This window comes from Nitrococcus sp. (genome assembly GCF_059432795.1).
In genome coordinates, this window is sequence record NZ_JBXWZQ010000003.1 from 1 (window position 1) to 57413 (window position 57413).

At 62.7% G+C, this 57413-nt stretch carries 52 protein-coding genes and 1 pseudogene (1 of these 53 running past the window's edge); 32 read left to right on the forward strand and 21 right to left on the reverse strand.

Features of this window, described 5'->3' with window-relative positions:
* From AC52Q4_RS00365 to AC52Q4_RS00385, 5 genes are all read left to right on the forward strand, one after another.
* The coding region (locus tag AC52Q4_RS00365) for an STAS-like domain-containing protein (protein ID WP_495534808.1) at nt 1–1049 on the forward strand (1049 nt) is incomplete at its 5' end.
* Between the two features lie 542 nt (nt 1050–1591).
* Nucleotides 1592–1864 (forward strand): hypothetical protein, encoded by a 273-nt coding sequence (locus AC52Q4_RS00370; protein ID WP_495534809.1) that lies wholly within the window; start codon nt 1592–1594, stop codon nt 1862–1864.
* Nucleotides 1842–2144, forward strand: a complete 303-nt coding sequence (locus AC52Q4_RS00375) for a hypothetical protein (RefSeq protein WP_495534810.1) — start codon at nt 1842–1844, stop codon at nt 2142–2144. Before AC52Q4_RS00370 ends, AC52Q4_RS00375 begins: the two co-directional genes overlap by 23 nt.
* Nucleotides 2145–2308: 164 nt before the next feature.
* Complete coding sequence (locus AC52Q4_RS00380) at nt 2309–2557, forward strand: ribbon-helix-helix domain-containing protein (protein ID WP_495534811.1); 249 nt, start codon at nt 2309–2311, stop codon at nt 2555–2557.
* Nucleotides 2557–2940 carry a type II toxin-antitoxin system VapC family toxin gene (locus tag AC52Q4_RS00385; RefSeq protein WP_495534812.1) on the forward strand — a complete coding sequence of 128 codons (384 nt, stop codon included), beginning with the start codon at nt 2557–2559 and terminating at the stop codon, nt 2938–2940. Before AC52Q4_RS00380 ends, AC52Q4_RS00385 begins: the two co-directional genes overlap by 1 nt.
* Before the next feature lie 131 nt (nt 2941–3071).
* On the opposite strand, the pseudogene brnA reads toward AC52Q4_RS00385, so the two are convergent.
* Both brnA and AC52Q4_RS00395 read right to left on the reverse strand, forming a co-directional pair.
* Nucleotides 3072–3346, reverse strand: a pseudogene (gene brnA / locus AC52Q4_RS00390) (type II toxin-antitoxin system BrnA family antitoxin).
* Nucleotides 3318–3629, reverse strand: coding sequence for a BrnT family toxin (locus AC52Q4_RS00395; RefSeq protein WP_495534813.1), 312 nt, complete (start codon nt 3627–3629; stop codon nt 3318–3320). The pseudogene brnA and the gene AC52Q4_RS00395 overlap by 29 nt, the downstream one beginning before the upstream one ends.
* Nucleotides 3630–3885: 256 nt before the next feature.
* Here AC52Q4_RS00395 and AC52Q4_RS00400 point away from each other — a divergent pair, with 256 nt between their 5' ends.
* From AC52Q4_RS00400 to AC52Q4_RS00410, 3 genes are all read left to right on the forward strand, one after another.
* Nucleotides 3886–5394 carry a type I restriction-modification system subunit M gene (locus AC52Q4_RS00400; RefSeq protein WP_495534814.1) on the forward strand — a complete coding sequence of 503 codons (1509 nt, stop codon included), beginning with the start codon at nt 3886–3888 and terminating at the stop codon, nt 5392–5394.
* Nucleotides 5391–6509 (forward strand): restriction endonuclease subunit S, encoded by a 1119-nt coding sequence (locus AC52Q4_RS00405; protein ID WP_495534815.1) that lies wholly within the window; start codon nt 5391–5393, stop codon nt 6507–6509. Before AC52Q4_RS00400 ends, AC52Q4_RS00405 begins: the two co-directional genes overlap by 4 nt.
* Nucleotides 6510–6662: 153 nt before the next feature.
* On the forward strand, nt 6663–6959 hold the full coding sequence (locus tag AC52Q4_RS00410) for a GIY-YIG nuclease family protein (RefSeq protein ID WP_495534816.1): 297 nt from the start codon (nt 6663–6665) through the stop codon (nt 6957–6959).
* A gap of 333 nt (nt 6960–7292) precedes the next feature.
* Here AC52Q4_RS00410 and AC52Q4_RS00415 read toward each other — a convergent pair whose 3' ends face one another.
* Nucleotides 7293–7517 carry an addiction module protein gene (locus tag AC52Q4_RS00415; RefSeq protein ID WP_495534817.1) on the reverse strand — a complete coding sequence of 75 codons (225 nt, stop codon included), beginning with the start codon at nt 7515–7517 and terminating at the stop codon, nt 7293–7295.
* A gap of 280 nt (nt 7518–7797) precedes the next feature.
* Here AC52Q4_RS00415 and AC52Q4_RS00420 point away from each other — a divergent pair, with 280 nt between their 5' ends.
* The 5 genes from AC52Q4_RS00420 (at nt 7798) to hemH (ending at nt 20649) form a co-directional block, all read left to right on the forward strand.
* Nucleotides 7798–11190 carry a DEAD/DEAH box helicase family protein gene (locus tag AC52Q4_RS00420; protein ID WP_495534818.1) on the forward strand — a complete coding sequence of 1131 codons (3393 nt, stop codon included), beginning with the start codon at nt 7798–7800 and terminating at the stop codon, nt 11188–11190.
* A 279-nt stretch (nt 11191–11469) separates the two neighbouring features.
* Nucleotides 11470–16347 (forward strand): NAD-glutamate dehydrogenase, encoded by a 4878-nt coding sequence (locus AC52Q4_RS00425; protein ID WP_495534819.1) that lies wholly within the window; start codon nt 11470–11472, stop codon nt 16345–16347.
* Between the two features lie 6 nt (nt 16348–16353).
* Nucleotides 16354–17145, forward strand: coding sequence for an alpha/beta fold hydrolase (locus tag AC52Q4_RS00430; protein WP_495534820.1), 792 nt, complete (start codon nt 16354–16356; stop codon nt 17143–17145).
* 105 nt (nt 17146–17250) lie between these two features.
* Nucleotides 17251–19542 (forward strand): NADP-dependent malic enzyme, encoded by a 2292-nt coding sequence (locus AC52Q4_RS00435; protein ID WP_495534821.1) that lies wholly within the window; start codon nt 17251–17253, stop codon nt 19540–19542.
* Between the two features lie 111 nt (nt 19543–19653).
* The gene (gene hemH, locus AC52Q4_RS00440; RefSeq protein ID WP_495534822.1) at nt 19654–20649 is read left to right on the forward strand and encodes a ferrochelatase; all 996 of its coding nucleotides are present in this window, start codon (nt 19654–19656) and stop codon (nt 20647–20649) included.
* A gap of 150 nt (nt 20650–20799) precedes the next feature.
* On the opposite strand, the gene AC52Q4_RS00445 is transcribed toward hemH, so the two are convergent.
* From AC52Q4_RS00445 to AC52Q4_RS00465, 5 genes are all read right to left on the reverse strand, one after another.
* Nucleotides 20800–22077: a heme biosynthesis HemY N-terminal domain-containing protein gene (locus AC52Q4_RS00445; RefSeq protein ID WP_495534823.1), complete on the reverse strand. Its 1278-nt coding sequence runs from the start codon at nt 22075–22077 to the stop codon at nt 20800–20802.
* Nucleotides 22074–23324: a uroporphyrinogen-III C-methyltransferase gene (locus AC52Q4_RS00450; protein WP_495534824.1), complete on the reverse strand. Its 1251-nt coding sequence runs from the start codon at nt 23322–23324 to the stop codon at nt 22074–22076. The genes AC52Q4_RS00445 and AC52Q4_RS00450 overlap by 4 nt, the downstream gene beginning before the upstream one ends.
* Nucleotides 23325–23826: 502 nt before the next feature.
* Complete coding sequence (hemC, locus tag AC52Q4_RS00455; RefSeq protein ID WP_495534825.1) at nt 23827–24756, reverse strand: hydroxymethylbilane synthase; 930 nt, start codon at nt 24754–24756, stop codon at nt 23827–23829.
* 129 nt (nt 24757–24885) lie between these two features.
* On the reverse strand, nt 24886–25623 hold the full coding sequence (locus AC52Q4_RS00460) for a LytR/AlgR family response regulator transcription factor (protein ID WP_495534826.1): 738 nt from the start codon (nt 25621–25623) through the stop codon (nt 24886–24888).
* A gap of 23 nt (nt 25624–25646) precedes the next feature.
* Complete coding sequence (locus tag AC52Q4_RS00465; protein WP_495534827.1) at nt 25647–26672, reverse strand: sensor histidine kinase; 1026 nt, start codon at nt 26670–26672, stop codon at nt 25647–25649.
* A 145-nt stretch (nt 26673–26817) separates the two neighbouring features.
* Here AC52Q4_RS00465 and argH point away from each other — a divergent pair, with 145 nt between their 5' ends.
* Nucleotides 26818–28236 (forward strand): argininosuccinate lyase, encoded by a 1419-nt coding sequence (gene argH / locus AC52Q4_RS00470; protein ID WP_495534828.1) that lies wholly within the window; start codon nt 26818–26820, stop codon nt 28234–28236.
* Between the two features lie 13 nt (nt 28237–28249).
* Here argH and AC52Q4_RS00475 read toward each other — a convergent pair whose 3' ends face one another.
* Entirely contained in the window at nt 28250–28933 is a 684-nt protein-coding gene (locus AC52Q4_RS00475) for an alpha/beta hydrolase (protein ID WP_495534829.1), read from the reverse strand.
* A gap of 123 nt (nt 28934–29056) precedes the next feature.
* Between AC52Q4_RS00475 and lptM the strand changes: the two genes are divergently transcribed.
* The 11 genes from lptM (at nt 29057) to ubiB (ending at nt 38702) form a co-directional block, all read left to right on the forward strand.
* Complete coding sequence (gene lptM, locus AC52Q4_RS00480) at nt 29057–29203, forward strand: LPS translocon maturation chaperone LptM (protein ID WP_495534830.1); 147 nt, start codon at nt 29057–29059, stop codon at nt 29201–29203.
* On the forward strand, nt 29200–30456 hold the full coding sequence (lysA, locus tag AC52Q4_RS00485) for a diaminopimelate decarboxylase (protein WP_495534831.1): 1257 nt from the start codon (nt 29200–29202) through the stop codon (nt 30454–30456). Before lptM ends, lysA begins: the two co-directional genes overlap by 4 nt.
* A 56-nt stretch (nt 30457–30512) precedes the next feature.
* On the forward strand, nt 30513–31346 hold the full coding sequence (dapF, locus tag AC52Q4_RS00490; RefSeq protein WP_495534832.1) for a diaminopimelate epimerase: 834 nt from the start codon (nt 30513–30515) through the stop codon (nt 31344–31346).
* Between the two features lie 133 nt (nt 31347–31479).
* Nucleotides 31480–32169 carry a DUF484 family protein gene (locus AC52Q4_RS00495; protein ID WP_495534833.1) on the forward strand — a complete coding sequence of 230 codons (690 nt, stop codon included), beginning with the start codon at nt 31480–31482 and terminating at the stop codon, nt 32167–32169.
* Between the two features lie 8 nt (nt 32170–32177).
* Nucleotides 32178–33083, forward strand: coding sequence for a tyrosine recombinase XerC (gene xerC / locus AC52Q4_RS00500; protein WP_495534834.1), 906 nt, complete (start codon nt 32178–32180; stop codon nt 33081–33083).
* A 174-nt stretch (nt 33084–33257) separates the two neighbouring features.
* Nucleotides 33258–33800 carry an ATP-dependent protease subunit HslV gene (gene hslV, locus AC52Q4_RS00505; RefSeq protein WP_495534879.1) on the forward strand — a complete coding sequence of 181 codons (543 nt, stop codon included), beginning with the start codon at nt 33258–33260 and terminating at the stop codon, nt 33798–33800.
* A gap of 31 nt (nt 33801–33831) precedes the next feature.
* Nucleotides 33832–35157, forward strand: a complete 1326-nt coding sequence (gene hslU, locus AC52Q4_RS00510; protein WP_495534835.1) for an ATP-dependent protease ATPase subunit HslU — start codon at nt 33832–33834, stop codon at nt 35155–35157.
* 65 nt (nt 35158–35222) lie between these two features.
* Nucleotides 35223–35618 carry a gamma-butyrobetaine hydroxylase family protein gene (locus tag AC52Q4_RS00515; RefSeq protein WP_495534836.1) on the forward strand — a complete coding sequence of 132 codons (396 nt, stop codon included), beginning with the start codon at nt 35223–35225 and terminating at the stop codon, nt 35616–35618.
* Between the two features lie 4 nt (nt 35619–35622).
* Complete coding sequence (ubiE, locus tag AC52Q4_RS00520) at nt 35623–36387, forward strand: bifunctional demethylmenaquinone methyltransferase/2-methoxy-6-polyprenyl-1,4-benzoquinol methylase UbiE (RefSeq protein ID WP_495534837.1); 765 nt, start codon at nt 35623–35625, stop codon at nt 36385–36387.
* 6 nt (nt 36388–36393) lie between these two features.
* Nucleotides 36394–37038, forward strand: coding sequence for a ubiquinone biosynthesis accessory factor UbiJ (locus tag AC52Q4_RS00525; RefSeq protein ID WP_495534838.1), 645 nt, complete (start codon nt 36394–36396; stop codon nt 37036–37038).
* Nucleotides 37035–38702 carry a ubiquinone biosynthesis regulatory protein kinase UbiB gene (gene ubiB / locus AC52Q4_RS00530; protein WP_495534839.1) on the forward strand — a complete coding sequence of 556 codons (1668 nt, stop codon included), beginning with the start codon at nt 37035–37037 and terminating at the stop codon, nt 38700–38702. Before AC52Q4_RS00525 ends, ubiB begins: the two co-directional genes overlap by 4 nt.
* A gap of 22 nt (nt 38703–38724) precedes the next feature.
* On the opposite strand, the gene AC52Q4_RS00535 is transcribed toward ubiB, so the two are convergent.
* Genes AC52Q4_RS00535 through AC52Q4_RS00545 form a run of 3 tightly spaced genes read right to left on the reverse strand, consistent with a single transcriptional unit; the run spans nt 38725 to nt 41836 of the window.
* Nucleotides 38725–39294, reverse strand: coding sequence for a DJ-1 family glyoxalase III (locus tag AC52Q4_RS00535; protein ID WP_495534840.1), 570 nt, complete (start codon nt 39292–39294; stop codon nt 38725–38727).
* 49 nt (nt 39295–39343) lie between these two features.
* Nucleotides 39344–40651 carry a S41 family peptidase gene (locus AC52Q4_RS00540; protein WP_495534841.1) on the reverse strand — a complete coding sequence of 436 codons (1308 nt, stop codon included), beginning with the start codon at nt 40649–40651 and terminating at the stop codon, nt 39344–39346.
* A 51-nt stretch (nt 40652–40702) separates the two neighbouring features.
* Nucleotides 40703–41836, reverse strand: coding sequence for a murein hydrolase activator EnvC family protein (locus AC52Q4_RS00545; RefSeq protein WP_495534842.1), 1134 nt, complete (start codon nt 41834–41836; stop codon nt 40703–40705).
* Nucleotides 41837–42047: 211 nt separating this feature from the next.
* Between AC52Q4_RS00545 and AC52Q4_RS00550 the strand changes: the two genes are divergently transcribed.
* The 3 genes from AC52Q4_RS00550 to AC52Q4_RS00560 are packed head-to-tail and all read left to right on the forward strand — an operon-like array spanning nt 42048 to nt 44006.
* Nucleotides 42048–42473 (forward strand): rhodanese-like domain-containing protein, encoded by a 426-nt coding sequence (locus tag AC52Q4_RS00550; RefSeq protein WP_495534843.1) that lies wholly within the window; start codon nt 42048–42050, stop codon nt 42471–42473.
* A gap of 39 nt (nt 42474–42512) precedes the next feature.
* A complete protein-coding gene (gene secB, locus AC52Q4_RS00555) occupies nt 42513–42992 on the forward strand; it encodes a protein-export chaperone SecB (protein WP_495534844.1) in 480 nt (159 codons plus the stop codon).
* Between the two features lie 9 nt (nt 42993–43001).
* On the forward strand, nt 43002–44006 hold the full coding sequence (locus tag AC52Q4_RS00560; RefSeq protein ID WP_495534845.1) for an NAD(P)H-dependent glycerol-3-phosphate dehydrogenase: 1005 nt from the start codon (nt 43002–43004) through the stop codon (nt 44004–44006).
* Between the two features lie 47 nt (nt 44007–44053).
* Here AC52Q4_RS00560 and AC52Q4_RS00565 read toward each other — a convergent pair whose 3' ends face one another.
* From AC52Q4_RS00565 to AC52Q4_RS00600, 8 genes are all read right to left on the reverse strand, one after another.
* The gene (locus AC52Q4_RS00565; RefSeq protein WP_495534846.1) at nt 44054–44560 is read right to left on the reverse strand and encodes a tRNA (cytidine(34)-2'-O)-methyltransferase; all 507 of its coding nucleotides are present in this window, start codon (nt 44558–44560) and stop codon (nt 44054–44056) included.
* Nucleotides 44557–45123, reverse strand: a complete 567-nt coding sequence (locus AC52Q4_RS00570) for an endonuclease dU (protein ID WP_495534880.1) — start codon at nt 45121–45123, stop codon at nt 44557–44559. The genes AC52Q4_RS00565 and AC52Q4_RS00570 overlap by 4 nt, the downstream gene beginning before the upstream one ends.
* Before the next feature lie 14 nt (nt 45124–45137).
* On the reverse strand, nt 45138–45998 hold the full coding sequence (locus tag AC52Q4_RS00575; RefSeq protein ID WP_495534847.1) for a sulfurtransferase: 861 nt from the start codon (nt 45996–45998) through the stop codon (nt 45138–45140).
* Nucleotides 45999–46124: 126 nt separating this feature from the next.
* Complete coding sequence (gene ntrC, locus AC52Q4_RS00580; protein ID WP_495534848.1) at nt 46125–47522, reverse strand: nitrogen regulation protein NR(I); 1398 nt, start codon at nt 47520–47522, stop codon at nt 46125–46127.
* A complete protein-coding gene (gene glnL / locus AC52Q4_RS00585; RefSeq protein WP_495534849.1) occupies nt 47515–48573 on the reverse strand; it encodes a nitrogen regulation protein NR(II) in 1059 nt (352 codons plus the stop codon). Before glnL ends, ntrC begins: the two co-directional genes overlap by 8 nt.
* Before the next feature lie 119 nt (nt 48574–48692).
* A complete protein-coding gene (locus AC52Q4_RS00590) occupies nt 48693–49235 on the reverse strand; it encodes a DUF4124 domain-containing protein (protein ID WP_495534850.1) in 543 nt (180 codons plus the stop codon).
* Nucleotides 49236–49416: 181 nt separating this feature from the next.
* Complete coding sequence (gene glnA / locus AC52Q4_RS00595) at nt 49417–50832, reverse strand: glutamate--ammonia ligase (protein ID WP_495534851.1); 1416 nt, start codon at nt 50830–50832, stop codon at nt 49417–49419.
* Between the two features lie 272 nt (nt 50833–51104).
* Entirely contained in the window at nt 51105–51674 is a 570-nt protein-coding gene (locus AC52Q4_RS00600; protein ID WP_495534852.1) for a hypothetical protein, read from the reverse strand.
* Nucleotides 51675–51862: 188 nt separating this feature from the next.
* On the opposite strand from AC52Q4_RS00600, the gene glyQ reads away from it, so the two are divergent.
* Genes glyQ through AC52Q4_RS00620 form a run of 4 tightly spaced genes read left to right on the forward strand, consistent with a single transcriptional unit; the run spans nt 51863 to nt 56184 of the window.
* Nucleotides 51863–52765 (forward strand): glycine--tRNA ligase subunit alpha, encoded by a 903-nt coding sequence (gene glyQ / locus AC52Q4_RS00605; protein WP_495534853.1) that lies wholly within the window; start codon nt 51863–51865, stop codon nt 52763–52765.
* On the forward strand, nt 52762–54876 hold the full coding sequence (glyS, locus tag AC52Q4_RS00610) for a glycine--tRNA ligase subunit beta (protein WP_495534854.1): 2115 nt from the start codon (nt 52762–52764) through the stop codon (nt 54874–54876). The genes glyQ and glyS overlap by 4 nt, the downstream gene beginning before the upstream one ends.
* Nucleotides 54873–55430, forward strand: coding sequence for a D-glycero-beta-D-manno-heptose 1,7-bisphosphate 7-phosphatase (gene gmhB, locus AC52Q4_RS00615; protein ID WP_495534855.1), 558 nt, complete (start codon nt 54873–54875; stop codon nt 55428–55430). The genes glyS and gmhB overlap by 4 nt, the downstream gene beginning before the upstream one ends.
* On the forward strand, nt 55423–56184 hold the full coding sequence (locus AC52Q4_RS00620) for a lysophospholipid acyltransferase family protein (protein WP_495534856.1): 762 nt from the start codon (nt 55423–55425) through the stop codon (nt 56182–56184). The genes gmhB and AC52Q4_RS00620 overlap by 8 nt, the downstream gene beginning before the upstream one ends.
* A gap of 30 nt (nt 56185–56214) precedes the next feature.
* Here AC52Q4_RS00620 and gyrB read toward each other — a convergent pair whose 3' ends face one another.
* On the reverse strand, nt 56215–57413 hold the final stretch of the coding sequence (gene gyrB / locus AC52Q4_RS00625) for a DNA topoisomerase (ATP-hydrolyzing) subunit B (RefSeq protein ID WP_495534857.1). Its footprint extends 1216 nt past the window's final position; 1199 of the gene's 2415 nt are visible here — the last part of the coding sequence; its start codon lies beyond the right edge, outside the window; it ends in the stop codon at nt 56215–56217.

A 57413-nucleotide genomic window follows, 5' to 3' on the forward strand; every position in this document is an offset into this window, starting at 1 on the left:
AAATAGAATTGGTCCCTCCGAATCAACGAAGGTTGTACAACCTGTTCATGAATACACACTGGGGCTTCTACTTGGACCCTCGCTATTTTGGGATGTCTCAGTTCCGCGGCCATACACGGATTCCAGCAACCCGCTACACCACACCAGAGGAGCAACAGAATGCCGTGAACAAGATTGTCAATGTAATTCTAGGTGCACTTCCAGACCTTCAACGTTCTAATTTGGCATCTTTTGAATGGTCTGTCAATGAAATTACAGACAACGTCCTGCTGCATTCGAATTCCACCATTGGTGGATTAGTTCAAGTTTCTACTTTTGAGAGAAACACCAAAAGCGTACAATTTGTTGTTTCTGATGCTGGAATTGGGATCCCTACAACACTTAAGCAAGGTCGGCCGAATATTAAATCGGATACAGAAGCATTGGATCAAGCGATTAGGGAAGGGGTCACGCGCGATACGAATATTGGCCAAGGGAATGGGCTCTTTGGAACATATCGTGTGTGCAGCCAGTCAAGCGGTTACTTTCAAGTTGACTCAGGACATGCAAGACTTGAATACAGTCCCAAAAAGGGGCTTTCAATATCCAACAAGAATATACCGTATTCTGGAACCTTAGTAGTGGCGACGATTGACTTTTCTGACCCCAGCCTGCTTGAGGATGCATTGACATTTGGAGGAGTGCGTTACCATCCTACTGATTACGTGGAAACGCAATACGAAGGATATGATGGTGAGCCAATACGGTTTTGCCTTTCTCAAGAATGTCTCGCTTTCGGGAGTCGTGTATCCGGGCGACCGGTTCGCCAAAAAATTCACAACATCATCAACATATCCGGAGCTGCGAAAGTCATTGTTGACTTCGAAGGCGTTCCCGTAGTCTCGAGCAGTTTCGCGGATGAGGCTTTTGGAAAACTATTCCTTCAACTCGGACCTGTGCAGTTTATGCAGCGCGTGACGCTAGAGAATATGATCGATACTGTCGAATTGCTAGTTAACAAGGCAATCGCTCAACGGATGCAACGCGGTTCAGCGGATTTTGACACATAGCAACGCAATCTACATTAGGTCTGGCGCGCGTGCTTGCGAATCACACCTGAATTCAGGAGCGGAAATCACGGGGAGAAATCCACGCCTATGTGCTGATGACCAACCACGTCCATCTCTTGCTAACCCCGCATACGGAGGACGGGATGCAGCAGCAGTGGGGTCAGGTCTTGTAATCAAGCAAAACTAGCGGATACGCGGTTGCAAGGCTTGACCCCATTGACTCGTGCATAGCTCCGGCCTATGAGATCGTTCTGTAAGGAGATCCGCCTGCGTGTATTGGTGGTGCCGTGGGAAGTGGCCCAAGAGCAGTGCCATAGAAAGGTCCAGCCTTCCAAGGAATGTTTCATGCGCAGCCAATACCCCGTGCGGAATGATCGCATTACTGCACGACAGCATGATATGCTTATACTCCGCTCATCGACTGAGTTCTGCTGAGCGGAAGAACCGCACGGGATGCGGTCGGAGGAACAGACTGCACACCCGGTACAGGGGCGCTGCCAGAAGAATGCCGCATAGAGCGCGCGGGTGAAGGAGGAAGGCGTATGACTTCGGCAGTAAAGACGGTCGGCCGGAGCGGGCAAATCTCGCTAGGCAAGGAGTACGCAGGCCGCCAGGTGATCGTTGAGGAGACGGCGCCGGGTGTATGGGTGATCAAGGCAGGAACGTTCGTGCCTGACAGTGAGCGCTGGCTGCATGAGTCGCCCGTACGCGAGAGCCTGGATCGTGCGATTGCCGCAACGAGCACCACCGCCCCCGCCGATCGGCTCGATGAGCTCAAGGAACGAGTCGACGATGGCAACGGGGATACCGCTTGACCTGAACAACCCCGAGTTTCAGGACCTCTTCTTCTCTCTCGAGAAGCCGCAACAGCTCGCGGTGCTCAAGACCTTCCAGAAGCTGCGGCAAATGACTTGGGAAAAGGTCTATACCGACTCGGGCTTGAACTGGGAGGCGATCCTCTCCAAGACGGACCCGAGGGGTGGCCGTCTCTACTCCTTTCGCATCGGCAAGGGCTTTCGAGGCGTAGCCTATCGTGATGACGCATGGCTACGTGTGCTTGGCGTCTATCCCGACCACGACAGCGCCTACCGGTAGCTCGGGCAACGGGAACGCCAGCCCCGGCATCGGCGCCCACCGAGCCCAGGTTCCGAGAAATTCCCCGGTCAGGAGCGATACCGCGTCCGTCAGGGCGCTTGCCCTGGCTGCCCAACCGTGTATACATTGCCTTTATACATCGTGAAGCCGCGTAGGATGTACAGATGGTCCGTACCCAGATTTACCTCACCGAAGCCGAGCAGCAGGCGCTGCGGGCGCTCTCGCGCCGCACCGGCCGCACGCAAAGCGAGCTGATTCGTGAGGCCGTGGACCGGCTCATTGCGCAGTCAGAAAAAACGGATCGTCTCGCTGCGCTCAGGCAGGCGCGCGGCATGTGGCAGGGCCGGGAAGACCTGCCGGATTTTGCGACACTCCGCCGCGAGCTCGACCGCTCGGCATCGGGACCAGAATAATGCCGAAGCGGCTGTTGTTCGATACGGATGTACTCATTGATTATCTGCGCGGAGTTCCGGAAACCGTCGCCTATCTTGAGAGCCGGCAGGAGATGTTGCTCGTGTCGGCCATTACAGTGGCGGAGCTATACGCCGGCGTGCGCGAGGGCCAGGAACGGACGGCTCTTGGCGCGTTCGTAGGAGCGTTCGAGGTGCTGTCGCTGGATCAGGCGATCGCGGAGAAGGGCGGCCTCCTGCGCCGGGACTATGGCAAAAGCCATGGTACAGGATTGGCCGATGCGCTGATCGCGGCCACTGCCGAGCTCCAGCGGGCAACACTGGTGACGCGGAACCACAAACACTTCCCGATGTTGAAGCACGTGCAGGTGCCGTACGACGGTTAACCGCTGGCGCGGCTAAACTATTCTTCCGCAGGCGTCGCCTGAGCTTGCAGCATCAGCAGCACAACAGGCTTCATGAGCGCCACGGCAAAGTCATGATACGAGGTCTTGCAAAACAACACCGCCACCGTCTGCTATGCCCGATCGCGCTTGAGGTGCTCCGCCAGCCAAGTCTTGATCAAGGACTGGTAGGGTACATCCCGCGCCTGTGCGCCTCGATCTTGATGCTCTCCAGCAGGCTCACCGGCAATCGAAGCGAGATTGTCTTGGTCGTGGGTTTGAGGTTGGGAAAGCGTGCCGGTTCCGCGCGGCTCCAGTCCACATAGTCGGTAGAGTCGTGGCTCTCCCAGAAAGCTCGCTCGTCCGCCTCACTCTTGAACTCAGGGGGCGTTCTGCCCTGCTTGCTCATAAACTGCCTTCTCTCTGCGATGCATGTCCCGGGCGGAGATCACGCGGATCAGGGTCCCAGCAGAGCGCAGCGTAAAGGTAATGTGCAGCAACCGGCCTGTATCGGTCGCACCCAGTGCATGATAGCGCGGCTCCTGCTGACTGTGCTTCCGATCGGGCACAAGGAGCAGGGGGTGATTGAAGAAAACCTGTTCCGCCTCTGAATGCACGACGCCATGCTTGCCAGCGCTCTTGCGGGCGTTGCCCTGCTCCCATTGGGAGCCCGTAACCCGGGGCCCAGTCAATCATGAATTGTATATTGCTCACATATACAACTAATGGAAGCCATGAGATATGCGAAGTGAGGATGGCAGCTCTTGCAACGACGGACGCGAGCGGGCGGCGGGCGGCAACGGTTGCAGCCGTCGACCGCTTTAGCCGCTAGCGCGGTTAAACTATCCTCCGCGGACGCCGTCCGCTGCGGCGTCGGCAGGGCTTCGACGTTGGGCGACACAAACGGCTCTGTGATGATAGAGCCCCGAGAACGAACAGAAACTATTCATGATCACCGGCGAGCTCAAATCCAAGGTCGACCGTATCTGGGACACGATGTGGTCGGGCGGCATTTCCAACCCGCTTTCCGTCATCGAGCAGCTCACCTACCTGCTCTTCATCAAGCGGCTCGACGAGCTGCACACGCTGCGCGAGCGCAAGGCGGCCCGGACCGGGAAGCCCATCGAGGAGCCGATCTTCGCGGCCGACGAGGAGCACCTGCGCTGGTCGCGCTTCAAGGAGCGCGCGCCGGAGCAGATGTTCGCGACGGTGCGCGACGAGGTGTTCCCGTTCATCAAGGGTCTCGGTCGCAACGGCGGCGACGAGGCGGAGGGCGACTCGACCTACAGCCACCACATGAAGGACGCGCTGTTCATGATGCCCACGCCGCGCGTGCTGGCCAACGTGGTGGACCAGCTCGACGCCATCGACATGGCCGACAGCGACACCAAGGGCGACCTCTACGAATACATGCTCGGCAAGATCGCCAGCGCCGGGCAGAACGGCCAGTTCCGCACCCCGCGCCACATCATCAAGCTGATGGTGGAGATGACCGCGCCGACGCCCAAGGACGTGATCTGCGACCCGGCCTGCGGCACGGCGGGCTTTCTGATTGCCGCCTCCGAATACCTGCGCGCGCACCACTCCGATGCCATCTACAAGAACGAGGCCTCGCGCCGCCGCTTCAACGAGAGCACCTTCCACGGCTTCGACTTCGATTCCACCATGCTGCGCATCGGCAGCATGAACATGCTGCTGCACGGCGTGGAGAACCCCGATATCCGCTATCGGGATTCGCTGGCCGAGGGCGCCTCGGACAATGGCGGCGACGACGCAGAGAAATACTCCCTCATCCTCGCCAACCCGCCCTTTGCGGGCAGCCTGGACTACGAGACCACCGCCAGGGACCTGCAGCAGATCGTCAAAACCAAGAAGACCGAGCTGCTGTTCCCCGCGCTGTTCCTGCGCCTGCTCCAGACCGGCGGGCGGGCGGCGGTGATCGTGCCGGACGGCGTGCTGTTCGGATCGAGCAAGGCACACAAGGCACTGCGCAGAATCCTGGTCGAGGACCAGAAGCTCGACGTCATCGTCTCCATGCCCTCGGGTGTGTTCAAACCCTACGCCGGCGTCTCCACCGCCATCCTGCTGTTCACCAAGACCCGCTCCGGCGGCACCGATCATGTCTGGTTCTATGACATGCGCGCCGACGGCTTCTCGCTGGACGACAAGCGCACCCCCCAGCCCGACAGGAGCGACCTGCCCGACATCCTCGCCCGCTGGCGCGATTATCGCTCAGGCGGCAAAGCCGAGGCGGAGCGCCGGCGCACCGAGCCGAGCTTCCTGGTGCCGAGAGACGAGATCGCGGGCAACGACTACGACCTTTCCATCAATCGCTACAAGGAGGTCGAATACGAAGCGGTGGAGCACGATCCGCCACAGGAGATTCTGGCGCGGCTGGCGAAATTGGAGGCGGAGATTGCGGAGGGGCGGAAGGAGCTAGAAGGGTTGTTGGGATGAGTGGATGGAAAAGAACACCCCTCGAAGGAATCTTTGAGATTGCTCGCGGCGGATCCCCGAGACCGATCCAAAATTTCCTCACGGATGATCCCGATGGACTTAACTGGATAATGATTGGAGATGCCGTAGGTGGCTCGAAATATATTTCAACGACTAAGAATCGAATCCGTCGCGACGGTCTTAAAAAGTCCCGAATGGTGCATGAAGGCGACTTTCTGCTGACAAACTCGATGAGCTTCGGGCGACCTTATATTCTCAAGACATCGGGCTGCATTCACGACGGTTGGCTCGTCCTCAGCCCTAAAGATCACAATGTGTATCCTGATTTCTTTTACTATCTTCTCGGTTCCGACCTTCTCTATCGAGAGTTCACAAAGCGGGCGGCCGGTGCGGTCGTAAAGAATCTCAACACGAATCTCGTCAAGAGCCTTGAAGTGCCCCTCCCGCCACTGCCCGAGCAGAAGCGGATCGCGGGGATTCTGGATGCGGCGGACGCGTTGCGGGCCAAGCGCCGCGACTCCCTCGCCCAGCTCGACGCCCTGCTGCAATCCATCTTCCTTGATATGTTCGGCGATCCTGTTACCAATTCTATTGGCTTCCCTAAACAAAAACTAATGAAAGCCTTTCGGTTCACCACTGGAAAACTGGACTCCAATGCAGGAGTTAAAGGTGGAAAGTATCCATTCTTCACTTGTGCTCGGGAAACATTTGCTATCGACAGCTATGCCTTCGATTGTGAAGCACTTTTTCTTGCGGGAAATAATGCTAACGCTGACTACTCTGTTAAACATTACAGAGGAAAGTTTAACGCTTATCAACGGACCTATGTGATTACGGTCGATGAGGAAACCTTCACGTACCCATATGCACAAGTGGCACTTGAATACATGCTAGGCGATCTGAAACGTTTCTCGAAGGGGACAAATACGAAATACCTAACGATGAGTATTCTGAATCGGATGCCAATCCTCGTTCCACCTATTAGCATGCAACGCCGCTTCGCCACCATCGTCGAATCCGTCGAGCAACAAAAAGCTCGCCTGCACGCCCACCTGGCCGAGCTGGACGCCCTCTTCGCCTCCCTCCAGTCCCGCGCCTTCAACGGGGAGCTGTAACGCCTGTTTTCGACGTCATCCTGCACAGGCGCCAAGCGCAGTTGCAGGGTCCATCACCGCTGCATGCTGCGACTGCGCGCAGCATGACCGAACAGCCGTGTCATCCTGCGCAAGCCGAAGGCGCCGTCGCAGGATCCACGACAAGCAGCCAGCATGATGAGCAAGACAGCCTACGTCTATATCCTGGCAAGCAAGAAAAACGGCACCCTTTACACAGGCGTCACGACTGACCTTCAGCGTCGTGTATACGAACACAAGAAACACTTGGTTGAAGGCTTTACCCGCAAGTACAACGTCACCCGGCTGGTCTGGTTTCAACAGGGCGATGACATTACGGAAGCCATCAGCGTCGAAAAGAAGATCAAGAATCGTCCCAGGAAATGGAAAGTTGCGTTGATCGAAAAGACCAACCCTGGCTGGGCGGATCTCGCGGCTGACTGGGTGGAATAGATTCTGCAGCTGCGTGCAGAATAAAAGTTGGTTTGCATCACCCTGCACAAGCGCCACCAGGCGCAGTTGCAGGATCCATTACCCCTGGATGCTGCGACTGCGCGCAGCATGACGGCCTTCGGTGGCTCCTACTTGCGTGTGTGCCAGAGTTTTGGATTCCAGGCCTGGTGTAATACGGCAATAATACTGACAAATTCCGGCCGTGGAATGTAGAGAACGCCTTAGGGAAACTTGTCCAATATGGCGCGGCGAACTTCCCCGCGTATTCTTCCAAACATCATGGGGTTGTCGCCGAGCAAGACCTCCACCTTGCCAAGCTCAGCCATGAACGAATCACCAAGGCCTGGCTGCTGTTGCTCGTTTCACCTCAGACCACGATACGCCTTCCGTGGGATTGGTCTCGAACTCGGCTACTCGACGATCCAGCTCCTCAGCTTGCCAGGGCTGTAATTTCACCTCCGGTGCATCGCGAGCAACGCTGTCCCAGATTGCCTCGACAATCCGTATGCGTTCTTCCACCGGCAGCGCGAAGATGGATTCGAGATTGATTGCACTCATGACTCGATAATATCTTCTCCCGGCTTTGAAAACGAATAGGCAATGCCCTGCGCGCCCACCTGGCCGAAGCTGGACGCTTTCTTCGCCTCCCTCCAGTCCCGGGCCTTCAACGGGGGAACTGTAACGGGGCCGCTTGTTGTTCATGAACGCGTTTTTTTGTGAACAACAGGCGGGTTTGTGCATCATGGGTGAGCAACAATGCGGCTTGTTGCTCATATTTCTCGTTTCATGAGCATCAACGGCCGGGGCAGCCACCTATGGGGCGAAGGGGGTAGCGATCATGGGCAATTTCGGCTTTCTGCCGCAACCCTTTGCCGCCATTGCGGCGGGGGCGAGAAAGGCGGAAAGCCACATCATGGGCGATCCGCGTGCCGCCTGTTTCCACGCCCGCTTCACGCTGGAAGCCATCGTCCACTGGCTCTACCGGCATGACGCCTTCCTGCGGCTGCCTTACGACCAGGGCCTCGGGGCGCTGCTGCACGAGCCCACGTTCCAGAACCTGTTGCCGCAGGCGGTATTTCAGAAGGCGCGGGTCGTCCAGAAAGTGGGCAACCAGGCGGTGCACAGCCGGCGCGCCGTGCGCCGGGACGACGCGCTGCAGGTGGTGAAGGAGCTGCACCATATCTGCTACTGGCTGGTGCGCACGTACACGCCCGATGCCTCGCGGCAAGGTGCGGCCTGGCAGGATGCGCGCGTGCCGCCCGCCCCGGCGAGCGCCGCGGTGGTGCCGCGCCGTGAGCTGGAGGCGCTGGAGCAGCAACTGGCCGAGCACAATGCCGAGGCGCTCAAGCGCCAGCAGGAGCGCGATGCGCTCGACGCCGAGTTGCAGTCTTTGCGGGAACAGCTTGCCGAGATCCGCGCCGCCGCCGAACAAGAGCCGGACCCCCACGACTACTCCGAGGCCGAGACCCGCCATTATCTGATCGATATCGATCTGCATCGCGCCGGCTGGCCGCTTGACCAGCCCCGCGACCGCGAATACGAGGTCACCGGCATGCCCAACAACCGGGGCGTCGGCTACGTCGACTACGTACTGTGGGGCGACGACGGCAAGCCGCTGGCCGTGGTGGAGGCGAAGAGGACCACCGCCGATCCGACGCTGGGCCGGCAGCAGGCCAAGCTCTACGCCGACTGTCTTGAGGCGATGCACGGCCAGCGGCCGGTGATCCTGTACAGCAACGGCTACGCCTCCTGGCTGTGGGACGATGTGAGCTATCCGCCGCGCCGGCTAGCGGGCTTCTATAAAAAGGACGAGCTGGCGCGCCTGATTCGGCGCCGCGGCCAGCGTCGGAACCTGGATGTCGCCCAGGTGAAAGACGCCATCGTGGAGCGCTATTACCAGAAGCGCGCCGTCGGCAGCATCTTCGCGCAGTTCACGTCCGCCCGCCGCAAGGCCCTGCTGGTGATGGCCACCGGCACCGGTAAGACCCGCACCGCCATCGCCCTGGTGGATGTGCTGCAGCGGGCGGGCTGGGTGAAGCGCGCCCTGTTCCTCGCCGACCGCGTCTCGCTGGTGAACCAGGCGTGCAATGCCTTCAAGATGCATCTGCCGGAAGCCAGCCCGGTGAATCTGGTCACCGAGAAGGACACCGAAGGCCGCGTCTACGTCTGCACCTACCCGACCATGATGGGGCTCATCGACGAGACCGACGGCGGCGCGGCCCGCTTCGGCGTCGGCCTCTTCGATCTCGTCATCATCGTCGAGGCGCACCGCTCGGTGTATCAGAAATACGGCGCGATCTTCCGCTACTTCGATGCCCTGCTCGTGGGCCTGACGGCGACGCCGCGCGAGGAGGTGGACCGGAACACCTACGAGCTCTTCGAGCTGGAGCTGGGGGTGCCCACCGACGCCTACGAGCTGTCGGAAGCGGTGGCCGACGGCTTTCTCGTGCCACCGCGCGTGCAGCAGGTGGATCTGCGCTTCCCCCGCGAGGGCATCGACTACGACTCGCTGAGCGATGAGGAAAAGGCGCAGTGGGAGAGCCTCGACTGGGGCGACGACGTGGAGCCGGGCAGGCTGCCCGATCGGGTCAACGCCGCCGCCGTCAACAACTGGCTGTTCAACCGGGACACGGTGGACAAGGTGCTCCAGCATCTCATGGAGTACGGCCACAAGGTGGCCGGCGGCGACCGGCTGGCCAAGACGATCATCTTTGCCCGCAACCACGACCACGCGACATTCATCGAGCAGCGGTTCAATCACCACTACCCACGCCACGCCGGGCACTTCGCCCGCGTCATCGACAACCACGCGAAGTACCCGCAGAGCCTGATCGACGACTTCTCGCAAAAGGACAAAGCCCCGCACATCGCGATCTCGGTGGACATGCTCGACACCGGCATCGATGTGCCGGAGGTGGCGAACCTGGTGTTCTTCAAGCCCGTCTACTCGAAGATCAAGTTCTGGCAGATGCTCGGACGCGGCACGCGCCTGTGCCCGGATCTGTTCGGGCCGGATGAGGACAAACGCGATTTTCGGGTGTTCGATTTCTGCTTCAATTTCGACTTCTTCCGCGAGAACCCCGAGGGGATCGACGCCGGCGACAGCGCCCCGCTCGGCACCCGGCTGTTCCGCGCCCGCGTGCAGTTGCTCGGCCACCTCCAGACGAGCCCCGAGCTGGACCCGGACGCCGCGTTCCGGTGCACGCTCGCCGATGGACTGCACGGCGAGGTGGCAGCGATGAACCGGAACAACTTCATCGTGCGCATGCACCTGGAGGCGGTGGAGCGCTTCCAGCAACGCGACGCCTGGGACGGACTCGCCGAGGCCGACCGCGCGACCCTGCAGCGCGAGGTCGCCGGCCTGCCCTCGGAGATCGAGACCGACGACATCGAATCCCGCCTGTTCGACCTGACCTTGCTGCGCATGCAGCTGGCCCGGGCCGAGGGCGATGACGGCGCCTTCGAGCGTCACCGCCAGCGGGTGGTGGAGATCGCGATGCTGCTGGAGGAGAAGACGGCGATTCCCGCCGTGGCCGCCCAGCTCGAATACCTCGCCGGCGTGCAGGAGACCGCCTTCTGGGAAGACATCGGCCTCGCCGGCCTGGAGGAGCTGCGCCTGCGCCTGCGCGGCCTGGTGCCGTTCCTCGACCGGAAGACGCGCAAAGTCGTCTACACCGACTTCAAGGACGAGGTTCTGGGCGTGCGCGACGATCCGGCGGTTCCGATCCCGAGAATGACCGGCGCGCAGTACGAGAAGAAGGTCAAGGACTACCTCGGCAGCCATCTGGACCACATCGTCATACATCGCCTGCGCACCAACCAGCCACTCACCGAGACCGACCTGCAGGGGCTCGAGAAGATGCTGACCGAAATCGGCGAGGACGATGGCAAGACACTCCTCTCCGGTCTGCTGGCCCGAAGCGGGGCACCCTCGCTTGCACACTTCGTGCGGAGTCTGGTCGGCATGGATCGCGCCGCCGCGCAGGCTGCATTCTCAGCGTTTCTCAACGACCGCAGCCTCACTGCCCAGCAAATCCGCTTCATCGAGATGGTGATAGACCAGCTCACGGCACGGGGTGTGATGGAGGCGTCCACCCTTTACGAACCCCCGTTCAGCAACCTGCACGCCGGCGGGCCGGATGCGCTGTTCGCCGGGAAGGAAAATGTGATTGAAGGGATCTTCGAGCAACTTGATGCGATTCATTCACGGTTGGTTGCTCAGGCACGATGAGAGCCGGCGGAGTTGCACTGCCGCTCCGCGTCGAGCTGGTTGGCCATCATGGGCACTGCCCACGCGGCGCTGCCCGCGCAAGGGCAGCCCAAAGACGCAGACCGCCTGAATTCGCCGCAGCGGGCCTACGCCGTCCTCGCGCCGCCGGCCACATACCCAGGCACCCCGGTGACAATCACCACCCCTGCAACCGCGGAGTCGTCGTGTAATGCCCTTGATATGCCGGCAGATATCCTCGATCGTAGATATTGGCTGGTCGGCGCACGGAGGATCAGTGGAATGAACCAGGGCAGTGATAAAGAACGGAAGGCCCGCGTGATGGAGGCGCTTATCAGGCGCGTGCGAAAGGACGGTGCCAGCGATACGGTGCAGCAGCTGGAGGAGTTCACGCGGCGCTATTTTTCAGGGGTGGCGCCGGAAGACATCGCCGTGCGCCAAGCCGCCGACCTTCACGGCATCGTGCGCTCTCACCGCGGTCTCGGGAGCACGCGCCAGCCGGGCAAGCCCGTCATCGAAGTGTTTAACCCCGGCCCGGAGCCGCACGAATGGGAATCGAGTCACACGATTCTCCAAATCGTCATGGACGATATGCCCTTTTTGGTCGACTCCGTGTCCATGGCGCTCAACGGCCTCGGACTCACTATCCACCTCATCATCCATCCCGCGCTGACGGTGCAGCGCGATTCCCGGGGGCGAACGCAGCGCCTGTGCGCGCCTGACGAGCACAAAGGCACGTGCAACGAGGCGTGGATGCACTTCGAGATCGACCGGCAGACCGAGCCGGAGTGTCTGCAGGAGATCCATCATGCCGCGACCGCCGTGCTGGAGGACGTACGGGTAGCGGTCGAAGACTGGCAGCCCATGCGGGAACAGGTCGGTCAGGTGATGCGCGCGCTGCGTCGCAGCCGCCCGCCGGTGGAGCAAGAGGACCTGGCTGAGGTCTTGGAGTTTCTGCGCTGGATACGCGACGACCATTTCACCTTTCTCGGCTATCGCCGGTACGATCTGCGCCGCCGCCCCACGGGGGACGAATTGCGAGCCGTTGCGGACTCCGGCTTGGGGCTGCTGCGACAGACAAACGGCCGTCACGTCTCCACCAGTTTCTCGCTTCTTCCCGAAGACGTGCGCAGTCGCGCTCGCGACCCCGAACCGCTGATACTGACCAAATCGAATACCCGTTCCACCGTCCATCGGCCGGGCTATCTGGACTACCTGGGCATCAAGCGCTATAACCGCGAAGGCGAGGTGATCGGCGAGCACCGCTTCCTCGGCCTGTTCACTTCATCCGCTTACAACCGCAGTCCCCGCGCGATTCCGCTGCTGCGGCGCAAGGTCGCCCAGCTCTTGGAGCTTGCCGATCTGCGCCCTAACAGTCACGCGGGCAAGGCGCTCGCCAATATTCTCGAGACGCACCCGCGCGATGAGCTCTTTCAGGCCTCCCTCGATGAGCTCTACGACATTTCGCTCGGCATTCTGCATCTGCAAGAACGCCAGCGGGTTCGGCTGTTCGTGCGCTACGATACCTATCGTCGATTCATCTCCTGCCTGGTGTTCGCGCCACGGGAGCGCTACAACACCGAGATTCGTGAGCGCATGCAGGCGATTCTTCAGGACGCCTTCGGTGGCTCACAAACCGAGTTCTCGGTGCAGCTCTCGGAGTCCATGCTGGCGCGCATCCACTTCATCGTACGCCTTACGCAACCCGGTCATCCCGCTTACGACCATGGCGCGCTGGAACAGCAGCTGACCGACACCATGCGCTCTTGGTGCGACGATCTGGCCGAGGCGCTGCGTGAGCATTACGGCGAGGAGACCGGCAACCGGCTGCTCGGACGCTACGGCAAGGGCTTCAACGCGGCCTATCGGGAGGACACTGAACCCCCCGCCGCCGTCCAGGACATCGAGCGGTTGGAGAGACTGCACCAAGCCGGCGACCTCGCGATCAATCTCTACCGCCCGGCGGAGGCCAAGGAGGGCTTGCTGCGCTTCAAGCTCTACAATACCGAGCGCCCGATCATCCTCTCCGATGCGCTGCCGCTGCTCGAGAACATGGACGTACGGGTGATCGATGAGCGTCCATATGCCGTGCAGCGCGCCGGCGGCCTTACCTGCTGGATCAATGACTTCGGGCTGTGCTACGCGGGGGTGGGGCAGCTGGAGGCGGAGCGTATTCGCGATATCTTCCAGGACGCCTTTGCCGCGGTCTGGCGCGACCAGGCCGAAAATGACGGCTTCAATCGCCTGGTGCTCACCGCGGGGCTTGCGTGGCGCGACATCGTCATTCTGCGCGCCTATGCGAAGTACCTGCGCCAGGCCGGGACGCCTTTCAGCCAAAGTTATATCGAGGACACGCTCGCCGCCAACCCGGGGATCACGCCGGAGCTTATCGCTTTGTTCAAGGCGAGCTTCGATCCCCGCTACCAGGGACGGGAGCCCACCGAGGCACTAATCGAACGCATCGAGGGTCTGCTCGAAGAAGTGGAGAGCCTCGATCAGGATCGCATCCTGCGGGGCCTGCTGGCAGCCATTCGAGCCACTGTGCGCACCAACTATTTCCGCACCGACAGCGAGGGTCACCCGCCGGAGTATCTCTCCTTCAAGCTCCAGCCACGAGATATTCCCGGCATGCCCAAGCCGGTGCCCGCTTACGAAATCTATGTCTACTCGCCGCGCACAGAGGGCGTTCATCTACGCGGTGGCAAAGTGGCGCGTGGAGGCATCCGCTGGTCCGAGCGTCGAGAGGATTTTCGCACCGAGATCCTGGGCTTGATGAAGGCGCAAATGGTGAAGAATGCGGTGATCGTGCCCGTTGGCGCGAAAGGTGGCTTCGTTTGCAAGAATCTCCCCGACGACCGGCACGCTATGGCCGCGGAGGTCCAGACTTGCTACCGGATTCTCATGCGGGGGATGCTCGACGTCACCGACAACATCACCGACGGGCGCGTCGTACCGCCACCGAATGTGGTGCGTTACGACGATGATGACCCGTATTTGGTCGTGGCGGCGGACAAGGGAACCGCCCGGTTCTCCGATTTTGCCAACGAAATCGCCGCGGAATACGGTTTCTGGCTGAAAGATGCGTTCGCCTCGGGCGGCTCCTCAGGCTATGACCACAAGAAGATGGGAATCACCGCCCGTGGCGCCTGGGAAGCCGTCAAGCGCCATTTTCGGGAAATGGGCCGCGATGTTCACCGGGAGCCGTTCACCACCGTTGGCATCGGCGACATGTCCGGTGACGTCTTCGGCAACGGCTTGCTTAGCTCCCAACAGGCACAGCTCATTGCCGCCTTCGACCATCGCCACATTTTCATCGATCCGAATCCCGACGCGGCGGCGAGCTATCGGGAGAGACAGCGGCTATATGACTTGGAGCGATCGAGCTGGGCGGACTACGATCGCTCCTTGATCTCGGAGGGCGGCGGCGTCTGGGCGCGCAGCGCGAAGTCCATCGCATTGTCGCGGCAAACCCGCGCCGTATTGGCAACCAAGGCCGAGCGGCTGACCCCGCAAGAGCTGATCAGCACGATCCTGCGTGCGCCCGTCGACCTGCTCTGGAACGGCGGTATCGGCACCTATGTGAAAGCTTCGACGGAATCGCATTCCGACGTAGGAGACAAAGCCAACGACGCCGTGCGCATCGATGCGTGCGAGTTGCGCTGTCAAGTGGTCGGGGAAGGCGGCAACCTCGGCTTCACCCAGCCGGGGCGAGTGGAGTTCGCCCTCGCCGGTGGCCGCATCAACACCGATGCCATCGACAACTCGGGCGGGGTCGACTGCTCCGACCATGAAGTCAACATCAAGATCCTGCTCAACCGCGTGGTGGATGAAGGCGAGTTGAGCCTCAGGCAGCGCAATGCCTTGCTCTTGGACATGACGGAGGATGTGGCCGAGCTCGTGCTGCATGATAACTACCGCCAAACCCAGGGCATCACCCTGTCGGAGTCGCGGGCCCCGGAGTTGCTCGACGAGCAGCTGCGGTTCATGCGCGAGCTCGAGCGAAGCGGGCACCTCGACCGTCGGGTAGAGCATCTGCCGGATGACGAGGGCATGGCGGAGCGGCAAAAAGCCGGTCTCGGCCTGACGCGCCCGGAGCTCGCCGTGCTTCAAGCGTATGCCAAGATAGAGGCCTATGAAGCGACGCTGCATTCCGATGAGCTCCATATGGAGTATTTGGCGGGGGAGCTTGACTACTATTTCCCCCCGGCTCTGCGCGAGCGCTTCCCCACACCCGTGCGCAACCACCCGCTGCGCGCCGAAATCATCGCTACGATGCTCGCGAATCATATCGTCAATCGCATGGGCAGCACGTTTTTGTTCCGCGTCTGCGGGCAGACGGGCTGTAGCCCCATGGACGCCGCGCAGGCTTATTTCGCCGCCCGCGACATCTACGATCTCTGGGAACTGTGGCGCGCCATCGACCGCCTCGACAATCAGGCGCCTTCGCAGATTCAAACCCGCATGCTGCTGCGATTGAGTGACCTTCAGGAACGCGCGACGTTGTGGCTGCTGCGCAATGTCCAGACACCGTTCGACACGCAAGAGACGGTGGCACGTATACGCCCGGCGATCGCGCAGCTCAGGGCGTGGCTGGACGATCTGCTGCCACAGAGCGATCAGGAGCGCTTGGACGCCGAGACGGCCGCGCTCACGGATGCCGGGGTCCCCCAGGCGCTCGGGCAGCGGATCATTCACCTCGAGCCGCTGTATCCGGCGCTCGACCTAGTGAAAGTCTGCTCGGAGACAAACGCGACGCTGGATCGCGCCGCCCGCGTCTATTTCAATACGACAACGCATCTGGAACTGAATTGGCTGCGCGATCGGCTGGCGCAGTGCGAGGTCGTCGACTCCTGGCAAGAGCGCTATCGGTCCGGCTTGGAGAATGAGTTCTACGTCCAGCTTCGGCTGTTGACCTTGCGCGTGCTTGGCCTAGCGTCCAACGAGCAAAGCCCGGAGGCGCAGGTAGCTCATTGGGCCGAGGAGAATGAGCCGATCGTGGCGCGCCTGCGCCGGACGCTGCATGAGCTTCAGGGCGCGCCGCAACTGGATTTCGCTATGCTGGGCGTCGCCATTCAGGAGCTGCGCATGACGGCCCAAGCCGGCGCGGCGCAGCAACTCTGGCTCAAGCGCAAGCCGCAGCCCGAGGCCCGGCGAGCCTGAACCACGATGGATAACCAGCCGGTCCGACTTCATTTTCAGGCAAGCGGCGAGGGGCTCCCCCTGTTGATACTCCACGGCTTGTTCGGCTCCGGCAGCAACTGGAAGCGCCATGCCCGTCATTTTGACCGACGCTACCGCGTGCTGCTGCCGGACCTGCGCAACCATGGTCGCTCCCCGCATGCCCCAAGCATGGATTATCACGCCGTGGCCGAGGATCTGCTCTGCCTGCTCGATGAGCAAGCGCTCGATAAGGTGGCCCTCGTTGGTCATTCCATGGGCGGGAAAGCGGCCATGACCCTCGCCTTGACCCGACCCGAGCGCGTCGCCGCATTGGTGGTCGTCGATGTCGCGCCCGTTGCCTACCGGGGGCACCTCTACGAGTACGTCGATGCCATGCGCGGCCTGGAACTGGCCGACATCGACTCGCGGGTGCAAGCCGATAAAGCCCTGGCCGGGGCCATCGCCGATCCCATGGTGCGGCAATTTCTGCTGACCAATCTGGAAGCGCGCGCGAGTGGCTATCAATGGCGAATTCCCCTGGACATACTGGCCGACCAGATGCCCTGCATCGAGGGCTTCCCCGACCTGACAACGACTTTCCCGAAGCCCGCGCTATTCATACACGGTGGAAACTCCACGTACGTGTCGGACTCGGCTCGTCGGCTCATCCAAGAGCGCTTCCCGCAAGCGGCCCTCGCGTGCATACCCGGGGCGGGGCATTGGCTGCATGTGGAGGCACCGCAGCAATTCACCGAGCTATTGGAGGGGTTTCTCGCGCGCAGCTATACGCGCGGGTGAGGCCACGACCACGATCCGGCGCATTGGCTGGCCCCAATGACCGATCCATTCATATAATTGATCGCATGCACCTCAATAGCACGTAGCCGGAGAGAGCAGAGCACGATGCCCGAAGACTTCCGCGCCGCCGCTCTCGAATACCATCGTTCGCCACAGCCCGGCAAGATCTCCGTCACACCGTCGAAACCCTTGGCCAACCAGCGTGACCTGGCACTCGCTTATTCGCCGGGGGTTGCCGCCGCCTGTGAGGCGATCGTCGAGGACCCCGATGCCGCTGCCGAGCTGACGGCCCGGGGCAACTTGGTCGCGGTGATCACCAACGGCACGGCCGTGCTCGGGCTCGGTGCCATCGGGCCCTTGGCGGCCAAGCCGGTGATGGAAGGCAAAGGCGTGCTGTTCAAGAAGTTCGCCGGCATCGACGTGTTCGACATCGAGATCGAGGAACGCGACCCCGAGCGGTTGGTGGAGATCATCGCCAGTCTCGAACCCAGCTTCGGCGGTATTAACCTGGAGGATATCAAAGCGCCGGAGTGCTTCTATGTGGAGCGCAAGCTCAAGGAGCGCATGAATATTCCGGTCTTTCACGATGACCAACACGGCACCGCGATCATTACCGCGGCGGCGGTTCACAACGGCTTGTCCCTGCTGGAGAAACGACTCGCGGAGGTAAAGCTGGTGACCTCCGGGGCAGGCGCCTCCGCCCTCGCCTGTCTGGACTTGCTGATCAGCATGGGCCTGAAGCCGGAAAATGTGATCGTCACCGACCGCAAGGGGGTGATCTATCAAGGTCGCAGCGAGCAGATGGATGCCCGCAAGGCATGCTATGCGGCGAATACCCAGGCACGCACTCTGGCCGAGGCCATCGAGGGGGCGGATATCTTCCTCGGTCTTTCGGCCCCGAGCGTGCTGACCGAAGAGATGGTAAAGCGCATGGTAACGAGGCCGCTCATTCTGGCGCTTGCCAACCCCATACCCGAGATCCTTCCGGAGATCGTCCACGCGGTGCGACCGGAAGCGATCATTGCCACCGGCCGCTCGGACTATCCCAATCAGGTCAATAACGTGTTGTGCTTTCCCTTCATTTTTCGCGGTGCGCTCGACGTGGGGGCGACCGTGATCAACGAGCAGATGAAAAAGGCGTGCGTCATGGCCATCGCCGATCTAGCCCGGGCGGAGTCTTCCGACATCGTCGTGGCGGCCTACGGCGGCAAACCCCTCAAATTCGGCCCCACCTACCTCATACCCAAGCCGTTCGATCCACGGCTGATCACCCGTATCGCGCCGGCGGTGGCAAAAGCGGCCATGGACAGCGGAGTGGCGAGGCTGCCCATCGACGACTTCAATGCCTATCGCCTGCGGCTCAACCAGTTCGTTTTCCAGTCCGGTCTGGTGATGAAGCCAATCTTCGAGCGCGCTCGCAACGAAGCCAAGCGCCTAGTCTACGGCGACGGAGAAGAGGAGCGCACGCTGCGTGCGGTGCAGGTGGTTGTGGACGATGAGTTGGCCAGGCCCATCCTGATCGGTCGACGGCGGGTGGTGCGCATGCGTATCAAGCGTCTCGGACTGCGGCTGAAAATGGATGAGGACTTCGAGTTGGTCGACCCGGAAGACGATCCGCGCTACCGGGAATACTGGACGCTGTATCACTCCATCATGGAGCGCCAAGGGGTCACACCCGATCATGCGCGGGCGATAGTGCGCACGCGCACAACGGTGATCGCCGCGCTGATGGTCAGGCGCGGCGAGGCGGATGCCATGCTCGCCGGCATGGTCGGACGCTACCGGCGGCAAATCGGCTACGTCGACCAGGTGCTGGGCAAGCGGCCCGGAGTGCGTGACCTCGCCGCCATGAGCGTAATCATCTCGCCGAAAGGGGCGCTGTTCCTGTGTGATACCTACGTTAACGAGGATCCGAACCCACACCAAATAGCCGAGATGACCGTACTCGCCGCGGACGAAATCCGCCGCTTCGGTCTGACTCCCAAGGTTGCGCTGCTCTCCCACTCCAGCTTCGGCACGTCGAGCCTCGCTTCACCGGCCAAGATGCGCGAGGCGCTGCCATTGATCGAGGACCGTGACCCAACCCTCGAGGTGGAAGGAGAAATGCACGGCGACGCCGCCATCAATGAACAGATCCGCCAGCGCATCTTCCCCAATTCGCGCCTCAAAGGACAGGCCAATCTGCTCATCCTGCCGACGCTGGACGCCGCCAATATTGCTTTCAATCTGCTCAAGACAGTCACCGAATCGGTTTCCGTAGGGCCCGTATTGCTTGGCGTCGCCAAGCCCGCCCACATCCTCACACCATCGGTCACCGTCCGAGGCCTCGTCAATATGAGCGCCCTGGCGGTCGTCGATGCGGCAATGCAGGAGCCGAGCGCTACCACCGAATCCTGAGTCCGCAAGCCAGCCGCCTTTTGTCAAGCGGGCATGGACGGATTGCCATGCTTAGAGGCGGCGAGTGAGTGCACGCAGGCATATGTTCGTTTTGCTATCGAGAGAGTGCCGATGACCGACGCAAATCGCTGTATCGGAGTGCTGTTGACCAATCTGGGCACGCCCTCGGCGCCAACGCCGAAAGCACTTCGTCGCTACCTCGGGGAGTTTCTTTGGGACTACCGGGTAATCGAGACGCCACGGCCGCTGTGGTGGCTGATCCTCAACGGCGTGATCCTGCGGATCCGGCCGCGCCGATCGGCAGCAGCGTACCAGCGCATATGGACTCCTGAGGGCTCCCCTTTGCTGACCATCTCGAAGCTTCAGGCCGCCGGGGTCGCCGAAAGGCTTCGCGAGCAACTCGACCAGCGCATCGAAGTGGCCCTCGGTATGCGCTACGGGCAGCCGTCCATCGACTCGGCCTATGCACAGCTGCAATCCGCTGGCTGTGACCGTGTGTTGGTATTGCCCCTTTATCCACAATACTCGGCATCCGTGACCGCATCCACTTATGATGCCGTCGGGGCAGTCCTGCGCAAGCGCCGCGTCATGCCCCACTTGCGCTTCATTCGCGACTACCACGATCATCCGGGTTATATCAACGCGCTGGCCAGCTCGGTTCGTGAATACTGGCAACAACATGGTCGCGGCGAGCGGCTGCTAATCTCTTTTCACGGGATCCCGAAACGCTACGTCGAGCGCGGCGATCCGTACCCCACGTATTGCGAACGCACGGCACAAGCCGTTGCAACGCAACTCGAGCTGGCGCCCGAGGATTGGATGGTCGTATTCCAGTCGCGGTTTGGTCCCCAGGAATGGCTCCAGCCTTATACCGATCGGACCCTGGAGCATCTGGCGCGGAACGGCATCCACCGCGTGGACCTGCTTTGTCCCGGTTTCGCCGCCGACTGCCTGGAAACGCTCGAGGAAAACAACATGCTCAACCGCGAGCGTTTCCTGGAAGCGGGAGGCCGCGATTTTCACTACGTGCCTGCGCTCAATGACCGCCCCGACCACCTAAGCGCCTTGGTCGAGATCATACGCCGGAACATTGCGGGTTGGGCCTGACTAAAAGGCGGTGCCACCTGCGGGTCGGAGACCTGGCGCACCACGGCGGCGACGATTTTGCTGCGCGAGTTTGCGCAGGGCTTAATGAGCCTCCGCCGTAGCAATGGCTGCGCCTGCTCGACCTCAGCCAAGCGCCACGGTAATCGACCCTCAAGAGGCCGGTGTCTGCACGACCGGTGTCGCCGCCGTCGTCTGGACCGGAGTCGCGGGCGGCGAAGCGAGCGCAAGCGCAGGCGCCCGCGTGGATCCGCTCTCCAGCGTCTTGTTCAGCGCGCGACGGTAACTGTCCCGTGCCTGATTCGACTCACCCAGGCGATCGTAGACATCCCCGAGCATGCGCAGGATGATCGGCCGCTCGACCTGGCGGGCCGCGGCTTCCAGATAGCTGCGTGCGCCGCCGAGTTGCTCGCTGCGTAGCGCCTGGCAACCCGCCGCATAGAGCAGGTCCGCATCGTCCGGTCGCGCATTTAGCCAGCGTTCGATCACCTCCAGCGCGCGTGTCGCGGGCTTGATATCGAGCTCCGCGTAAACGTTCACGAGACGCGGGTCCCACTGCTTCTCCAGCCGAGTGCGCAGCAATTGTTCCGCCTGTTCAGAGCGGCCCGCGGCGATCAGGCTGTGAGCATAGAGCGCCACGATCCCGGGAAGGCGCTTCTGCTCCCGGGTCATTCCCCGCCAGACGGCCTCGATCTGCTCGGGACCCTGCTCAGCCGCGGCGTCCAGTCTCGCCTCTGCCGCACGCACTTCCAAATCCTCCAACTCCGCATCGGAGAACACCCGCTGCATGCGCAAATCGGGCAGCACGCCCGCCAAGCTCTCCCAATCCTGCAGCGCAACGGCACATTCGGCCAGCAATCGGAGCGCATGACGGTTGTGTGGGGCGCGCTCGCGCACCCAGCTGAGCTTGGCCATTGCCTGGTCCCATTGCTGCGCTTGCATCTGCAACTGAGCCTGCCACACACCGAGCGCCACATGGGCCCGCTTCTCGCCATGGTCGGCAAGCGCCAGGTACTGATCTCGAGCGTCCCACGCGCCTTGGCGATGAGCGGCAAAGGCGGCTATCAGATAGCTCAGAAGGGGCGTATCGATGGTATCCGCACGCTGCACCACCGCCTTTTCCGCTTCCTTGTCCCGCCCCTCGGCCAGCAGCATCAATCCTCCGACCAATCGTTGCCTCGCCTTGGCGAGCCGGCGATTTCCCGCCCAACGCCGCACACCCGTGGGCATGTGCCAGAGTTGCTGCGCGAGCGACCAGAGTGTATTGAGCGCGAGCCAGAGCGCGAGGAACCCGCCGACGAAGACGAACAGGCTCATCTGCAACGTCCAGGGGCCGGCGGTAAACAAGGCGTAGCCCTGGTATTCATTGAACCAAAGGGCCGCGGCCACGCTCACCATCAGGATGAACAGGATCAAAAACAACCGTTTCATTGCGCACTCCTGAACCCGAGCTGCTCTACCGGGGCCAGCAGCGGACCAATGTCAGGCAGCTCCACGCTCACCGGCTGGTCGACAAGCGCTTCGATCTCACGAATCGCGTCCTTTACCTCTTGGCTTTCGTCGTCGAAATAAAGCCCCAGCCACTCCCGGACCCGGTTGAGGCTCTTCTCATAGAGGCTCTGATCACCTCTGAGCACCGCGAGCCGTGCCGCTTCGAGCTCGAGAGTGAGGTTTTGGTGGAGAAAGAACCGCTGCTGCGGAGTCACCAACGGCACGACCTTGAGATCACGGGCGACCACGACCAGCCGCGACAGACTGCCTTTCAGCTCGTCCCACGCATGGCTGGCCCGCGCGCGCCAGCCCTGCACGGCGTCGGCCTCCGTGCTGACAGGGGCCTCCGTGGCGGACTCGGTTTCGGTTCCCACCGCCAGCGGCAGGTCCTCCAGCCGCTCGCCGATATTGTGCAATGCCAGGTTAATGCGGCTGCGATCCGGTGGATTGACTTTCAACAGTTGATCGACGGCTCGCGCCAAGCCCCGGCGGGCCTCGATCGTCTCTCCCCCGAGCTCCGCCAGCAACTCGTCCGCCTTCTTTAGCGCGTCGAGCGCCGAATCCACGTCGCCGTAGTAACGTATCCGGTTTTTCGCCACGAACGCGAGATAGCCGGCCTCGGCTTCCGCCCAGGCGGCGCGCTTGGCCGGCGCGGTCTCCTCGAAACGCTGACTGAGATTTTCCGCGCGCTCGCGCAGCGCCTCGTGCGCTTGCTGCAGCTCGGCCAATTGCTGCTGCACTTGCGATTGCCCCTGGCCAAGCTCACTGACGCTTTTGTCCAGGCGGTTCACCTCTTCCTCGCCCGGCCCGGCGGAGCGCTGTGCGAACCGTTGTACCTCGCTCGACAACGCGCCGAGACGGTCCTGCAGCGGCTGGAGGTCCGCCTGCACATTCCCGGCAACGACGTACCGTGATTGCTGGGCGTCAAGCCGCTGAAGCTGCTGCCAGAGCCAGTAGCCGCCGCCGGCCGCGCCGCCCGCAACCAACAACGTCACGATTAACGCCACGGCCGCTAGTGCGCTACCACCGCGTGATGGCGGCGTGCCGCCACCGCCATCCCTCTTTGGACCCGGTGAGGTCGACCTGGCACCGTTGCCGGAGTTGCCGGCTTGCGTCGGCGCGTTGCGCGCCGTTGGCGTCGATGCACCCTGCGGCGGGCGCCCCTTCTCGGTTTTTTCCTCGCTCATCGGTCGTCGTTCTCTGTGGCGTGTATCATCCAGCGGGCACTCAACGGTGTGCACGAGCCCTCACGGCCGCCGCCTGGCAGCGAAAGTCATCCGCCGTGGTGCACTCGACTCCGGAGAACCACCGGTGCGGTCTAGTCATATGTTTGCGAAACTTGTTATTCGACGATGGCTCTCGCGGATCTGCCCCCTTTGCTCTATCCGCGCGTGTGCTCTTCCGCGCGTGCGCTGCAGATGCAAGCCTCGCCAACGGATGGCACATCTCGGCAGCGGCGTCGGTAAGGATTATGGACGCCAAGCAGCCTCCGTGCCACCCGGCACTGCGGCCGGGCGTCGGCTCCGCGCACGGAGGTGCAGCTGATCGCGTCGCCTGGGCAGTGATCGCTGGGGTCGGCCTGCAGGGAGCCTGCCGCCGGGCAGGGTGCTTGACGTTCAAGTGACATTGGTGAGCCAGACTGACTAAGCGAATTCGGCTAAGTGTAGCCTATTGCGGACAAGGCATCGGCTAGTCTTCCTGCAGCGAAGCAAGCAGCTCGGCAGCGCCGCGGGCGAGCAGGTCGTCTGCGAGCTGCCCGCCCAAGTGGCTTCCCTGCGAGGCGAGCCCACGGATTTCACCGCGAAGCACACAGCTGCCGTCCCGGGAGCCGACCAGCGCGCGCAGCCAGATATTGTCCGCCTCGAGCACGGCGAAAGCAGCGATCGGCACTTGGCAGCTACCCTCGAGGCGGGCATTAACCGCGCGCTCGGCGACCACCCGCAGATAACTCGGGCGGTGGGTGAGGGGTGCGATCAGCTCGTTGATCTCGGCGTCGTCAATTCGGCACTCGATCCCCAGGGCCCCCTGTCCTACCGCCGGCAGACTCTGTTCCGGCGTCAGGGTGCAGCGGATATGCTCCTCAAGCCCCAGACGGCGCAGCCCGGCCGCAGCCAACACGATCGCATCGAACTCGCCGCGCTCGAGCTTGGCAAGCCGGGTTTGCACGTTGCCGCGCAGGGTGCCCACTCGCAAGTCCGGACGTTGCGCCCGCAGCTGGCACTCCCGGCGTAGACTGGCGGTTCCCAGGCGTGCGCCTGGCGGTAATCCTTCCAGACTCTCGTAGTGCGTGGCGACAAAGGCATCACAGGGGTCTTCACGCTCGAGCACCACCGGCAGGTGCATGCCCTCGGGCAGCTGTGCCGGGACGTCTTTGATCGAATGCACCGCGATGTCCGCCCGTCCTTCCCAGATACCGCGCTCGAGCTCTTTGACGAACAGCGCCTTGCCACCGATGCGGGCAAGCGGTGTATCCAGAATTTGGTCACCGCGCGTGGTCATGGCCACCAGCTCGACATCGAGATTCGGATACAGGCGGCGCAGCCCCGCAGCTACGTGCTCAGCCTGCCACAAGGCGAGCGCGCTCTTGCGCGTGGCGATACGAAGCCGTCGTCGGGTCATGGGTTTCCTCAACTTCCAAGCTTGGGGGGAAGCGGCCTCAGCGAGCGAGCGCATCGGCGGCGAACGCAAACGACTCGCCACAGCGCGGCCGGGCGGCCTGCGACGGCCGGCGCATAGCGCTATCCGCGGTCACTCCGCCGCTTCGCGCAGCAGACCGCGCACCTGCGGCAGGTGGCGCCGACTGATCTCAAGGCGCTCGTCGCTATCCAGGAGAACCGCGTAGCAGCGCCCATCCGAGCGCTTCTCCAGGCCGATGAGGCGGACGCGCGCAACCAGGACCTTGCGGTGAATGCGCAGGAAACGACGGCCGAACTCCTCCTCGAGTTGGCGCAGCGAATCCTCGATGAGATCCTCGCCATCTGAATGCTTAACGATAACGTACTTCTGATCGGCCATGAAGTAGTGGATGTTTTGGATCGGGACGACCTCGACACCGCGGCGCCGCCGACACAGGATGTGCTCGCGGCCGCGCGCTTTCTGCGGTAGCCGAAGTGCCTCGAGTTGCGCTCGATTGAGCCGCTGCGCTCTGCTGAGCGCGCTCGCGAGGCGATCACGCCGCACGGGCTTGACCAGATAGTCGATCGCCGCGGATTCGAAAGCGGCCAATGCATGATCGCCGTAAGCGGTTACGAAGATCACTGCCGGCGGTTGATCCAATCGGCTCAGCCGGCCGGCGGCTTCCAGTCCGTCCATACCGGGCATGCGGATATCCATCAAGACGACCTCCGGCTGCCGGCGTTCACAGCATTTAAGCGCCTCGGCCCCGTTGGCGGCCTCGCCCAAGACCTCGTGCCCGCCCACGGCGCGTACCAGGGTGGCCAATCGCCCGCGAGCCGGTGCTTCGTCATCGACGATGAGAATCTTCACCGCGCCCCCCCGATTCTGCCTGCCTATGGTTTCGTCCGACGATATGGGAAGCGAACGCTGACCTTGTAGATGTTTTGATCGTCATGAACCTGTAGGCGCCCGTGCTCAGCGAATGCCAACTGCAGCCGCTCGCGGACGTTCTCCTGCGCCATGCCGAAACCAGCGCCGCGCACCCGCTCACTCGGCCCGGCCGACGGGTTGCATACCGCGATGGTCACCATGGCGTTTTCCATGGCGCCTTGAATCGACAGCACGCCCCCTTCCATCCGCGGCTCGATCCCATGATAGACCGCGTTCTCCAGCAAGGGCTGCAAGGACAAAGGCGGGATGAGCGCATCGCGCGGCAGGCGGGAGATATCCCACTCGAGCCTCAGGCGCTCCCCCAAGCGCATCTCCTCCATGCGCAGATAACCCTCCGCCAATGCGAGCTCCTCGGTTACCGGGACCAGCCGGTCACGGCGACCCAGACTGGCCCGAAACAAGTCCGCCAGATCCTCCACCAAATGCTCGGCTTCGTTCGGCGCGCTCGGAATCAATGAGGCAATCGTATTGAGGCTGTTGAACAAAAAGTGCGGGCGCATCCGCGCCTGTAATGCATCGATGCGTGCCTCGGCCGCGGCCTGAACCCGAACCCTCCAGGCGTGCTGAACGTGCATGTAGCGAAGCGCCACGGCCACGGCGACGGCCGCCACGGCGAGGCTGCGCAGCAGGAACTGCAGGTGACCGGATCCGATCCCGGGCCCGTAAACGAGACGGTAGGCAATCTCGCTGACCACCAGCGTCACCCCGAGGATAAGCGCATAGCTCAGCGCCGCCGAGGCGGCGTTCCCCAACCGGGCGAGCCAGCTCCGCAATAGGCACAGCAGTGCCGCGCTGCACAGGCCGATCCATTGCACGAACAAGGACAACAGGCTCAGATCCTGCCACGGCGCGCTCTCCGGCGGCCGGGCAAGCACCATTATAACCACCAGCAGCTCGCCGACGATTACCACGGCGAGTACGCTGCGAATATCACAGAAATTGGGCAGGAAACTGTCTTTCGCCGCCACGCCCGCTCTCCCCGAGGCGACCGTCTCTTCGAATCGAAATCGCGCATCAGAGGCCACGCCGAGCGGCGACTCGGCGGGCCCGAAGCCGACAGGAAATTGTTTGTTATAGTGTCATTTCTAGTCTGTTCAGCGCGAGATTGCACCCATGAGCGAGAAGGACTCGCCCCATCTCTGGGCCGGGCGTTTCACCGAGACCACCGATGCCTTGGTTCAGGCCTTCAGCGCATCGGAGCACTTCGACCGTCGGCTCTATCGGCAGGATATCCGCGGCTCCAAGGCGCATGCGCGAATGCTCAACGGCGCCGGGATACTCAGCGCCGAAGAGTATCAGGCAATTATCGCCGGCCTCGATGACATCGAAGCGGAAATCGAACGCGGGACCTTTCCTTGGTCGGCCGCCCTCGAGGACGTGCACATGAATATCGAGGCGCGGTTGACCGAGCGCATCGGCGAGGCCGGGAAAAAACTGCACACGGCCCGCTCACGCAACGATCAGATCGCGACGGACATACGCCTGTGGTTGCGCGAGACCATCGATGAGGTGAATGCGGCGCTGCGCGCCTTTCAGGCCGGCCTGGTCGATCTGGCCGAGCGGGAGGCGGAGACTCTCATGCCCGGCTTCACTCACCTGCAGGTGGCTCAGCCCATCACCTTCGGTCACCACATGCTCGCCTGGTACGAGATGCTGGTACGCGACGAGCAACGGCTACTCGACTGCCGCCGACGGGTAAACGTATCGCCGCTTGGCTCGGCGGCCCTCGCCGGCACGACTTTCGCGATCGATCGCCAACAGACCTGCCTCGAGCTCGGTTTTGACCGGCCCAGTGACAACTCCTTGGATGCCGTCTCCGATCGGGACTTCGCCATCGAGTTCACCGCCGCTGGGGCACTCATCATGACTCATCTCTCGCGCATGGCCGAGGAGCTGATCCTCTGGGTCTCGCCATTGGCTGGATTCATCGAGCTGCCCGACCGGTATTGCACCGGTTCCTCCATCATGCCGCAGAAAAAAAATCCGGATGTCGCCGAACTCGTGCGCGGCAAAACGGCGCGAGTCCACGGTCATTTGCAGGCCCTGCTGACACTGATGAAGGGCCAGCCCCTTGCCTACAACCGGGACAACCAGGAAGACAAAGAACCGCTTTTCGACACAGCCGATACCGTCCTCGCGAGTCTTCGCGCCTTTGCGGACATGGTGCCGGCGCTCGTCGTAAACCGCGAGCGCACTCACGCGCTCGCCCATCAGGGATTCGCAACGGCGACCGATCTTGCCGATTATCTGGTCCGAAAGGGCGTGCCTTTCCGCGAAGCCCATGAGATCGTGGGTCGCGCCGTACGCTATGGCATCGCGCACGACCGGGACCTCTCTGCCATGACACTCGCCGAGTTGCGGCGGTTTTCGAGCGCGATCGCTGAGGATGTATTCCAAGTGCTCTCGCTGGAAGGGTCGGTCGCCGCCAGAGACCACCTCGGCGGCACGGCGCCCGCGCAGGTGCGCGCCCAGGTAAGCAAGGCGCGCGCCCGCCTCGACCAGACCGAGGCGGTTGAACGCTTCGGCGGGTGAGCGGCCCCAGTGCTCAGCGCGAGGACACCTCGAGCACGCGCCGCAGCCAATCGGCAATGGCTTGGATCTCTTCGAGGCAGACCTGATGGGCCATGGCGTACTCGTGCCACTCCAGAGGGTAACTGCGCGCCTCCAACCAACGCCGGGCGAAGCGGCCGAGCTCGAGGGGCAGCACTGGATCTTCGCTGCCGTGGGCCATGAACACGGCCGTCGCGGCATTGCCCTCGTGACGGGACTCCTCCAGGTCCTGCTGCAGCGGCAGGTAGGCGGACAGCGCCATGATCCCCGCCAAACGTTGCGGGTAACGCAATGCCGTATACAAAGCGATCGCCCCGCCTTGGGAGAATCCCGCAAGCACGATGCGCTCGCTCGGCACACCGCGGCCGCGCTCCCGCTCGATGAGCTCACGCAGCCGACGCTCGCTGTCCTGAATGCCGGCGGCATCCTGAGGGGATCCGGCCTCCAGGCCCAAAAGGTCGTACCATGCCCGCATGCTCATACCGCCATTGATGGTTACCGGCCGATACGGCGCATGCGGAAAGACGAAGCGGATGCGGGCCTCCTCGGGTAAACTCAGTTCCGGGACAATGGGCCGGAAATCGCTGCCATCGGCACCGAGTCCGTGCAGCCAGATCACCGCGGCCCGCGCCTGGGTCTGCGGGCCGACCTCCAAGGTTTCGAGCAGCTTTTCAGGCATGAATTTTTTGCCTAACCTCGCTGGTTCAAACGCGCAGACAGCCAGCGCCCCTTGTGGGAAACGGCCACGGCACAGGCTCGGCCCGCCGCTCAATCGGCCGGTTGGCCATCGGAGAGTGGATTGATGCTCCGCAGACTCACCTTATTCACCGTCGCGGCGGCGCTGCTGCTCGGCACTGGCTGTGGTTTGAAAGGGCCTTTGTACCTGCCCGATCCACCGGCCGATGAGCCGGGCGCCGCAGAGAACCCACCCCCGAGAGACGACGCATGAATTGCTTCGCGCTGCGCAATGGCGTAATGCACGCCGAGGATATCGCATTACCCGATGTGGCGAAACGCTACGCCACCCCCTGCTACGTCTACTCGCGCCGCGCTATCGAAACCGCCTGGCGAACCTTCGACGACGCCTTCGCAGGCCGTCCGCACCTGATCTGCTATGCCGTCAAGGCCAACTCCAATTTGGCGGTCCTCAATCTGCTCGCTCGGCTTGGCTCGGGCTTTGACATCGTCTCCGGCGGAGAGCTCGAGCGCGTGCTGGCCGCCGGCGGCGATCCGGCTAAAGTGGTGTTCTCGGGAGTAGCCAAGACCGCGCAGGAGATGGAGCGGGCGTTGGAGGTCGATATCCTGTGCTTCAATGTGGAGTCGGAAGCGGAACTCGAGCGCTTGGCGGCGGTTGCCCGCTCGCTCGGCCGCCGTGCACGGGTTTCGCTGCGCATCAACCCCGACGTCGACCCCGATACGCATCCCTACATTTCCACCGGGCTGAGCGAGAACAAGTTCGGAATCGACATTCGCGACGTCGAGCGCGTTTACCGGCGGGCCGCCGAGATGTCCGGCATCGATGTCATGGGAGCCGATTTCCATATCGGCTCGCAGCTCACCCGAGTCGAACCGGTCACCGACGCGCTGGAGCGGGTATTGGCCCTGGTCGATCGCCTGCAGGCAACCGGCATAGAGATTAGCCACGTTGACGTCGGCGGCGGCATGGCCATCCGCTACCGCAACGAGGCACCACCGTCGATCGCCGCCTACGCCCGCCAGTTGCTTGCCTGCCTGGAGGGACGCCCGCAACGGCTGCTGCTCGAGCCTGGGCGCGCCATCGTCGGCAATGCCGGCGTGCTGCTGACACGGGTGGAGTATCTTAAACACACCCGGCACCGCAACTTCGCCATTGTCGATGCGGCAATGAACGATTTACTGCGCCCGGCGCTCTACGATGCGTGGATGGCCATCGAACCGGTAACGCCGCGTGGGGACCGGGCCGCCCGACACTACGATGTGGTGGGACCGGTCTGCGAGAGCGCCGATTTTTTGGGAAGGGATCGCGAGCTGACGCTGGCCAGCGGGGACTTGCTGATCGTGCGCTCGGCGGGTGCCTACGGCTTCGTAATGAGCTCGGGCTATAACAGCCGACCGCGGCCCCCCGAGCTGCTGATCGATGGCAGCACCGTCCACCTGGTGCGCGAACGCGAAGCCGTAGAGGCACTCTGGGCGGGCGAGTGCCTGGCACCGCTCGAAGGGTAGCGTTGAGCGCGGTAATCGGGCCGAATCGGCGTATTAGGGTAGAGCGCAAACACATTATGACAAAGCTGCGGTTCACCAAGATGCAGGCCCTGGGCAATGACTTCATCGTAATTGACGCGATAAACCAGGCGGTGGCGCTCAGCCCGGACCAGATCCGCCAATTGGCGAACCGCCGGCTTGGCATCGGCTGCGATCAGGTGCTGCTCGCCGAGCGCGCGCGCCGAGCCGATACGGATGTGCGCTACCGCATTTTCAACGCCGACGGTGGCGAGGTCGAGCACTGCGGCAACGGCGTGCGCTGCCTGGCACGCTTTCTCCATGAAAACGCTCTGATCGACCAACACGAGCTGCGCGTGGAAACGCCTAACGGCTTGACTATCGTGCACTTGTGCGACGATGGCGCCATTGCCGTCAACATGGGGCCTCCGGTTCTGGATCCGGAGCGGATTCCTTTCCGTGCGACCCGGCAGGCGACGGAATATGCGCTCGCCCTCGATCAGGCCAGCATCAGGATCGGGGCTGTCTCAATGGGCAACCCGCACGCGGTGATGCAGGTCGATGACATCGACTCCGCGCCCGTTGACACCCTCGGTCCGGCGATAATGTCCCACCCGGACTTTCCGCAGCGCGTCAACGCCGGTTTCATGCAAGTGATGAGCCGAAGCCGGATTCGACTGCGGGTCTACGAGCGCGGCGTCGGGGAAACCATGGCCTGTGGCACCGGGGCCTGTGCAGCGGTTGTCGCCGGTCGGTTGCGCAATCTGCTCGATGCGCGGGTAAACGTCGATCTTGCGGGCGGAGCGCTAATGATATATTGGGACGGAGATGCCGCACCCGTTTGGATGACAGGCCCGGCGCTGACGGTCTACGAGGGGGAGATTCGTCTTTAACGACTTCCCTCTCCGGCGCGCAAGCGGGGGCCATGATAATTCCGGTAGAGCACGAGCCGGTCACGGCGCGTGGCCCGCCAACGGCGGATCCGGAACAAGAAGTAGTGCTTGCTCACAGGAGGGGGCAGAGCCGATGAGCACACAACAGGCGGAGAGCCTCGACGAGGGATTGATCGCACAGTATCTGCAGCGCCATCCGGATTTTTTCTGTCGCCAACGCGAGCTGCTCGCCAAGTTGCGCATCCCGCACGATGTCCGCCCGGCGCGCTCGCTGATCGAATATCAGGTGCAGGTGCTGCGCGATGAAACGGCCCGGCTGCGCGCTCATCTCGACGAGTTGCTGCGCTTCGCCCGCAGCAACGACCGACTCATGCAGCAGCTCCATCGCCTTACCCTGGAGCTGCTCGAGGCGGACAGCCTGGACAGCGTTTTCGATGCGCTGCGACAAAGCTTGCGCCAGAGCTTCCATGCCGATGCCGTTGAGGTCATTCTCATTACGGTCTTGCCGGCACAGGTGAACGCCTCGGTCTGGTCGCCCGACCACCCCGATGCGCTACGACTCACCGAGCTCTTCGGTGATGATCGACCGGTGTGTGGGCGACTCGACGAGGAGCACCGCCAGCTTGCCTTCGGCAAACTGGCCGCCGAGGTGAAATCAGCGGCACTCATCCCGCTGGCCGACGGCCCTGCCCGAGGCATGCTCGCCATCGGCAGCCGCAATCCCGAGCATTATCGGCCCGATCAGGGCACGGTATTTCTCCGCCAGCTCGGTGCCTTGCTGGGTCGGGCCATTCAGCGCCACTTACGCGTAAGCCAGGCGTGAGCAAGTGCATGAACGGGTGGCTCGAGCGTTTCGACGCCCACCTGGGTAACGAACGCCGGCTCGCCCGGCTGACCCGTTACCACTATCGCCGCGATTTGCAGGCATTGGCAGCGTATTGCAGCGAGCTGGGCCTGGTCGGCTGGGAGGAGGTCACTGCCGAGCATATCCGCGGTTTCATTGCCCAACGTCATCGGGCGGGTTTGGCGGGTCGTTCGTTGCAGCGGAGTCTATCGAGCATCCGCACGCTCTATCGCTATCTCATCCGCGAAGGCGTGGCCCGGCATGATCCCGCCACCGGCGCACGGGCGCCGAGGAGCGGAAGGCGCCTTCCGGAAGTGCTCGATGTCGATGCGTTGGCCCATCTATTGGATAATCCGCCCGCCAGCGAGGCGCTGACCGTTCGCGATGTCGCCATGTTCGAGCTGCTGTATTCCTGCGGCTTGCGGCTCGCCGAGCTGGCCGGCGTACCCGAAAACGCGGTTTGCGCACACCAATCCGAGCTGCGGGTGATCGGCAAGGGAGCCAAGACACGCCTAGTCCCGATCGGTCGCCAAGCGCGGCGTGCGCTCACGCAGTGGCTCGCGCTCCGCCCGGGGCTCGCGCGCGCCGACGAGCCGGCTCTGTTCGTCACTCGCCACGGGCGACCAATGAGCCCTCGGGCGATTCAGGTACGCCTGCGGCGCCTCGCCGAGCGCCAGGGTTTGCAGCGCCGCGTACACCCGCACATGCTACGTCACTCTTTCGCATCGCACCTGCTCGAGTCGAGCGGCGATCTGCGCGCGGTCCAGGAGCTGCTCGGCCATGCTCACATCGCCACGACCCAGATCTATACTCATTTGGATTTTCAGCACCTCGCCCGAGTCTACGACGCCGCTCATCCCCGAGCCCGTCGTAAGGGGCGGGACCGGCGATGAGCCCTCGCAGTCATCGTCTGCGATCGCTCACTAAGCGTGCTTGACCACGTTCATGCCTCCCGCCTGCCTTTGAAAATCCGACCCGCCACCCTTATCCCATTCCAGGTAAGATGGATGGATTTGGTTCGTAACAGTTGCGACGAGGCTTCAGTAGCGGCGAGCGAGGTTCCGATCGTGCGGCAGTTCCAAGGCACCACTATCCTTGCCGTGCGCCGTGATGGGCGCACGGTGATCGGCGGCGACGGCCAGGTCACGCTGGGTGATACGGTAATGAAAGGCAATGCGCGCAAGGTTCGACGCCTGTTTCAGGACCGTGTCCTGGCCGGCTTCGCAGGGGGAACGGCGGATGCTTTCACGCTGTTCGAACGCTTCGAGGGGCAGCTGGAGAAGCACCGTGGCAATCTCACTCGCGCGGCCGTGGAGATGGCGAAGGACTGGCGCTCCGATCGCGTGCTGCGGCGGCTCGAGGCGTTGCTGGTGGTGGCGGATACGAATTCTGTGCTCATGCTCTCCGGCAACGGGGACGTGGTGGAGCCGGAACGCGATTCGATGGCCATCGGCTCCGGCGGCGCGTACGCTCAGGCGGCGGCCACGGCGCTGCTGGAGAACACTGAGCTTCCGGCACGCGAGATCGTGGAGCGATCCCTTAACATCGCGGCCGACATCTGCATCTACAGTAATCACCATTTAGCCATAGAGGAGCTGGGGGCCGGCTGAGCCCGCCCTGTACAGCCGGAGAGCGATCACCATGTCTCAGATGACTCCCCGGGAAATCGTCCAGGAACTCGACAAATACATCATCGGCCAGGCAAAGGCCAAGCAGGCGGTGGCCATTGCCTTGCGCAACCGCTGGCGGCGCATGCAGCTCGACGAGTCGCTGCGTGCCGAAATCACCCCCAAAAACATTCTCATGATCGGACCGACCGGCGTCGGCAAGACCGAGATCGCCCGTCGTCTGGCAAAGCTCGCCCATGCCCCTTTCGTCAAGGTGGAAGCCACAAAGTTCACCGAAGTCGGCTACGTCGGTCGCGACGTCGAGTCGATGATCCGTGATCTGGTGGACATCGCGGTGAAGATGACGCGCCAGAAAGAAATGGAGAAGGTGGCGATTGCGGCCATCGATGCGGCCGAAGAGCGTATCCTCGATACACTGCTGCCACGGGCGAGGGGCTTCGCCGCAGAGGACGATGGCACGGATAGCACGCGGCAGAAAATGCGCAAGAAACTGCGCGAAGGCGACCTGGAAGAACGCGAGATCGAGATCGAAGTGCGCAGCGCCCCCGTGGGGATGGAGATCATGGCCCCGCCCGGCATGGAGGAGATGACGGGGCAGCTCCAGAGCATGTTCCAGAATCTGACCGGCGAGCGCACGCGAACCCGGCGCCTGAAGATCAAGGACGCCTGGCGCGCACTGCGGGAGGAGGAGGCGGCCAAACTCGTTAACGAGGAGGAGGTCAAGCGCAAGGCGCTCGAGGCCGTGGAGCAAAACGGCATCGTTTTTCTCGATGAGATCGACAAAGTCGCCAAACGCGGCGAGCAGGGCAGCGGTGTCGATGTCTCGCGCGAAGGCGTCCAGCGCGACCTTCTGCCGTTGGTGGAAGGTTCCACGATTTCCACCAAATACGGAATGGTCAACACCAACCATATCTTGTTCATCGCTTCCGGGGCCTTTCATCTGTCCAAGCCGTCCGACTTGATCCCGGAGCTGCAAGGGCGGCTGCCGATCCGCGTCGAGCTCGATCCGCTCACCGTCGAGGACTTCGTGCGCATCCTGACCGAACCGGACGCCTCGTTGGTGCGCCAGTACCAAGCGCTGATCGCGACGGAGGGCGTGCAACTGGAGTTCACCCCTGAAGGAGTGGCCCGTATCGCGGAGGTGGCCTGGGAGGTCAACGAGAGCACCGAGAACATCGGTGCGCGTCGGCTTCATACCGTGATGGAGCGCTTGCTGGAGACCGTCTCCTATGAAGCCGCGGATAATCGCCACGATCGGGTTTGCATCGATGAGCGGTATGTCAACGAGCATCTCGCGGATCTGGCCCGTGACCAGGATCTCAGCCGCTACATACTCTAGCGGCCGCCAAATCTCCGTCCAACGCCGGCGCAGTAGGGCAATGCGCGCCGGGGGAAGAACTGGCAATGCGCAGACCGCACAGAACGGGCACCGGCCGCGTGCCCACCGACATCCATCTTCACCGGCGCGCGAGAACGCTGGAGGTGTGGTTCGACGACGGCAGCCGCTTCGAGCTGACCGCCGAGTATTTGCGTGTCTATTCGCCCTCGGCCGAAGTCCGCGGCCATGGCCCCGGAGAGCAGATTCTGCAGATTGGCAAAGAGGGCGTTGCGATTACCAGCGTCGAGCCGGTAGGCCAGTATGCCATCAAGCTGTGCTTCGACGACGGTCACAGTACCGGGCTATACTCGTGGGATTTGCTGTACGATCTGGGCACGAACAAAAACCATTACTGGCAGGCCTATCTTGATGCCCTGAGAGAGGCTGGCCATTCGCGCGCTTCCAGCGATAACGAGGACTGAAACGGTGTCGAGCGAGCACCCGTCAAGCCCGGAGAATACGCACTTCGGCTTTCAAACCGTGTCGACGACGGAAAAGGCGCACCGCGTGGGTCAGGTCTTCGAGTCCGTGGCCCATCGCTACGACCTCATGAATGATCTGATGTCACTCGGCCTGCACAGAGTATGGAAGCAGCAGGCCTTGCGGCTCGCCGGGCTGCGCCGGGGACATCGGGTGTTGGATCTGGCCGCCGGCTCCGGCGATCTGACCAAGGCGATCGCCCGCGACGTGGGCGAAAGCGGCTTCGTGGTTGCCTGTGACATCAATCCCGCCATGCTGACGCTGGGTCGTGATCGGCTGATCGACGACGGCGTCGTGAACAATGTCGGGTACGCGATTGCCGATGCGGAGCGGCTGCCTTTTCCGGAGCGAAGCTTCGAGCGAGTCACCATCGGCTTCGGCCTGCGTAATTTCACGCATAAGCAACGCGCCTTGGAAGCCATTTACCGGGTGCTCCAGCCAGCGGGCCGAGTCGTCATATTGGAGTTCTCATCGCTCTACGTACGGCCGTTGCGGCCGCTCTACGATCTTTACTCCCTGCGTTTTTTGCCTCTACTGGGACGACTCGTTGCCCGGGATGCGGACAGTTATCGCTATCTCGCCGAATCCATTCGCCGCCACCCGGATCAGGAAGCGCTGAAAACGATGCTCGAGGCGGCGGGCTTCGAGGACTGCGATTACGTCAACCTCTGTGGCGGCTTGGTGGCCGTTCATCGCGGACACGTTTACTGATCGCCCATGGCATTCACAACGTTCGTTCGACCCACCTGGAAGATCATGTTGCACGGGGCGGAGGCCGTCTTCAATCGACTGTTGGCTGCGGATCCGGCGTCGCCCCGGCGGCTCACGGAGTTGGCCGGTTGTCGCTTGGCGGTCGAACTCACTGACGTCGGCGTCGAGTTCGTCGTTCTGTTCGGCGAAACGGGGCTTCGGTTCGTACCGCCCGCCTCGGATATCGATGATGCGCCGGCCGCTCGCATACGCACCAGCGTGGCGGGCCTGCTGGCGCTGGCGACCACTTCGGATCGTCGCCGCGCTAAAGTCGAGTTCTCGGGAGAGGTCGGAGTGGTAGCAGACATACGTCGATTGTTCGCCGATCTTGAAGTGGATTGGGAGGAACAGCTCGCTCCATTCACCGGCGATGTCGTGGCCTATCAGCTTGGCCGCGCCGCCCAGGGTTCAGCGAGCTGGTTGCGCCGCTCCGGCGACGCGCTGCTGCAGACAGTCGGCGAATACCTTACCGAAGAGCGTCGAGCGTTGCCCGCGGCGACTCAGGTCAGCGTCTTCCTCGCTGAAGTGGACACGCTGCATCGCGATGTAGAGCATCTTGCCGCACGCGTAAGACAGCTGGAGCAGAGCATCGAGCGCGGAGCGGCGCGGTGAGCATTCGACCCGGGCAATTGTTGCGCCTCATCCATATCAATTTCATTCTCATCAAGCATGGGCTCGATGAGGTCATATTAGCCACACACCTGTTTCGGCCATTGCGCGTATTCGGCTATCTCATGCCTTGGCGCTGGATACCTCGCCAGCGCCGGCCGCGAAGCCAGCGCATCCGCATGACGCTGGAGGATCTGGGTCCCATCTTCGTCAAGTTCGGCCAGATTCTCTCCACCCGGCGCGATTTGCTGCCACAGGATATCGCCCAGGAGCTCTCCTATCTTCAGGATCGAGTGCCGTCCTTTCCCGGAGAGGTCGCACGCAGCATCATCGAGCGCGCATACAACCAGCCATTGGAAGCGGTATTCGAGAGCTTCGATGCCGAACCCCTCGCCTCGGCCTCCATCGCTCAGGTCCATGTCGCCCGTCTGAGGGATGGCCGCGAGGTCGTGGTAAAGGTCGTTCGCCCCGGAATCGAACGCGTGATCGGCCGTGACCTGCGATTGCTCTACACGATCGCCTCGCTCGCTCAGCATTACTGGCCGCAAGGCTACCGGCTGCGCCCGGTGGAGGTGGTGCACGAGTTCGATAAGACGATCCATGACGAGTTGGACCTCATGCGCGAGGCAGCCAACGCATCACAGCTGCGGCGCAATTTCAAGGATTCCAATCTCATCTATGTGCCCGAGGTCTATTGGCCGGGCACCCGCGCCAACGTCATGGTCATGGAGCGGATCCGCGGCATTCCGATCAGCGACATCGAGCAGCTCAAGGCCCACGGGATCAATCTCAAGGCGCTGGCCGAACGCGGGGTGGAGATCTTCTTCACGCAGGTGTTTCGGGACAGTTTCTTTCACGCCGACATGCATCCGGGCAACGTCTTCGTCGACCCCAACCATCCCGAGGAGCCCGTCTACCTCGCGGTGGATTTCGGCATCATCGGTACGCTGAACCCCATCGATCACCGCTATCTGGCGGAAAATTTTCTCGCCTTCTTCAACCGCAACTATCGTCGCGTCGCGGAATTGCATATCGAGTCCGGCTGGGTCCCCGCCGGGACACGGGTGGACGAGTTCGAGGCCGCCATACGCACGGTATGCGAGCCCATATTTCAGCGCCCGCTCGGCGATATTTCGTTCGGAGCGCTTCTGCTGCGGCTCTTTCAGACCGGTCGGCGGTTCAACATGGAGATTCAGCCACAGCTGATTCTGCTGCAGAAGACATTGCTCAACATCGAAGGCATGGGACGGCAGCTTTACCCAGAGCTCGACTTGTGGACCACGGCAAAGCCTTACATGGAGCGCTGGATGCGCGAGCAACTCGGCGCTCAGGCGCTGTTGCGCAATCTGCGCTATGAGCTGCCCACCTGGGGTCGGGAATTGCCCATGTTGCCCAGACGCCTGGCGCGGGCGCTGGACCAGCTCGCCGAGGGGCGATCGCAACTTGACGGTTTGGAGCGCGAGCTGCAAACGGTGCGCTCGGTGCTCAAGGCGAACAGTCGCCGAGCGTTCGTCGCCACCCTCGGGGGCGCGTTGGTGATCTCGGCGTTCCTCCTCGCGGCCGTCGATGGCTACGCACCGACCATGGTGGCCGGCGCACCGCTGCTCAGTTGGATCCTCGGCGGCCTTGGGGCGGCCGGGTGGTTATGGGCCTGGCCGCGCGATTAGCCCGCTCGCTGACCAATCGTGCCTATGCGCCGTAGCGCAGGTGCTCGACCGGACGTTGCAGTGCGGCTTCCACGTCCCTCGCTTGGCGCTCCCCCTGAAGCAGAGCTACCAGAGTGAGCGCAAAATCCAGCGCCGTACCCGGGCCACGTGAGGTCACCAAGCCGCCATCGATTACGACGGCCGCCATTACTTGCTCCACCCCGTCGGCTCCATCGAGCGATCCCGGAAACCCGGTCGCCCGGCGGCCATTGAGCAAACCCTCCGCGGCGAGCACCCCGGGTGCGGCACAAATCGCGGCGACGTAGCGCCCGGCATCCAGTTGTCCCTGCAAGAGCTCGCGAACGCGCGCGTCCTGTTGCAACAACGCTGCGCCGCCCGCGCCGCCGGGCAGTACGACCATATCGAAGTCCTGGCCGCGCACGTCGGCCAATAGCGCATCCGGAAGTAAGACGACCCCTCGGCTCGCCGTCACGGGCCCCTCGGTCAGGCCGGCGACGACCACGTCGATACCCGCCCGGCGCAGCAGATCGATGACCGTTACTGCTTCGAGCTCCTCGCAGCCCTCGGCGAGTGGCACAAGCACACAAGCCATAGCGTGATTTCCCTCCTTTGGCGTTGCCGGCAAGGCGCATCGCTCATCGCTACCCGGAGCGGCGCTTCAGGATCGTCAGCCCCTTGAGCAGGTTCAATGCCTCCGACAAGGTATAGTCCTCGCTGGCAAGATCCTTTTTCACCGTTCCGCTCGTCTTTTCCTTTGACGATTCGGCTTTGCCATTGCTCAAATGACGGCTGAGGTCCGCCTCGGTGACCATACCGACACCTCCATCGCCCGCCTTCGTCACTTTGACATTACCGACAAAGACATCGGGCACGATGCCCTCCGCCTGGATGGAACGCCCGTTGGGCGTGTAATAACGCGCCGTGGTGAGCTTGATCGCGGCGCCGTCGCGTAGCGGCAAAATGGTTTGCACGGAGCCTTTGCCGAACGTCTGGCTGCCCATGATCACCGCGCGCTTGTGGTCCTGCAGCGCACCGGCGACGATCTCCGAGGCGGATGCCGACCCCCCGTTGACCAACACGACCATGGGCGCACCGTCGATGAAATCGTCCGAGGTGGCGTTGAAGCTCATGTCGGCGCTCTGGATCCGGCCCTGCGTGTAGACGATACGCCCGTTGGTAAGGAAGTCATCCGCCACCTCCACTGCCGCATTCAGGACGCCACCGGGATTGTTGCGCAAGTCCAGCACCAGCCCCTGCAGCTTACCCTCGTCCTGACTCTTGAGATCCTCGAGCGCCTCGAGCACGTCGTCACCGGTGTGCGACTGAAACTGGGTAATCCGCAGATAGGCAAAACCGGGCTCCAGCATCCGCGATTTGACGCTGTCGACTTTGATCACGGCGCGCTTGATCGTCACGTCGAGGGGCTTATCCTCGTTCTCCCGGACCACGGTCAAGTCGATCGTCGTGCCGGGCTCGCCGCGCATCACCGTCACCGCGTCGCTGAGCGTCATGCCATTGACCGGTTTACCGTCGATTCGGATAATCAGGTCCCCGGCTTGAATACCCGCTCTTGCGGCCGGCGTATCGTCGATCGGCGCGATCACCTTGACGAAGCCGTTCTCCATTCCCACCTCGATGCCAAGCCCTCCGAATTCGCCTCGGGTACCGACCTGCAGATCCCGGTATTCCTGCTTGTCCAGATAGGCCGAATGCGGGTCCAACCCAGAGATCATGCCGCGAATCGCATTCTCCAGCAGCGTTTCGTCCTTCACCGACTCGACGTAGTCTTGTTTTACACGGACCAACACCTCGGTGAAGATGCGCAGCTCACCGAGCGGAAGCTCGACTTGCGGGGTTGGTCGTTGAGCACATACGCCCTGACCGTATGTGGCAAGAACACCGAGCACGACACCGGCGCACAGCGCATACAGGGACTTGGTCACTCGCATATCCACTCTCAATCTAGACCTCTGTCACAATGGGAGCCGCACGCCTCCGACTCAGCCATGCTGCCCGACGGGGCGCAGCCACGCCAGCGGGTTGTCGGGTTTGCCGTGCACGCGCACTTCAAAATAGAGCCCGGCGCGGTTCTCGCCTCCACTGACCCCCGCAGTGGCAATGATCTCTCCGGCTTCGACCCAATCACCGAGCGCTTTATATAATGATTGGTTGTGGCCATACAGCGTCATGTAGCCGCGGCCGTGATCGATGATCAACAACAGCCCGAGACCGCGCAGCCAATCGGCAAACACCACCCGTCCGCCGGCGACGGCCTGTACATCGCTTCCCTCGGCAGCCGCGATGAACACGCCGTGCCACTGCGCGTCGGCCTCGCGCCCGGCACCGGAGGGGGCGATCAGCTTGCCCGTCAGCGGCCACGCCAACTCGCCTTTGCGGCCTTGGAACGGCCGCTCGTTGGAGCGCTCGGCGGGGATGTCTGCCAAAGTACGCAAGCGCTGAATCAATTTGGCCAGCCCGGCGGCGTCGGCCTTGAGGCGTTGCAATCGTTCACCGCGATCCGCCATGCGCCGGCGCAGACGCCGCAACACGACCGCTCGCTGCCGACGATCACGCTGCAGCTCCTTGCGTGTCGCCACGCGCTGGCGCTTTAGCTGTCCCAGCTCCGCGAGCTCGGCCTGCCGCTTCCGCGCGAGCGCGTCGATCGATTTCAGCGCCTGCAAGCTTTCGTGAATCCGCTGCCCGCGTGCCGCACTGATGTACTCATAGTAGACCTGCACGCGCTCCAGACGGTCGGGGTCCTGCTGGTTCAGCATGAGGCGAACATACTGCTCACGGCCGAGCGCATAGGCGGCGACGAGTTGCTGCCCCAACTGATCCCGCTGCTGCTCGAGCTGGCCGGTCATACGCTCATAACGCAACTGTAGCGCGGCAATACGCTCGCGGTGCGCCTGAATGGTCCCTTCCAGTTCCTGCACCCCGGCAGCGGCGGAACCGATATTCTCATCGAGCCGCTGCAGCTCGCGCGTCAGCTCATCCGCGCGCTGCTGCTCGCGGTGGAGCTCGGCACGAACAGCGCTGATTTGCGCGCGCAGCTTCTCGAGCTGTTCGGCTTTGCTATGATAGCCCCCACCGGCGGCGATACCCGCGAACAGCCCCAAGGCCAGCATCGCCATTGTCAAAGCGGCCAAAGCTCGCATGCCGTATGATCTTTGCGCGGACGCCTTGAGAGTCCATTTCATCGCCGGCTGGCAACAGTATAATGCCAAAGTCTAACAAGCCCCGTTGAGCGGCTAAAACGAATCCGCCGTCGCAGTCGTGCCAAGGCGCCGCATCCGGCGACGACCGATTAAACCCCTATCGCACTAACGAGCATAACAATCGCCTATGGAGCAACTGTTCGAATTCATCGGCAACCACTGGGCGCTTTTCATCGCCCTCGTGGTAGTCACCGCCGCCATCATCGCGAATGAAATTCTCCTGCTACTTCAGGCAGGTCGGGTGCTGGAGCCGGAGCAAGCCACACAGCTCTATAATCGCGATGATGCCGTGTTCGTCGATCTGCGCGGCGAGAACGCCTATCTATCGGGCCACCTGCCGGGCGCCGTGAATTTGCCGCTGGACCGGCTGTATCAGCAAACCGAAAAGCTCAAGCAGTATGGAGGTCGTCCGGTTATCCTCTACGACGACACCGATTACAAGGCCCGCAAGGCCGGATTCAAGCTCAAAAAGCTGGGGTTGGACAACGTATATCAGCTCAAAGGCGGCATCGGCGCTTGGCAAGCGGCCGGGCTGCCGATGAAGAGCAAGTGAGCCTTGCCGGTTGCAATGGAAGTAGGAGTGTAGCGAATCATGCCTGAAGCAGACGCCAACACCCAAGCAGGCGATTCCCAGCAGCAATTCATCATCCAGAAAGTCTACCTCAAAGATGCCTCGCTAGAGATGCCCAATTCGCCGGAAATCTTTCGCTCCGAATGGCGCCCGCAAGCGAACATCGAGCTGAACACCGCACACCGCTCGCTGGAGGAGAACGCTTATGAGGTGATCATCACCGCGACGGTAACCACCAAGCTCGACGAGAAGACGGCCTATCTCTGCGAGGTGCAAGCGGCCGGAATATTCACCATCATGGGCTTCGATGCCCAGACGCTCGACGGCCTGCTCGGCAGCTACTGCCCCACGATTTTGTTTCCCTACGCGCGCGAGGCCATATCCGACCTCTCCAGCCGGGCCGGCTTTCCGGCCATGGTTCTGGCGCCGGTGAATTTCGACGCCATCTACGCGCAAAAGCGCGCCGAGCAACAGCAAAGCGCTCAGAGCGAGCACCAGTAACGCACGCTCATGGAGCGCTCAGAGGCGATCTGCGTAGTCGGCGCCGGTTCGTGGGGAACCGCTCTCGCGCTGGTTCTCGCGCGCCGCGGCCACCGCGTGGCGCTTTGGGGGCACGAGGCCGAGCACATCGCGCGGCTTTGCCGCGAACGGGCCAATAACCACCACCTACCCGGCGCGCCCTTTCCGCAACGGCTGCGGCCCGTGGCTGAGCTGCCGGTCGCCCTCGGCGATGCGCGGGACGTACTGGTCGCGGTGCCCAGTGCCGTTTTCAGCCAAGTATTGAGGCAACTCGCACCGCTGCTCGCGCAGAATGCCCGGCTCGCCTGGGCAACCAAGGGGCTCGATGCCGGTACAGGGAATCCCCTGCATTGCGTGGCCGAACGGATCTTGCCGGGACGGGCGCTGGCGGTCCTCTCCGGTCCGAGTTTCGCGCGTGAAGTCGCGCAAGGGCTTCCGACAGCGGTCACCGTCGCGTCCTCGGATCCCGTCTTCGCCCAGGCGCTCGCCGACGCCTTCCACTGCGAGAGCTTTCGCGTTTATACCAGTGACGATGTGGTCGGAGTGGAGCTCGGCGGCGCGGTCAAGAACGTGCTGGCCATTGCCACGGGGATTGCCGATGGCCTCGGTATGGGCGCCAATGCGCGGGCGGGGCTCATCACTCGCGGCCTCAGCGAGCTGCGCCGCCTCGGCGAAGCCATGCGGGCGCGGCCGGAGACCTTCATGGGGCTTTCCGGCGTGGGGGATCTCATCCTGACCTGCACCGACGATCAATCGCGAAATCGTCGCTTGGGGCTCGCTTTGGGTCGGGGGGTGTCCGTAGCCGATGCCGTGCGGCAGATCGGTCAGACCGTTGAGGGGCTGCAAACCAGCAACGATGTCCATCGCCTGGCCATCACGACGGGCGTGGAGATGCCCATCTGCGAGCAGGTATGCCGGGTGCTCTCCGGCGAGCTCAGGATCCGGGAGGCGGTCACCAATCTGATGCTGCGGGAGCGCAAATCCGAGCTGGATTAAGACCCCCGTGCTCGTGCGCGCGGCTGCAATGATACGCGGCCCGCTCGCTACAGCGGCTGTTGCGCCCCGGCATACTCGAGCTGCCGCCAGGCCTCGAAAGCGGCCACGGCAACGGCATTGGAGAGATTGAGGCTACGGTTTCCCGGCACCATGGGCAGGCGCAATACAGCCTCGTCGGCGAACGTCGCGAGCAGGCTTTCGGGCAAGCCGCAGCTCTCGGAACCAAAAAGCAACCCATCACCCGGGCGATAACGGGCGCTGTGAAAGAGGCGCCGCCCGCCCGCCGAGAACGCGAACAGGCGCGAGGGGCGCACGGTTTGGCAGAATGCCGCATAGCTTGCGTGTTCTTCGACGCGCGCGTACTCCCGGTAATCCAGCCCTGCCCGGCGCAGCTGCCGATCGCTCATAGAAAACCCGAGTGGATGAATAAGATGCAGGCGCATACCGGTATTGGCACAGAGCCGAATCACATTGCCCGTGTTGGGGGGAATTTCCGGCTCGAGCAGAACAATATGCAACAATCCCCTCGGCACGGCCGGTTTACTGTCCGTCATACGCGCTGCCTGGACCAGCCGCCGGCCAAGGCAGCGGCAATGAGATGAGCGGTACGCAACGGTTCCGGGATCCGACTGTGCAAGCAAAACCGCTGGAGCACCCCCTGCGCCTCCTCCAGCGTCAAGCCAACGCGCTGGACCTGCACCCCGAGCAGCGCTTCCATGGCCCCAAGGCGCTCGATCAGTTGCCACTTGCGCCGTCCCCCTGGAACCCGCTGCAGCAGCGCTCGGCGTATCGCCGAGTGATCCGGCGTGCGGCGGGCCACGATGAGCACCGGAAGACCGAGCGCTTCGGACAGCCGCGGCGCATCGATCACGTTGAAGCCAGCCAAGGCGACCCCTTGCAGCAGCACGCACTGCAGCTGCGGTGCAAAACGCGATTCCCGCACCATGCGGACCAGCTCCCGCGTCGAATTGGCCCCATCGCGGCGCACACGCCCCGGTAGGACGCCGTCCAGCCGCGCACCGGCGAAAACCGCACCGACCACGAACACATCGCCACGGTGCTCGCGGTGAAACGGTGCATCATCGAAGCCGACCACATGCGAGAAACGCTCTGTCACCTTGGTCTCGGCCGTCAGGGGTCGGTGGTGGTCGCCTCCCCGCTCGCCACCGGCCGCGACGGATCCCGTATCCACTCGCTCCAGGAACCGGCGAAAAGGCGCGCCCCGTGCCAACCCGCATGCTCGAGCGCCAGGAGATGGTGGCAGGCCGTCACCCCCGAGCCACACATTGCAACCAACTCGCCGGCGCCGCCTGTCGGCACGAGCTCGCTCCAGGCCGCACGCAGCGCTGCCGGATCGAGAAACCGCCCGTCCGATCCCAGGTTGTCCGGAAAGGGTCGATAGTAGGCGCCGGGAATGTGGCCAGCGATTGGGTCGACTGGCTCCACGTCGCCCCGAAACCGCTCGACGACGCGGGCATCGACGATTCGATAGCCTTGGCGCTCACGGCACAGGGTGTCGCTGTCGATCGAGGGCATCATGCCGGCACGGCCTTGGAACGAACCCGGCCGCTGGCGCGGTTGGGCTCGGCTGACCGGATATCCCAGAGCGTTCCAGGCGAGAAATCCCCCATCGAGCACCGCCACCGCTTCATGGCCCAACCAACGCATCAGCCACCATAACCGAGCCGCAATGGCACCGGGGCCGGCGTCGTATGCCACCACCTGGCTGGAATTGCCGATACCCTTGCTGGCAAGCCAACGCATGAAGGCGTGCGCATCCGGCAGCGGATGGCGGCCACTGTGTTCAGTAACGGGTCCGGATAAATCCTCGTCGAGATCCGCATAGTACGCCCCCGGAATATGCGCCATCGCGTAGGCGCGGCGCCCGGCTTGCAGGTCGGTCAAATCGAAACGGCAGTCGATGATCGACCAGGCGGGATCGGTCAAGTGCGCCACCACGGTACTGACCGGAATCAGCGTGCTCCAGACCATTGTCGGGCTCCCTGTTACCGCAGAAGAGGTATGACCGGCGCGCGATCGCTCGCGGCAGTTCCCGGTCGGTGATCGCAAACGAGCGACCGGCGCGGCCTTCGGCCGCCCGCCGGCTGTGTTAGGCGGTCAGACACTGAGCTGCAGTTCCTTGATCTTGCGTGTCAACGTGTTACGCCCCCAACCGAGCAGGCGCGCGGCGTCCTGGCGGCGTCCGCCGGTGCGCCGCAAGGCGGCGCGGATAAGCACCCGCTCGAGCCTGGGCAAAGCTTCCGCCAGCGCACCGGGAGCCATCTCGCTCGCGCGCTCCTCGGCCCAGCGCGCCAGCAAGCCTTCCCAGTCGTCCTCGCTATCCTCAGTGCTCGGCTCAGCCCGGAGCTCGGCCGGCAGATCCTCCAGCTCGATGACCTGGCCACTGGCCATGACAGTGAGGCCGCGGCAGACATTTTCCAGCTCCCGGACGTTGCCCGGCCAGGGGAGGTGCATGAAGTAGCGTTTCACGGCCGGAGAAAGCTGCTTGGGCTCGACTTGAAGCTCGCGCGCGGCGCGCCCGAGGAAATGCTCGGCGAGGACCGGAATATCACTGCTGCGCTCGCGAAGCGCACAGACGTGGATACGAATGACGTTCAGCCGATGGAACAGATCCTCGCGAAACAACCCGGCCTGCACCTGTCGCTGCAGATTACGATGGGTCGCCGCAATGATCCGCACATCCACGCGCTGGGCGGTCAACGCGCCCACCGGATAGAACTCACCGTCGGCGAGCACACGCAGCAGACGCGTCTGCAATTCGGCCGGCATATCGCCGATCTCATCGAGGAAGAGCGTTCCGCCGTCCGCCTGCTCGAAGCGACCGCTGCGACTCTGATGGGCACCGGTGACTGCGCCTTTCTCGTGACCGAACAGCTCCGATTCCATGAGATCGTGCGGAACGGCAGCCATGTTGAGCACGATGAAAGGCTTGTCGGCACGCGGGCTGTGTCGGTGGAGCGCGCGCGCCACCAACTCCTTGCCCGTTCCCGACTCCCCATTGATCAGCACCGTGATGTTGGAGCGCGATAGCCGGCCAATCGCACGAAACACCTCCTGCATCGCCGGCGCCTCGCCGATGATCTCCGGCGTGTGACGCTGTTCGGAGTGGCTCGGCGCTGCCGCCCGGGCGGCGCCGAGGGCACGCCGCACCAGTGCGACGGCATGCTCCGTGTCGAAGGGTTTCGGCAGGTACTCGAACGCGCCGCCCTGGTAGGCGGCCACCGCGGCATCGAGATCCGAGTGCGCGGTGATCACGATGACGGGCAACTGAGGCCAACGCGCGTGCACGTCACGCAGCAGTGCGAGGCCGTCCAGGCTCGGCATGCGGATATCGGTGATGAGCACGTCCGGTTGCCCTTGATCGAATGCCGCCAGCGCCTCGTGCCCGCTCTCGAAAGGGGCGCTCCGCATTCCCGCTCTCTCCAGAGCCTTGGTCAGGACCCAACGAATGGAGCGGTCGTCGTCAACCACCCAGATACACGGCGAGTCATTCATTGCGCTCCTCGATCGGCAACCATACCGTAAAAACCGTGCGCCCCGGTTCACTCGCGCACTCGATAAGCCCACCATGCTGATAGATCAGTGTCTGGGCGATCGTCAGGCCGATCCCGCTACCCTCGGCGCGATCGCTCGCCACCGGATAGAAGATCGTGTCCTGACGCTCGAGCGGAATTCCGCAGCCATCGTCGATGACCCTGACGCAGGCCACCAGCTTGTGCTCCACGTTGCCGATGGTGAAACGCCGTTGAGTACGCGTACGCAAGGTGATCGTTCCGCTCTCGCCGACCGCCTGAAGGGCATTCCTCACCAGGTTGAGCAGCACTTGAATGAGCTGATCCGGTACCGCCTGAAGCAGTGGGATGCTCGGGTCATAGTCGCGCACGATCGCCACTCCGTTGGGGGCTTCTGCCCGTACCAGATGGCGCACGTGCTCCAAGAGCTGATGAATGTTGGTCGCCTGCCGACGTCCTCGGGCAGCGGGGCCGAGCAAGCCGTCGACCAGGGAACGCAACCGATCGGCCTCTTTGATGATCACGTCGGTGTATTCGTGGTGCTCCGGCTCGTGCAGCTCCCCCTGGAGCAACTGAGCCGCGCCGCGTAACCCGCCGAGCGGGTTCTTGATCTCGTGCGCGAGGTTGCGGATGAGCTCGCGGATCGCCCGATTCTGGGCAAGGAGCTGATTCTCCCGGGAGATCCTCAGGTGACGGTCGAGCTGATCCAGCTCCAGTAGGATACGTCCGTGAGCCAGCGGCGTAATGGCGCAATTCACGGTGATCGCCTGACCGTTGCCGAGCACCATCCGGTGCTCGCGTTCCGTATACCCTCCCTGGCGCTCGAGCGCCAGACCAATGCCGCGCTCGAGCGTGACGGAACTCGGCAGCAGCCGCGCGAGCTCCATGCCGATCGCCTGTCGCGCACTGATCTGCAGCAGCCCCTCGGCCGCGCCATTGAGATAGCACACTCGGCGATCGCCCTCGAGCAAGACGACAGCCGTGCTCAGCAATTCCAGCAGCTGATCCCCGATCGGAGTCAAGCTCGTTTTCATTCCACTATTGACTGGCTGTCGGCCAGGCGTCCATTCCGCTGCCCTCCGCGGCTACGACGACCATGGAGTCCTGCGCCCGCGACGCCGGCAGACGATCCGCTCGGGAAGCCCTGCAGGCGTTACTGCAGCCGCGGTGGTTGATTGGCCGGTATGTGCACGGAGGGGCGATGCATATAGAAGGTAACCGGCTCGGCTCGCGCCACGGCCTTGCCCGAGGCGTCCTCGATCACGGCACCGAGCGTGTGGGTGCCCCGGTTGATCTCATGCAGCGCCACCGTCGGCGCGGTGACGCCGGTACGTATCGGTCGCTCGTCCAACAAAACGCGGATATGATCGTCGTTGCGCAGCTCCGGTTCGATCCTGAAACGCACGACCACGGTCCCGGGGTTGTTGCGTACCGTGGCCTCGGGTTGCGGTTCAGAGATGCCAAAATGCTCATAAGGCTCGGCCGCCGGGGGCTTGTCGGGTGTCAGGGCCGGTACTTCTTCGACCGGCGGTAAATCGATTACCGGGGGCTCTCCCAACTCCAGCCGTTCGGCCCCCGGATGCGGTTTGTCCGAGTAATGCTTGACCCCCTCGGCGTCCGTCCATTGGAAGATGGCGGACTGGGCAGGCAGGGTTGCGAGAAGCAACAACAACACACTTGCCACGATTTGCTTCATACCGCCACCACCCAAGAGTCAAGGGGTCGCTAGACCCCGCCGGCGAGCGCCACCGCTGTGATCAGCCCTGATAGGGCGACCTGTTTTTTCATCCCTCGGCTTACGCGCGCTGCCTACCACGGCCACCGGGACAGCACGAGCACACGGTCTTTGCCGCCGTGACAACGCACGGGATGCCGCCTCAGACGCTGTAATACATATCGAACTCAATCGGGTGCGTCGTCATACGCAGGCGTTGGACTTCATCACGCTTCAAGGCCAAATAGCCGTCGATGGCATCATCGGTAAAGACATCACCCGCCTTGAGGAAAGCTCGATCCTCGTCCAGCGCTTTCAGTGCTTCCTCGAGTGAAAAGGCCACCTTGGGGATCTCCTTCTCCTCTTCGGGGGGCAGATCATAGAGATCCTTGTCCATGGCGTCGCCTGGATGGATGCGATTCTGGATCCCGTCCAGCCCGGCCATCAACATGGCCGCGAAAGCGAAGTACGGATTCGCCGTGCCATCCGGAAAGCGCACTTCGATACGCCGCGCCTTGGGATTCGAAACCCACGGGATGCGGATCGAGGCCGAGCGGTTGCGCGCCGAATAGGCAAGCAGGACAGGCGCCTCGAAGCCGGGCACCAGGCGCTTGTAGCTGTTGGTGGCGGCGTTGGTAAACGCGTTCAACGCCTTGGCGTGCCGGATGATGCCGCCGATATAATAGAGCGCCATCTCGGAGAGACCCCCGTAGCGATCACCGGCGAACAGGGTCTGCCCGACTTTGGCGATGGATTGATGGACGTGACAGCCATTGCCATTGTCTCCGACCAGGGGCTTCGGCATGAACGTCGCCGTCTTGCCGAACGCGGCGGCGACATTGTGCACGCAATACTTGTAGATCTGCAGCTCGTCCGCCTTTTTGACCAACGTATCGAACCGCGTGCCGATTTCGCACTGCCCGGCCGTCGCGACCTCGTGGTGATGCACTTCGGTGACCAGGCCCATCTCGTCCATCGCTTGACACATGGCGCCGCGCACATCATGCAGCGCATCGACCGGCGGCACGGGGAAGTACCCGCCCTTGATCCCGGGGCGATGCCCCATGTTGCCGTCCGGGTATATGCGCTCGGAATTCCAGCGCGCCTCCTCGGAGTCGACCTTACAGAAGCTGCCGCTGATATCCGCGCCCCAACGCACGTCGTCAAAAACGAAGAACTCGGCCTCCGGACCAAAGTAAGCCACATCGCCGATACCGGTGGCTTGGAGGTAGGCCTCGGCACGCCGGGCGACGGAACGGGGATCGCGCTCGTAGCCTTGCATCGTGCTGGGCTCGATGACGTCACAGATGAGATTGAGCGTGGTTTCGTCGAAGAAAGGATCGATAACGGCCGTGTTGGCATCCGGCATCAAGATCATGTCGGACTCCTGGATGCCCTTCCAGCCGGAGATCGAGGAGCCGTCGAACATCTTGCCGCTCTCGAAGAGATCCTCGTCGGCGGCATGCGCGGGAAGCGTAAGGTGCTGCCACTTTCCCCGCGTGTCCGTGAATCGCAGATCGATGAATTTGACTTCTTTTTCCTTGATCATCTTGAGTGCGTCATCAGGTGTGCGAACCATCGGTCGACCTCCATGGTGAATACATGCATGGCTTGCGGCTTGTCTTGTTCAAAGCGCCCTAAAATGTGGCACGAACCATGCCATATATGGAAATAGCCGCCTCAAAGGCGTCTCGCCATCAACGCCGCGGTTTCCAATGGCTCGCAGCTGCTTATTGGCGCACTAAACCGGTGCATTCGATGCGATCTTGCGCTCTATTATAGTGCATGCGCGACGAATATACCTGCGGTCGCTCCTAGCTGAGTTTCGCTATGTGCTTTGGTTCACATAAATCAATGGCGGCGATCACTTACGGGGTCGACGAGCATGCCGTCCGTATGCTCTCGCAGCACACGCCGACCAACCGCGCTCCCCGTCTCGAGCGAGAGATCAGCCGCCTGCAGGGCGGTCATGTCAAAGGTGTCGCCGCGCTCGCGAATGGCCCGCAAGACATCCGTCAGGACGACAAAGGTATGCGAGAGGGCATGAAAAAGCTCCGCGCGATCGGCATGCGGTGAACCTGCCAGATTGCCGTAGGCGGAACGCCCGAGGTCAACGAAATAGCTCAGTCTTACGCGCCGCCGCTCCGCCTGTTCGGGAAACAGGCCGGCGAAGATGAGACACTGATCACCGACCTCCTGCAGCGTCTCGCGCCGCATCTGACCCCGGCTCAAAAGACCGTGCAGAAACTTCAGCGCAAGCACCGACCTCACCAATTCCGGGCGCCGCAGATAACGCATGAGCATGAATACGAGATAGCTCTCGCGCTGCTCATCGAGCGCACATTCGGCCCGGCATGCGGCCTCCGTGACCACACGGTGCCACACCGCGGTGGCACTCGGCTCGAGAATAAATCGGCTCATCACCCACCTCCCGAATTTACCGGCCTCTCCTACCTATATAGGGTATCGGCACCTGAGGGGGAAATATTGGCGCTCGACGGCGCTTACACCGTGCGAACTCGACCCACTATAATCCCGAGCTTGTGTGCCATCCTCGACGGGATAGTCGCGGCGCACGTTATCCAGGGCTTCAGAGAAACGAGCCGAATATGCTGACCTTTCAAGACCTGATCTTTGCGCTACAGGATTACTGGGCGCGGCGCGGGTGCGTGATTTTACAGCCGCTCGACATGGAGGTGGGTGCGGGCACTTTCCATCCGGCGACTTTCCTGCGCGCGCTCGGCCCCGAGCCCTGGTACGCCGCCTACGTCCAACCCTCCCGCCGGCCCCAGGACGGCCGCTACGGAGACAACCCGAATCGGTTACAACACTACTACCAGTTTCAGGTGGTACTCAAACCCTCGCCCGAGGACATCCAGGAGCAGTACCTGGGATCGCTCGAGAAACTCGGCATTGACCTTGCAGTTCACGATATTCGCTTCGTCGAGGACAATTGGGAATCCCCGACCCTCGGCGCCTGGGGCCTGGGATGGGAGGTATGGCTCAACGGCATGGAAATCACCCAGTTCACCTACTTCCAGCAGGTGGGGGGGCTGGATTGCCGACCGGTGACGGGCGAGATCACTTACGGACTCGAGCGCATTGCCATGTATTTGCAGAACAAGGAAAGTGTCTTCGACCTGATCTGGACGGACGGCCCCACCGGAGCGGTGTCCTATGGCGATGTGTTTCTGCAGAACGAACGGGAGATGTCGCAATACAACTTCGAGCAGGCCAGCGTCGATGAGCTTTTCACATGGTTCGATGTCTGTGAGCGGGAGAGCCAACGGCTCGTGGAGCTCGGGCTGCCGCTGCCGGCCTACGAAATGACTTTGAAGGCCTCGCACACCTTTAATCTGCTCGAAGCGCGACATGCGGTCTCGGTCACCGAGCGCCAGGGCTACATACTGCGCCTGCGCGCCCGTGCCCGCGCCGTGGCCGAGGCGTATTTCGCCGCCCGTGAAGCGTTGGGCTTCCCGCTGCTCAAGATAACCAAGGAAGGGAAGGCATGATTCAAGCGCATCGTGATCTTCTGGTGGAGCTGGGCACCGAGGAGCTGCCCCCCAAGACGCTGCGCCCGCTGATGGAGTCCTTTGCCAACCAAGTCGTCGCCGGCCTGGAGCAAGCGCAGCTGCCGCATGAGGCGTACCAGTGCTTCGCCACCCCTCGCCGTCTGGCGGTGCTGGTGCGTTGCGTCGCGCTGCAGCAGCCGCCCCGGCAAATCGAGCGCAAGGGCCCGGCGGTGCAGGTGGCCTACGATGCGAGCGGTCAACCGACCCAGGCGGCGCTGGGTTTCGCGCGCTCCTGCGGGGTCGGCGTCGAGCAGCTCTGCCGCGTGGAGACCGAGAAAGGGTCGTGGCTTGGCTATCGCGCAACCGAACCCGGGCGGGCAACGGCCGAGCTACTGCCGGGTATCATCTCCCAGGCGCTCGCTCGCCTGCCCATAGCAAAGCGAATGCGCTGGGGCGAAAGTCAGGCCGAGTTCGTCCGGCCCGTCCACTGGCTGGTCGTGTTGCTCGGCGAGGACGTCGTACCGGCCGCCCTGCTGGACACCGTCAGTGGCAATACCACCCGCGGTCATCGGGTCCATCATCCCCGGCCGCTTACCCTGCGGCAACCGGCGGAATACAGCGCGCGCTTACGCGAGGAAGGCTATGTCATCGCCGATTTCCAGGCGCGCCGTGAGCTCATTGTCGCTCAGGTCAAGCGCTGCGCCGAGGCGCTCAACGCGCAGCCGGTTTGGGACGACTCCCTGCTCGACGAAGTTACCGCTTTGGTGGAATGGCCTGTGGCGATGGCTGGAGCCTTCGACGAGACGTTTCTCCGGGTACCCTCCGAGGCGCTCATCTCCAGCATGCAAGGCCACCAGAAGTACTTCCCGTTACGCAGTGAGGACGGCGCGCTTTGCGCGCGTTTCGTCGCGGTGGCCAACCTGCAGAGCCGGGATCCGGCGCAAGTAATCGCCGGTAATGAACGCGTTATTCGGCCGCGCCTGGCCGACGCGGCGTTTTTCTGGGATCAGGACCGGCAGCGCTCGCTGGCAGCGCGCATCCCGCAGCTCAAGGACGTGCTGTTCCAAAAACAATTGGGTTCACTGTATGACAAGAGCGCCCGCATCGCCGCCCTTGGAACGCATTTCGCCGCCGCGTTCGGTGTTGCCGATGCGCAGGTCGAACGCGCCGCCTGGCTTGCGAAAACCGATCTACTCACGGAGATGGTCGGCGAGTTCCCCGAGTTGCAAGGCGTGATGGGACGCTATTATGCCGAGCACGACGGCGAAGACCCGGCGATTGCGCTTGCCCTCGATGAAAGCTATCGCCCACGATTCGCGGGCGATGAGGTGGCCCACAGCCCGCTCGGTCAACTGCTGGCCGTCGCGGAGCGCGCCGAGACCCTCGTCGGCATATTCGCGCTGGGCAAGGCGCCCACCGGCGCCAAAGACCCCTTCGCGCTGCGCCGCGCCGCACTCGGCCTGTTACGAACCTGCATCGAAGGACGGCGCTCGATCGATCTCGAGGCGCTCTTCGCTCTGGCTGCCCGGCAAATGCCCAGCGACGTCGATGCCACGGCGCAAGTGCAGCCCGTCGTGCAGTTTTGCCTCGAGCGCCTGCGCGGGCTTTACGTGGAGCGCGATTATCCCGTGGAGCTCTTTGAGGCGGTACGCGCTTTGACCCAGCAAGAAGGCGTCGCCGTTGATCCTTGGGACCTTGACCGACGCGTGATGGCTTGCAGCGAATTCGTGCAAATGCCCGAGGCCGCTAGCTTGGCGGCAGCGAACAAGCGTATTCGGCAAATTCTGCGTCACGCCGGTGCCGATGCGATGCACTTTTGCGACGTGGACGCGAATCGCCTCGAGCACCTGGAGGAACAACGCCTCTATGAAGCGCTCAGCGCGCTGAGCGCGGAGGTCGAGGAACAGGTGAGCGCGGGCGAGTACACAACAGCGCTCCGGCGCCTGGCACGGCTTCGCGCGCCCATCGACCGCTTCTTCGATACCGTGCTCGTCATGGCCGAGGACGCGAGCCTACGCACCAATCGGCTTGCGCTACTGGCTCGTGTCTCGCGGCTGTTCCTGACGATTGCCGACGTCTCCTGGCTGCCCAGTGGAGAAATGCCGACGTGACGCGCAGGCTAATCGTTCTCGATCGCGACGGGGTAATCAACTGGGATTCCAAGAAGTTCATCAAAAGCCCGGCCGAATGGTGCCCGCTGCCGGGCAGCCTCACAGCCATAGCGCGGTTGTCGGCCGCCGGCTTCGACGTCGTGGTGTGCACCAACCAATCCGGCCTTGCCCGGGGCTTGCTGTCGCTGGATGACTTGAGCGCGATCCATTCGCGCATGGATTGCGCGGCCCGTGCCGCGGGTGGCCGGCTCGCGGCCATCTTCGTCTGTCCCCACGGCCCTGCCGATGGGTGCGTTTGCCGCAAACCCCACCACGGGTTGCTTCGCGCGGTGGAACACCATTTCCAACTCTCGCTCCACAACCGCCCGGTGGTGGGAGACAGCGCGCGAGATCTCGAAGCCGCTTACCGGATCGGCGCACGACCCATCCTGGTGCGCACCGGCAACGGTGAGCGCACACTTGCCGAGCGATCCACCCGCCCAGCAGAGGTGTATCCAAACCTTGCCACGCTCGCCGAGCAGCTGATCGAGGAAACCGAAGAACCGCATGACTGAACCGACCGCCACTGCACAAGGCAGCCTACTGCGCGGAGTGATTTTCCACATCGGGCTCGCCCTCTCCGTGGCGATCTGGGGTGTTCCGAGCTTGCTCAGCGCTCCGCTTCCCTATCGAGCCCGCTACTGGATCATCAGTCGCTGGAGCTTATGGATCGTCTGGTGGCTCAGGATCACCAATGGCGTTCGCTGGGAAATAGAGGGGCTCGAGAATATCCCGGAGCAAGCCGGAGTCGTTATGTGCAAGCATCAATCCACATGGGAGACGCTTGCCCTGCAGGAATGGTTTCAGCCGCAGACCTGGGTGTTGAAGCGCGAGCTCATGTGGGTCCCGATTTTCGGCTGGTCGCTCAATTTGCTCAAACCCATCGCGATCAACCGGAGACTGGGTCGCTCCGCAGTGCGTCAGGTCATCAAGCAGGGACGGGAGAGAATCGCGGCCGGACTCTGGGTCATTGTTTTTCCTGAAGGCACGCGCATCGCCGCCGGGCGCAAAGGGCGTTATCACGCCGGTGGCGCTGTGCTCGCCTGCGCGTGCAATGCAAAAGTAGTGCCAGTAGCCCACAACGCTGGTGAATTCTGGCCGAAACGCGGCCTAAGAAAGCAGCCGGGCTGTATCCGAGTGAGAATCGGCGAGCCGATCGACACCGCCGACCTGAAACCGCAGGAACTGCTCACCCGGGTCGAGGCCTGGATCGAAGGTCAAATGCCTTCCTTGTCGAATCGAGGTTATCCAAGCGCGGATTCCAACTGAAAGCTCACCCCGTGCGCCGTGTTAGCTAACCTACACGTCGAGATTCGTGGCGGACAAGGCATTGCTCTCGATGAACTCCCGGCGTGGCTCAACCTGATCGCCCATCAGGGTGGTGAAGATTTCATCGGAAGCCACCACATCCTCGATACGCACCTGAAGCAGGCGGCGGGTCGCCGGATCCATCGTCGTCTCCCACAACTGTGCGGGATTCATCTCGCCGAGCCCCTTGTAGCGCTGGATGCTCAGGCCCCGCTTGGCCTCATCGAGAAACCACTGCACAACCTCGTGGAACTCGCCCACTGCTTTGCTGCGCTGCCCTCGCTGCACAAACGCATCTTCTCCGAGCAGCCCGTCGAGCACTTCGCTCAATCGACGGAGGGTCTCGTATTCCTGCGAAAGAAAGAACTGCATCGGGAACGTGTAGGGGTAGAGAATCCCGTGCATCCGTTTGGTTACCACTGCCTCGTAAAAGCTGCCATCTTGGCTCAGATTGACCCGTGCGCGATATTCGGTACCCGTGGGCTGATTGCGGTTGACGCAACGCTCCAACTCCTGAAACCAGCCGTCCATGCGCTGGCCGTCGCGTAACGCGTCGTCGTTGAGCGCCGGCAAATCCACCATGGCACGCAAGATCACGGAATCCGTGCGGCGCGAGAGATGCTCGATCATCTCCATCGTCGCCAGGTACTGGCGGATCAATCGCTCCAACTCTTCACCGGCGATTCTCGCCTCCGCGCGTGGGTGCAGGCTCGCGTCGGTCAACGCGAGGCGGAGCAAATACTCCACAAGTTCCTTCTCGTCCTTGACGTAATCCTCATGCTTGCCCCGGCGGATTTTATAAAGCGGAGGTTGCGCGATATAGATATGCCCCCGTTCCACCAATTCGACCATCTGACGGTAGAAGAAGGTGAGCAACAAGGTACGTATGTGCGAGCCGTCGACGTCAGCGTCGGTCATGATGATGATTCGATGGTAGCGCAATTTATCGGGATCGAACTCTTCCTTTCCGATGCCGCAGCCGAGAGCAGTGATCAACGTTCCCACTTCGGCCGAAGAGAGCATCTTGTCGAACCGGGCTTTCTCCACGTTGAGAATCTTGCCTTTGAGCGGCAAGATCGCCTGGTATCGGCGATCGCGCCCTTGTTTCGCCGAGCCGCCTGCCGAATCCCCCTCAACCAGGTAAAGCTCGGAGCGGGCGGGATCGCGTTCCTGGCAATCGGCGAGCTTGC

What these genes read in the sequence shown, in the direction of transcription:
- secB (WP_495534844.1), top strand. Translation starts at nt 42,513, where the DNA reads ATGCCTGAAGCAGACGCCAACACCCAAGCAGGCGATTCCCAGCAGCAA.
- argH (WP_495534828.1), top strand. Translation starts at nt 26,818, where the DNA reads ATGAGCGAGAAGGACTCGCCCCATCTCTGGGCCGGGCGTTTCACCGAG.
- AC52Q4_RS00400 (WP_495534814.1), top strand. Translation starts at nt 3,886, where the DNA reads ATGATCACCGGCGAGCTCAAATCCAAGGTCGACCGTATCTGGGACACG.
- AC52Q4_RS00420 (WP_495534818.1), top strand. Translation starts at nt 7,798, where the DNA reads ATGGGCAATTTCGGCTTTCTGCCGCAACCCTTTGCCGCCATTGCGGCG.
- glnA (WP_495534851.1), bottom strand. Translation starts at nt 50,832, where the DNA reads ATGGTTCGCACACCTGATGACGCACTCAAGATGATCAAGGAAAAAGAA.
- AC52Q4_RS00405 (WP_495534815.1), top strand. Translation starts at nt 5,391, where the DNA reads ATGAGTGGATGGAAAAGAACACCCCTCGAAGGAATCTTTGAGATTGCT.
- AC52Q4_RS00550 (WP_495534843.1), top strand. Translation starts at nt 42,048, where the DNA reads ATGGAGCAACTGTTCGAATTCATCGGCAACCACTGGGCGCTTTTCATC.
- xerC (WP_495534834.1), top strand. Translation starts at nt 32,178, where the DNA reads ATGAACGGGTGGCTCGAGCGTTTCGACGCCCACCTGGGTAACGAACGC.
- ntrC (WP_495534848.1), bottom strand. Translation starts at nt 47,522, where the DNA reads ATGAATGACTCGCCGTGTATCTGGGTGGTTGACGACGACCGCTCCATT.
- AC52Q4_RS00545 (WP_495534842.1), bottom strand. Translation starts at nt 41,836, where the DNA reads ATGGCGATGCTGGCCTTGGGGCTGTTCGCGGGTATCGCCGCCGGTGGG.
- AC52Q4_RS00560 (WP_495534845.1), top strand. Translation starts at nt 43,002, where the DNA reads ATGGAGCGCTCAGAGGCGATCTGCGTAGTCGGCGCCGGTTCGTGGGGA.
- AC52Q4_RS00370 (WP_495534809.1), top strand. Translation starts at nt 1,592, where the DNA reads ATGACTTCGGCAGTAAAGACGGTCGGCCGGAGCGGGCAAATCTCGCTA.
- AC52Q4_RS00495 (WP_495534833.1), top strand. Translation starts at nt 31,480, where the DNA reads ATGAGCACACAACAGGCGGAGAGCCTCGACGAGGGATTGATCGCACAG.
- hemH (WP_495534822.1), top strand. Translation starts at nt 19,654, where the DNA reads ATGACCGACGCAAATCGCTGTATCGGAGTGCTGTTGACCAATCTGGGC.
- AC52Q4_RS00450 (WP_495534824.1), bottom strand. Translation starts at nt 23,324, where the DNA reads ATGAGCGAGGAAAAAACCGAGAAGGGGCGCCCGCCGCAGGGTGCATCG.
- AC52Q4_RS00535 (WP_495534840.1), bottom strand. Translation starts at nt 39,294, where the DNA reads ATGGCTTGTGTGCTTGTGCCACTCGCCGAGGGCTGCGAGGAGCTCGAA.
- AC52Q4_RS00380 (WP_495534811.1), top strand. Translation starts at nt 2,309, where the DNA reads ATGGTCCGTACCCAGATTTACCTCACCGAAGCCGAGCAGCAGGCGCTG.
- AC52Q4_RS00375 (WP_495534810.1), top strand. Translation starts at nt 1,842, where the DNA reads ATGGCAACGGGGATACCGCTTGACCTGAACAACCCCGAGTTTCAGGAC.
- AC52Q4_RS00575 (WP_495534847.1), bottom strand. Translation starts at nt 45,998, where the DNA reads ATGGTCTGGAGCACGCTGATTCCGGTCAGTACCGTGGTGGCGCACTTG.
- AC52Q4_RS00475 (WP_495534829.1), bottom strand. Translation starts at nt 28,933, where the DNA reads ATGCCTGAAAAGCTGCTCGAAACCTTGGAGGTCGGCCCGCAGACCCAG.
- AC52Q4_RS00540 (WP_495534841.1), bottom strand. Translation starts at nt 40,651, where the DNA reads ATGCGAGTGACCAAGTCCCTGTATGCGCTGTGCGCCGGTGTCGTGCTC.
- hemC (WP_495534825.1), bottom strand. Translation starts at nt 24,756, where the DNA reads ATGACCCGACGACGGCTTCGTATCGCCACGCGCAAGAGCGCGCTCGCC.
- AC52Q4_RS00430 (WP_495534820.1), top strand. Translation starts at nt 16,354, where the DNA reads ATGGATAACCAGCCGGTCCGACTTCATTTTCAGGCAAGCGGCGAGGGG.
- AC52Q4_RS00445 (WP_495534823.1), bottom strand. Translation starts at nt 22,077, where the DNA reads ATGAAACGGTTGTTTTTGATCCTGTTCATCCTGATGGTGAGCGTGGCC.
- lptM (WP_495534830.1), top strand. Translation starts at nt 29,057, where the DNA reads ATGCTCCGCAGACTCACCTTATTCACCGTCGCGGCGGCGCTGCTGCTC.
- hslU (WP_495534835.1), top strand. Translation starts at nt 33,832, where the DNA reads ATGTCTCAGATGACTCCCCGGGAAATCGTCCAGGAACTCGACAAATAC.
- AC52Q4_RS00435 (WP_495534821.1), top strand. Translation starts at nt 17,251, where the DNA reads ATGCCCGAAGACTTCCGCGCCGCCGCTCTCGAATACCATCGTTCGCCA.
- AC52Q4_RS00525 (WP_495534838.1), top strand. Translation starts at nt 36,394, where the DNA reads ATGGCATTCACAACGTTCGTTCGACCCACCTGGAAGATCATGTTGCAC.
- AC52Q4_RS00620 (WP_495534856.1), top strand. Translation starts at nt 55,423, where the DNA reads ATGACTGAACCGACCGCCACTGCACAAGGCAGCCTACTGCGCGGAGTG.
- AC52Q4_RS00565 (WP_495534846.1), bottom strand. Translation starts at nt 44,560, where the DNA reads ATGACGGACAGTAAACCGGCCGTGCCGAGGGGATTGTTGCATATTGTT.
- AC52Q4_RS00600 (WP_495534852.1), bottom strand. Translation starts at nt 51,674, where the DNA reads ATGAGCCGATTTATTCTCGAGCCGAGTGCCACCGCGGTGTGGCACCGT.
- AC52Q4_RS00515 (WP_495534836.1), top strand. Translation starts at nt 35,223, where the DNA reads ATGCGCAGACCGCACAGAACGGGCACCGGCCGCGTGCCCACCGACATC.
- AC52Q4_RS00385 (WP_495534812.1), top strand. Translation starts at nt 2,557, where the DNA reads ATGCCGAAGCGGCTGTTGTTCGATACGGATGTACTCATTGATTATCTG.
- glyS (WP_495534854.1), top strand. Translation starts at nt 52,762, where the DNA reads ATGATTCAAGCGCATCGTGATCTTCTGGTGGAGCTGGGCACCGAGGAG.
- dapF (WP_495534832.1), top strand. Translation starts at nt 30,513, where the DNA reads ATGACAAAGCTGCGGTTCACCAAGATGCAGGCCCTGGGCAATGACTTC.
- glyQ (WP_495534853.1), top strand. Translation starts at nt 51,863, where the DNA reads ATGCTGACCTTTCAAGACCTGATCTTTGCGCTACAGGATTACTGGGCG.
- AC52Q4_RS00425 (WP_495534819.1), top strand. Translation starts at nt 11,470, where the DNA reads ATGAACCAGGGCAGTGATAAAGAACGGAAGGCCCGCGTGATGGAGGCG.
- AC52Q4_RS00590 (WP_495534850.1), bottom strand. Translation starts at nt 49,235, where the DNA reads ATGAAGCAAATCGTGGCAAGTGTGTTGTTGTTGCTTCTCGCAACCCTG.
- AC52Q4_RS00410 (WP_495534816.1), top strand. Translation starts at nt 6,663, where the DNA reads ATGATGAGCAAGACAGCCTACGTCTATATCCTGGCAAGCAAGAAAAAC.
- glnL (WP_495534849.1), bottom strand. Translation starts at nt 48,573, where the DNA reads ATGAAAACGAGCTTGACTCCGATCGGGGATCAGCTGCTGGAATTGCTG.
- AC52Q4_RS00415 (WP_495534817.1), bottom strand. Translation starts at nt 7,517, where the DNA reads ATGAGTGCAATCAATCTCGAATCCATCTTCGCGCTGCCGGTGGAAGAA.
- lysA (WP_495534831.1), top strand. Translation starts at nt 29,200, where the DNA reads ATGAATTGCTTCGCGCTGCGCAATGGCGTAATGCACGCCGAGGATATC.